General features: G+C 73.8%; 50 protein-coding genes, 1 tRNA gene and 13 pseudogenes (2 of these 64 only partly in view). 44 read left to right on the top strand and 20 right to left on the bottom strand.

From position 1 onward, the window contains the following. The 4 genes and pseudogenes from ACZ411_RS04170 to ACZ411_RS04155 form a co-directional block, all read right to left on the bottom strand. A protein-coding gene (locus ACZ411_RS04170) for a hypothetical protein (protein ID WP_464168789.1) crosses the window boundary here: on the bottom strand, positions 1-395 show its 5' portion. 274 nt of this gene lie to the left of the window's left edge; the window shows 395 of its 669 coding nt (coding positions 1-395); it begins with the start codon at positions 393-395; its stop codon lies off the left edge, out of view. A 148-nt stretch (positions 396-543) separates the two neighbouring features. Continuing rightward, positions 544-687 (bottom strand): annotated as a pseudogene (locus ACZ411_RS04165) (hypothetical protein); the annotation flags it as partial. A gap of 145 nt (positions 688-832) precedes the next feature. Further along, positions 833-1,063 carry a hypothetical protein gene (locus ACZ411_RS04160; protein WP_464168749.1) on the bottom strand — a complete coding sequence of 77 codons (231 nt, stop codon included), beginning with the start codon at positions 1,061-1,063 and terminating at the stop codon, positions 833-835. 339 nt (positions 1,064-1,402) lie between these two features. Then, positions 1,403-1,642 carry an antitoxin gene (locus ACZ411_RS04155; protein ID WP_104290854.1) on the bottom strand — a complete coding sequence of 80 codons (240 nt, stop codon included), beginning with the start codon at positions 1,640-1,642 and terminating at the stop codon, positions 1,403-1,405. Between the two features lie 191 nt (positions 1,643-1,833). On the opposite strand from ACZ411_RS04155, the gene ACZ411_RS04150 reads away from it, so the two are divergent. The 4 genes and pseudogenes from ACZ411_RS04150 (at position 1,834) to ACZ411_RS04135 (ending at position 4,936) form a co-directional block, all read left to right on the top strand. After that, positions 1,834-1,905: transfer RNA gene (locus tag ACZ411_RS04150), tRNA-Arg, on the top strand. A gap of 608 nt (positions 1,906-2,513) precedes the next feature. Next, complete coding sequence (locus ACZ411_RS04145) at positions 2,514-3,206, top strand: pyridoxine/pyridoxamine 5'-phosphate oxidase (RefSeq protein ID WP_104343253.1); 693 nt, start codon at positions 2,514-2,516, stop codon at positions 3,204-3,206. A gap of 86 nt (positions 3,207-3,292) precedes the next feature. Next, complete coding sequence (locus ACZ411_RS04140; protein ID WP_464168746.1) at positions 3,293-4,060, top strand: gamma-glutamyl-gamma-aminobutyrate hydrolase family protein; 768 nt, start codon at positions 3,293-3,295, stop codon at positions 4,058-4,060. 80 nt (positions 4,061-4,140) lie between these two features. After that, positions 4,141-4,936, top strand: a pseudogene (locus tag ACZ411_RS04135) (transglutaminase-like domain-containing protein). A gap of 32 nt (positions 4,937-4,968) precedes the next feature. On the opposite strand, the gene ACZ411_RS04130 reads toward ACZ411_RS04135, so the two are convergent. Continuing rightward, complete coding sequence (locus ACZ411_RS04130; RefSeq protein ID WP_464168744.1) at positions 4,969-5,673, bottom strand: hypothetical protein; 705 nt, start codon at positions 5,671-5,673, stop codon at positions 4,969-4,971. 174 nt (positions 5,674-5,847) lie between these two features. Between ACZ411_RS04130 and argS the strand changes: the two are divergent. From argS to prmC, 12 genes and pseudogenes are all read left to right on the top strand, one after another. Beyond that, positions 5,848-7,511 (top strand): annotated as a pseudogene (gene argS / locus ACZ411_RS04125) (arginine--tRNA ligase). A 110-nt stretch (positions 7,512-7,621) separates the two neighbouring features. Next, a complete protein-coding gene (locus ACZ411_RS04120; protein WP_464168742.1) occupies positions 7,622-8,353 on the top strand; it encodes an LmeA family phospholipid-binding protein in 732 nt (243 codons plus the stop codon). Positions 8,354-8,510: 157 nt separating this feature from the next. Then, positions 8,511-10,010 carry a diaminopimelate decarboxylase family protein gene (locus ACZ411_RS04115; protein WP_464168740.1) on the top strand — a complete coding sequence of 500 codons (1,500 nt, stop codon included), beginning with the start codon at positions 8,511-8,513 and terminating at the stop codon, positions 10,008-10,010. A 10-nt stretch (positions 10,011-10,020) separates the two neighbouring features. Further along, on the top strand, positions 10,021-11,352 hold the full coding sequence (locus ACZ411_RS04110) for a homoserine dehydrogenase (RefSeq protein WP_464168738.1): 1,332 nt from the start codon (positions 10,021-10,023) through the stop codon (positions 11,350-11,352). After that, a pseudogene (thrC, locus tag ACZ411_RS04105) lies at positions 11,352-12,429 on the top strand (threonine synthase). The gene ACZ411_RS04110 and the pseudogene thrC overlap by 1 nt, the downstream one beginning before the upstream one ends. A 42-nt stretch (positions 12,430-12,471) precedes the next feature. Further along, positions 12,472-13,393, top strand: a pseudogene (gene thrB, locus ACZ411_RS04100) (homoserine kinase). Between the two features lie 284 nt (positions 13,394-13,677). Further along, positions 13,678-14,310: a Rho termination factor N-terminal domain-containing protein gene (locus ACZ411_RS04095; protein WP_464168736.1), complete on the top strand. Its 633-nt coding sequence runs from the start codon at positions 13,678-13,680 to the stop codon at positions 14,308-14,310. A gap of 459 nt (positions 14,311-14,769) precedes the next feature. Beyond that, positions 14,770-15,054, top strand: a pseudogene (locus ACZ411_RS04090) (transcription termination factor Rho); the annotation flags it as partial. Between the two features lie 58 nt (positions 15,055-15,112). Further along, the gene (rho, locus tag ACZ411_RS04085) at positions 15,113-15,757 is read left to right on the top strand and encodes a transcription termination factor Rho (protein WP_464168734.1); all 645 of its coding nucleotides are present in this window, start codon (positions 15,113-15,115) and stop codon (positions 15,755-15,757) included. Next, positions 15,754-16,089, top strand: coding sequence for a hypothetical protein (locus ACZ411_RS04080; protein WP_464168732.1), 336 nt, complete (start codon positions 15,754-15,756; stop codon positions 16,087-16,089). Before rho ends, ACZ411_RS04080 begins: the two co-directional genes overlap by 4 nt. Before the next feature lie 3 nt (positions 16,090-16,092). Then, positions 16,093-17,175: pseudogene (gene prfA / locus ACZ411_RS04075) on the top strand (peptide chain release factor 1). 78 nt (positions 17,176-17,253) lie between these two features. Beyond that, a pseudogene (prmC, locus tag ACZ411_RS04070) lies at positions 17,254-18,130 on the top strand (peptide chain release factor N(5)-glutamine methyltransferase). A 281-nt stretch (positions 18,131-18,411) separates the two neighbouring features. Here the strand turns inward: prmC and ACZ411_RS04065 are convergent. After that, a pseudogene (locus ACZ411_RS04065) lies at positions 18,412-18,786 on the bottom strand (HAD family hydrolase); the annotation flags it as partial. Between the two features lie 124 nt (positions 18,787-18,910). On the opposite strand from ACZ411_RS04065, the gene ACZ411_RS04060 reads away from it, so the two are divergent. The 12 genes and pseudogenes from ACZ411_RS04060 (at position 18,911) to yaaA (ending at position 29,688) form a co-directional block, all read left to right on the top strand. Continuing rightward, positions 18,911-19,879 carry an L-threonylcarbamoyladenylate synthase gene (locus ACZ411_RS04060; RefSeq protein ID WP_258071887.1) on the top strand — a complete coding sequence of 323 codons (969 nt, stop codon included), beginning with the start codon at positions 18,911-18,913 and terminating at the stop codon, positions 19,877-19,879. Between the two features lie 261 nt (positions 19,880-20,140). Then, a complete protein-coding gene (locus ACZ411_RS04055; protein ID WP_464168729.1) occupies positions 20,141-20,950 on the top strand; it encodes an MraY family glycosyltransferase in 810 nt (269 codons plus the stop codon). Beyond that, positions 20,842-21,669 carry a hypothetical protein gene (locus tag ACZ411_RS04050; protein WP_464168727.1) on the top strand — a complete coding sequence of 276 codons (828 nt, stop codon included), beginning with the start codon at positions 20,842-20,844 and terminating at the stop codon, positions 21,667-21,669. Before ACZ411_RS04055 ends, ACZ411_RS04050 begins: the two co-directional genes overlap by 109 nt. 207 nt (positions 21,670-21,876) lie before the next feature. Then, the gene (gene atpB / locus ACZ411_RS04045) at positions 21,877-22,671 is read left to right on the top strand and encodes a F0F1 ATP synthase subunit A (RefSeq protein WP_094115476.1); all 795 of its coding nucleotides are present in this window, start codon (positions 21,877-21,879) and stop codon (positions 22,669-22,671) included. A gap of 46 nt (positions 22,672-22,717) precedes the next feature. Beyond that, positions 22,718-22,951 (top strand): ATP synthase F0 subunit C, encoded by a 234-nt coding sequence (locus ACZ411_RS04040; RefSeq protein ID WP_012037850.1) that lies wholly within the window; start codon positions 22,718-22,720, stop codon positions 22,949-22,951. An 11-nt stretch (positions 22,952-22,962) separates the two neighbouring features. Further along, positions 22,963-23,530: pseudogene (locus ACZ411_RS04035) on the top strand (F0F1 ATP synthase subunit B). Then, positions 23,530-24,322 (top strand): annotated as a pseudogene (locus tag ACZ411_RS04030) (F0F1 ATP synthase subunit delta). Before ACZ411_RS04035 ends, ACZ411_RS04030 begins: the two co-directional pseudogenes overlap by 1 nt. Positions 24,323-24,377: 55 nt before the next feature. Continuing rightward, positions 24,378-26,015 (top strand): F0F1 ATP synthase subunit alpha, encoded by a 1,638-nt coding sequence (atpA, locus tag ACZ411_RS04025; protein ID WP_464168720.1) that lies wholly within the window; start codon positions 24,378-24,380, stop codon positions 26,013-26,015. Positions 26,016-26,064: 49 nt separating this feature from the next. Next, on the top strand, positions 26,065-26,964 hold the full coding sequence (locus ACZ411_RS04020; RefSeq protein WP_104290867.1) for a F0F1 ATP synthase subunit gamma: 900 nt from the start codon (positions 26,065-26,067) through the stop codon (positions 26,962-26,964). Positions 26,965-27,000: 36 nt separating this feature from the next. Beyond that, positions 27,001-28,461: a F0F1 ATP synthase subunit beta gene (atpD, locus tag ACZ411_RS04015; protein WP_094115480.1), complete on the top strand. Its 1,461-nt coding sequence runs from the start codon at positions 27,001-27,003 to the stop codon at positions 28,459-28,461. Position 28,462: 1 nt separating this feature from the next. Beyond that, entirely contained in the window at positions 28,463-28,732 is a 270-nt protein-coding gene (locus ACZ411_RS04010) for a F0F1 ATP synthase subunit epsilon (protein WP_094115481.1), read from the top strand. Between the two features lie 200 nt (positions 28,733-28,932). Beyond that, complete coding sequence (gene yaaA, locus ACZ411_RS04005) at positions 28,933-29,688, top strand: peroxide stress protein YaaA (RefSeq protein WP_464168717.1); 756 nt, start codon at positions 28,933-28,935, stop codon at positions 29,686-29,688. A 77-nt stretch (positions 29,689-29,765) separates the two neighbouring features. Here the strand turns inward: yaaA and ACZ411_RS04000 are convergent, their stop codons facing one another. From ACZ411_RS04000 to ACZ411_RS03990, 3 genes are all read right to left on the bottom strand, one after another. Next, a complete protein-coding gene (locus ACZ411_RS04000) occupies positions 29,766-30,356 on the bottom strand; it encodes a DNA-3-methyladenine glycosylase I (RefSeq protein WP_464168715.1) in 591 nt (196 codons plus the stop codon). Beyond that, on the bottom strand, positions 30,353-30,976 hold the full coding sequence (locus tag ACZ411_RS03995) for a methylated-DNA--[protein]-cysteine S-methyltransferase (RefSeq protein ID WP_464168713.1): 624 nt from the start codon (positions 30,974-30,976) through the stop codon (positions 30,353-30,355). The genes ACZ411_RS04000 and ACZ411_RS03995 overlap by 4 nt, the downstream gene beginning before the upstream one ends. A 105-nt stretch (positions 30,977-31,081) precedes the next feature. After that, positions 31,082-31,561, bottom strand: a complete 480-nt coding sequence (locus ACZ411_RS03990) for an Lrp/AsnC family transcriptional regulator (protein WP_094115484.1) — start codon at positions 31,559-31,561, stop codon at positions 31,082-31,084. Between the two features lie 732 nt (positions 31,562-32,293). Between ACZ411_RS03990 and ACZ411_RS03985 the strand changes: the two genes are divergently transcribed. After that, complete coding sequence (locus tag ACZ411_RS03985) at positions 32,294-32,938, top strand: FHA domain-containing protein (protein WP_464168711.1); 645 nt, start codon at positions 32,294-32,296, stop codon at positions 32,936-32,938. Then, a complete protein-coding gene (locus ACZ411_RS03980) occupies positions 32,935-33,768 on the top strand; it encodes a PP2C family protein-serine/threonine phosphatase (protein WP_464168709.1) in 834 nt (277 codons plus the stop codon). The genes ACZ411_RS03985 and ACZ411_RS03980 overlap by 4 nt, the downstream gene beginning before the upstream one ends. Before the next feature lie 36 nt (positions 33,769-33,804). Here ACZ411_RS03980 and dapD read toward each other — a convergent pair whose 3' ends face one another. Then, the gene (dapD, locus tag ACZ411_RS03975; protein ID WP_104291021.1) at positions 33,805-34,809 is read right to left on the bottom strand and encodes a 2,3,4,5-tetrahydropyridine-2,6-dicarboxylate N-succinyltransferase; all 1,005 of its coding nucleotides are present in this window, start codon (positions 34,807-34,809) and stop codon (positions 33,805-33,807) included. Positions 34,810-34,888: 79 nt separating this feature from the next. Between dapD and dapE the strand changes: the two genes are divergently transcribed. The 3 genes from dapE (at position 34,889) to ACZ411_RS03960 (ending at position 37,520) form a co-directional block, all read left to right on the top strand. Continuing rightward, on the top strand, positions 34,889-35,986 hold the full coding sequence (gene dapE, locus ACZ411_RS03970) for a succinyl-diaminopimelate desuccinylase (RefSeq protein WP_094115487.1): 1,098 nt from the start codon (positions 34,889-34,891) through the stop codon (positions 35,984-35,986). Further along, complete coding sequence (locus tag ACZ411_RS03965) at positions 35,968-37,200, top strand: hypothetical protein (protein WP_104291023.1); 1,233 nt, start codon at positions 35,968-35,970, stop codon at positions 37,198-37,200. The genes dapE and ACZ411_RS03965 overlap by 19 nt, the downstream gene beginning before the upstream one ends. Before the next feature lie 146 nt (positions 37,201-37,346). After that, positions 37,347-37,520, top strand: a complete 174-nt coding sequence (locus ACZ411_RS03960) for a DUF3117 domain-containing protein (RefSeq protein ID WP_012037866.1) — start codon at positions 37,347-37,349, stop codon at positions 37,518-37,520. Positions 37,521-37,663: 143 nt separating this feature from the next. Here ACZ411_RS03960 and ACZ411_RS03955 read toward each other — a convergent pair whose 3' ends face one another. After that, positions 37,664-38,296: an O-methyltransferase gene (locus ACZ411_RS03955; protein WP_094115488.1), complete on the bottom strand. Its 633-nt coding sequence runs from the start codon at positions 38,294-38,296 to the stop codon at positions 37,664-37,666. Between the two features lie 151 nt (positions 38,297-38,447). On the opposite strand from ACZ411_RS03955, the gene ACZ411_RS03950 reads away from it, so the two are divergent. Continuing rightward, positions 38,448-38,822 (top strand): Sec-independent protein translocase family protein, encoded by a 375-nt coding sequence (locus ACZ411_RS03950; RefSeq protein WP_094116942.1) that lies wholly within the window; start codon positions 38,448-38,450, stop codon positions 38,820-38,822. A gap of 114 nt (positions 38,823-38,936) precedes the next feature. Here ACZ411_RS03950 and ACZ411_RS03945 read toward each other — a convergent pair whose 3' ends face one another. Then, positions 38,937-39,854: a LysR family transcriptional regulator gene (locus tag ACZ411_RS03945; protein WP_104291024.1), complete on the bottom strand. Its 918-nt coding sequence runs from the start codon at positions 39,852-39,854 to the stop codon at positions 38,937-38,939. 115 nt (positions 39,855-39,969) lie between these two features. On the opposite strand from ACZ411_RS03945, the gene ACZ411_RS03940 reads away from it, so the two are divergent. Continuing rightward, positions 39,970-40,092 carry a hypothetical protein gene (locus ACZ411_RS03940; RefSeq protein WP_258070126.1) on the top strand — a complete coding sequence of 41 codons (123 nt, stop codon included), beginning with the start codon at positions 39,970-39,972 and terminating at the stop codon, positions 40,090-40,092. 96 nt (positions 40,093-40,188) lie between these two features. Here the strand turns inward: ACZ411_RS03940 and ACZ411_RS03935 are convergent, their stop codons facing one another. Genes ACZ411_RS03935 through ACZ411_RS03925 form a run of 3 tightly spaced genes read right to left on the bottom strand, consistent with a single transcriptional unit; the run spans position 40,189 to position 43,235 of the window. Continuing rightward, positions 40,189-41,364 carry an Mrp/NBP35 family ATP-binding protein gene (locus ACZ411_RS03935; protein ID WP_104291025.1) on the bottom strand — a complete coding sequence of 392 codons (1,176 nt, stop codon included), beginning with the start codon at positions 41,362-41,364 and terminating at the stop codon, positions 40,189-40,191. Beyond that, positions 41,354-41,905 carry a DUF1003 domain-containing protein gene (locus ACZ411_RS03930; protein ID WP_464168673.1) on the bottom strand — a complete coding sequence of 184 codons (552 nt, stop codon included), beginning with the start codon at positions 41,903-41,905 and terminating at the stop codon, positions 41,354-41,356. The genes ACZ411_RS03935 and ACZ411_RS03930 overlap by 11 nt, the downstream gene beginning before the upstream one ends. Beyond that, complete coding sequence (locus tag ACZ411_RS03925; RefSeq protein ID WP_464168671.1) at positions 41,889-43,235, bottom strand: magnesium transporter MgtE N-terminal domain-containing protein; 1,347 nt, start codon at positions 43,233-43,235, stop codon at positions 41,889-41,891. The genes ACZ411_RS03930 and ACZ411_RS03925 overlap by 17 nt, the downstream gene beginning before the upstream one ends. A 58-nt stretch (positions 43,236-43,293) precedes the next feature. Between ACZ411_RS03925 and ACZ411_RS03920 the strand changes: the two genes are divergently transcribed. Then, a complete protein-coding gene (locus ACZ411_RS03920) occupies positions 43,294-43,965 on the top strand; it encodes a YflT domain-containing protein (protein ID WP_464168669.1) in 672 nt (223 codons plus the stop codon). 43 nt (positions 43,966-44,008) lie between these two features. Here ACZ411_RS03920 and ACZ411_RS03915 read toward each other — a convergent pair. After that, a pseudogene (locus ACZ411_RS03915) lies at positions 44,009-45,533 on the bottom strand (aminopeptidase P family protein). Here ACZ411_RS03915 and ACZ411_RS03910 point away from each other — a divergent pair. Beyond that, a complete protein-coding gene (locus tag ACZ411_RS03910; RefSeq protein WP_464168787.1) occupies positions 45,418-45,708 on the top strand; it encodes a hypothetical protein in 291 nt (96 codons plus the stop codon). The pseudogene ACZ411_RS03915 and the gene ACZ411_RS03910 sit on opposite strands and share 116 nt — an antisense overlap. Here the strand turns inward: ACZ411_RS03910 and ACZ411_RS03905 are convergent. Then, complete coding sequence (locus ACZ411_RS03905; protein WP_104291027.1) at positions 45,692-46,717, bottom strand: endonuclease/exonuclease/phosphatase family protein; 1,026 nt, start codon at positions 46,715-46,717, stop codon at positions 45,692-45,694. The genes ACZ411_RS03910 and ACZ411_RS03905 overlap by 17 nt on opposite strands. Before the next feature lie 92 nt (positions 46,718-46,809). Between ACZ411_RS03905 and ACZ411_RS03900 the strand changes: the two genes are divergently transcribed. The 4 genes from ACZ411_RS03900 (at position 46,810) to ACZ411_RS03885 (ending at position 48,749) form a co-directional block, all read left to right on the top strand. Beyond that, on the top strand, positions 46,810-47,799 hold the full coding sequence (locus tag ACZ411_RS03900) for a PHP domain-containing protein (protein WP_464168667.1): 990 nt from the start codon (positions 46,810-46,812) through the stop codon (positions 47,797-47,799). 80 nt (positions 47,800-47,879) lie between these two features. Beyond that, positions 47,880-48,092 (top strand): hypothetical protein, encoded by a 213-nt coding sequence (locus ACZ411_RS03895; protein WP_464168665.1) that lies wholly within the window; start codon positions 47,880-47,882, stop codon positions 48,090-48,092. 2 nt (positions 48,093-48,094) lie between these two features. After that, on the top strand, positions 48,095-48,454 hold the full coding sequence (locus ACZ411_RS03890; RefSeq protein WP_464168663.1) for a hypothetical protein: 360 nt from the start codon (positions 48,095-48,097) through the stop codon (positions 48,452-48,454). Next, positions 48,447-48,749 carry a hypothetical protein gene (locus ACZ411_RS03885; RefSeq protein ID WP_104345095.1) on the top strand — a complete coding sequence of 101 codons (303 nt, stop codon included), beginning with the start codon at positions 48,447-48,449 and terminating at the stop codon, positions 48,747-48,749. The genes ACZ411_RS03890 and ACZ411_RS03885 overlap by 8 nt, the downstream gene beginning before the upstream one ends. Before the next feature lie 68 nt (positions 48,750-48,817). Here ACZ411_RS03885 and ACZ411_RS03880 read toward each other — a convergent pair whose 3' ends face one another. After that, positions 48,818-50,353: a DEAD/DEAH box helicase gene (locus ACZ411_RS03880; RefSeq protein ID WP_464168660.1), complete on the bottom strand. Its 1,536-nt coding sequence runs from the start codon at positions 50,351-50,353 to the stop codon at positions 48,818-48,820. Between the two features lie 149 nt (positions 50,354-50,502). Between ACZ411_RS03880 and ACZ411_RS03875 the strand changes: the two genes are divergently transcribed. Further along, entirely contained in the window at positions 50,503-51,222 is a 720-nt protein-coding gene (locus ACZ411_RS03875; protein ID WP_258070441.1) for a ferritin-like domain-containing protein, read from the top strand. 119 nt (positions 51,223-51,341) lie between these two features. Here the strand turns inward: ACZ411_RS03875 and ACZ411_RS03870 are convergent, their stop codons facing one another. Further along, a complete protein-coding gene (locus ACZ411_RS03870) occupies positions 51,342-51,629 on the bottom strand; it encodes a hypothetical protein (protein ID WP_104291033.1) in 288 nt (95 codons plus the stop codon). A 10-nt stretch (positions 51,630-51,639) separates the two neighbouring features. After that, positions 51,640-51,864 (bottom strand): DUF3107 domain-containing protein, encoded by a 225-nt coding sequence (locus tag ACZ411_RS03865; protein WP_094115501.1) that lies wholly within the window; start codon positions 51,862-51,864, stop codon positions 51,640-51,642. A gap of 214 nt (positions 51,865-52,078) precedes the next feature. On the opposite strand from ACZ411_RS03865, the pseudogene ACZ411_RS03860 reads away from it, so the two are divergent. Further along, positions 52,079-52,714 (top strand): annotated as a pseudogene (locus ACZ411_RS03860) (UvrD-helicase domain-containing protein); the annotation flags it as partial. 98 nt (positions 52,715-52,812) lie between these two features. Continuing rightward, positions 52,813-55,243: the 5' portion of a PD-(D/E)XK nuclease family protein gene (locus ACZ411_RS03855; protein ID WP_464168656.1), read on the top strand. 104 nt of this gene lie beyond the right edge of the window; only the first 2,431 of its 2,535 coding nucleotides appear in the window; the start codon lies at positions 52,813-52,815; its stop codon lies beyond the right edge, outside the window.

Below are 55,243 nucleotides of genomic sequence, written 5' to 3'. Positions count from 1 at the left end.
GCCTCCGCGAAGCCGACCTCCTGCTCGCTGGTCTCCAGGGCGTCGTCGAGCTGCACGAGCATGCTGCCCGCGCGCTGCTCGGCCGACTGCATCTCCTTCAGCGCCTCCTGGCGCTTCGCGGCCACGGCCTTCTGCTTCTTCCGACGCCCGAGCAGCGTCATGACGACGGTGGCCAGCAGGATCGCGCCGAGCACGTAGAGCAGGACGAGGCCGAAGTCGATGCCGGACGCGTTCCCGGTGGACGGGCTGGAGCCCGTGCCGGACTCGGCGACGGTGCCCGTCTGCGCGATCGACTCCATGCCCTGCGCGGCGGCGACGGCGGCGCCCGCCCAGTCGTCCTCCTGCAGCTGCGGGACGATCACGGTCTCCTCGAACGACCCCTGGTCGCCCGACACCTGGCCGGTCGGGAAGGCGTACTGCCGTCCGTCGACGGCTACCGCGAGTAGGGCGTCCGAGCTGCCGAAGCCGTTGGCCTGCTCGGTCTGGCGCCCAGGCCTGCGGCGTCGTCTCGCCGGTGAACGTGTCGACGTAGGCGACGTGCAGGGTCACGCCGGTCTGCTCGCGCAGCTGGTCGATCGCCTGCTGGATCTCCTGCTCCTGCGCGGACGTGACCGCGTCGACCTGGTCGAGGATCGTCGCCCCGCCGAAGTCGACCGGCTCCGTCGCCTGCGCGGCGACGGGCACCATGGCCCCGAACAGGCCGAGCGCGAGCGCGGCCCCCAGCAATCTCGCGGACCGCGGCATGCGACTCCTCCGTCGTCTCAAGGTCGTGCTCCCCTCAGGCTAGCGGCCGGGTGCCGTGCGGTGGTCGTGGGCCCCGCGCCCGCCCGGGTCACGCCAGGTCCGCACGGTGCGGTCGCGCGGGTCCCAGGCGGCGGAGCCCGGCGGCCGGGGCCTCCTCCGGCTCGATGCGCCCGAGCGCCGTCACCGCCTCCGCCAGCTGCTCGGCCGTGAGGCGCAGCGCCAGGGAGACGTGCGGGGTCCACGCCCCGGGACGGGTGTGGGGGACGACCTCGGGGAGCGGCGGGGCCGTCCTGATCGGGGTCCTCGTCCGGTCCGGCATGTGCGGCGTCGACCGCGGCGTGGATCCGGGCGTGGAGGTCCAGCAGGGCGCGGTCGACGACGACCTGGCGCGCGAGCACCAGGCCGCGCGGCGGCGCGCCGAAGACCACCAGGCCGCCGAGCCGGACGCTCGGCAGCGGGCCGGACGCGGCGATCGCGCGGAGGGCGTCGTCCGCGGATCCGCCGAGCCCCTCGGCTGCGAGCAGCGTCACGTGCGGGCGGTTCGTCGCCCCGGCGTGGTCGGCGAGGCTCGGGAGGCCGGCATGCGCGAGCGCACGCCACGCCTCCCGGACCCGGGCGTCGGACGCCGCGTCCAGGGTGAGCTCGACGCTCCCGGCGCTCAGCGGCGGGGCGGGTTCGCGGGCGGCGTCGGGCCCTGGCCGCGGCCGCCGTCGGGACCGAGATTGCGGAGCTGCTTGTCCGCGGCCTCGCGGGCCTTCTGGATCTTGTCGGCGTGCTTGCTGCCGGTGGCCTTGTCGGCGAACCCGGACACCTTGTCGATGGCGGTGCGGCCGACGTCCTGGCCCTTGGACGTGCGCAGGAAGCCGGTGGCGGCGGCGGCGATGCGGGACAGCTTCACGGGTGATCTCCTCGTGGGGATGGGAGGCCGCCGTGCCCGGGCGGCGCGGCGGTCGTCCTGGGACCATCTTGGCGTGCCGCGCCTGTGCTGGAGCGGGGAGTCTCCTCGGCGGAGGGAATGCGGCGCGGGACGGGCGGCACGGCGGGGCTCGTCGCCGGCGCTACCCTGGATCCGCGCCATGGCGCACCCTGGCCCCCATAGCTCAGGGGATAGAGCACTGCCCTCCGGAGGCAGGGGCGGAGGTTCGAATCCTCCTGGGGGCACACCTTCCCAAGTCCCGTGTTGGTGCGGCGAGAGGCCGGTCCCGTCCGCGGGACCGGCCTCTCGTGCGTCCGGGCCGTGCCATCGGGTGGCGGCGCGCCGTTCGGCGACTGCGCCCCGGTGGGGACCCTGCGCGCCGGCGGATCCCGTGCCGCCGACGGCGTCGCGTCCGTCGCGACGTCGGATGCGGCTCGTCCGTGGAGGGCGATCCGCGACGGCTCACGACCCGCCGCGGTCCGGCCGAGCGACCGCTGTCGACTCGACGCGCGCCGCGATGAGGCGGGTGCGGAGGACGGCGGAGAACACACGCGGCGGGCCCGGGACGGGTCCCGGGTTCCCGCCGCGTGGCGCTGGGCCCAACTGGGGGAGCGGGCCTGATGACGAAGGTAGCCGCAGCGACCGCCGTCGACCACGTCCGCCGGTACTGGAAAAAAACAGTGGACGGTCGACCAATCCGATCGCCGGAGCGCGTCGAAGGCGCCCCCGCATGGGGCATCATGTGCCCCCGCCCGGTGCCCCCGCCCGGCGCCCCCGCCCGGCGCACGGCGCCCCCGTGCCCTCCCGCCGCCCGTCCCCGGGCGCGCGGAGCCCGGCGGCCTAGGCTCGGGGCATGGCAGACGACGACGACTCCACCCCGGTCCGCGACCTCCTCAGGGGCGCGAAGCCGAAGCCCCACGACTTCCCCGAGCTCGACCCGGCCCGCCTGCCGGACGACCCGATCGACCTGGTCATCGCGTGGATCCGCGACGCCGTCGCCCACGACGCGGCCGAGCCGAACGCGGTCGTGCTCGCCACCGCCGACGCGGAGGGTCGCCCGAGCGCGCGCACGCTCCTGCTGAAGGACGTGACGCCCACCGTCGACGACGAGCCCGGCGCGCTGTGGTTCTCCTCCCTCGCCGAGAGCCCCAAGGGCCGCGACCTCGAGGCCAACCCGCGGGCCGCGCTCGTCGCGTACTGGCGGGAGCGCGGGCGGCAGGTCCGCGCGACGGGTCCCGTGTTCCACGGTGACCGCGAGGTCAGCGAGCGCGACTTCCTCGCCCGCCATCCCGCGTCGCGCGCCGAGGTGATCGCCGGCGACCAGAGCGAGCCGATGCCCGACTCCGAGGAGCGCGACGCCCGCGTGGCCCGGGCGCGGGAGGCCGTGGACGCGGATCCCGAGCTGGTCGCCGAGTCGTGGCAGGCCTACGTCCTCCAGCCGACGACGGTCGAGTTCTGGCAGGCGACCGAGGACCACGGACAGCTGCGGATCATGTACCGCGCGGCTCCCGACGGGTCCTGGACGCACACGCTCGTCTGGCCCTGACCCGGCCGCGTCCCCGTGCGTCGTCGCGTGTTGCGGCAGATGACGCGCGACGTGCGGGGGCGCCGAGGAGCCCGCACACTGGATCCATGCCCACCCCCCTCCGCCGCCTCGCCGTCGTGCAGGTGACCCGATCCCGGCCCGAGGCCGCCGCCTACAACGCGCTCGTGCAGGGCCTCAACGCGCGGGTCGCCGAGGTGGCCGACGCCGCGGGATGGCTGGTCGAGAACATCGCCGCGGAGGACGAGGGCGTCGAGTCGCTGCTCGCCCGCACCCGCGAGGCGGACGCCGTGGTGATCATGGGCGGCGAGGACGTCGCCCCGCGGTTCTACGGCGGAGCCGCCGAGTACGAGGGGCGCTCCCCCACCGCGAGGTGGCGGACGCGGGTCAGGATCGCCCTGGTGCGCCGCGCCGTCGCCGAGGGCACCCCGCTGCTGGGCATCTGCCGCGGCGCCCAGATCGTCAACGTCGCGCTGGGCGGCACCCTGCAGCAGCACATCGAGGGCGTGGGCGGGCACCGCAACGACGCCACGGACATCACGGCCGTCATGCGCGACCACGACGTGCGCGTCTCCGCCGGCAGCCGCCTCGCCGACGCCCTCGGATCCACCGACCTCGTCGTCCGCAGCGCCCACCACCAGGCCGTCGACCGTCCCGGCACCGGGCTCCGCGTCGTGGCCGTCGCTCCCGACGGCGTGCCGGAGGCGGTCGAGCACGAGTCCGCTCCCGTCACGGGCGTGCAGTGGCACCCCGAGGACGCGGGCGCCGACCGCGACCAGCTGCCGGCCCTCCTCGGTGCGCTCGCCGACGCGTGCGCGCTGCGCGAGCCGGTCGACGCGGCCGGCGTCGCCGCCTGACCCGCTGCCCCACCCCGGCCGTCGCGAGCGCGGCATCGCCCGCGGGTGTCGTCGGGCGGATCCGATGCCACGATGGACGCATGCGCCGCGACGTCTCCTCCATGCTCGAGCTGCAGGTCTCCGGCGAGAGCGAGATGGCCTTCGCGGTCGCCGTCGCCCGCGGCGCCGACATCGCGTCCGAGTCCCTGGCCTTCGCCCTCGACGGGGTCCCGGTCGAGGCGACCGAGGTGGTCGACCGGCACGACACCCGCCTGCACGTGCTCACGAGCGGGGCAGGCGTCCTGACCATGGAGTACCGCGCGACCGTGACCGGGCGACGGGACCCCGCGCCCCTCGACGACGTCGACCTCTGGGTCTACCGCCGACCGAGCCGCTACTGCGAGTCCGACACCCTGTTCCCCACGGCGCGCGGCGAGTTCCGCGGCCTCGAGGGGATGCCTCTCCTCGCCGCGGTGCGCGCCTACGTCGCGGGGTCGCTGCGCTACGCGCCGGGATCCAGCCTCCCCACGGACGGCGCGGTGCCGCACCCTCCTCGCGCGGACGCGGGGTCTGCCGCGACTACGCGCACCTGGTCATCGCGATGCTCCGTGCCCTCGACGTGCCCGCGCGCCTCGCGGCCGTGTACGCCCCGGCCTCAGCCCGATGGACTTCCACGCCGTCGCCGAGGCGTGGGTCGACGGCGCGTGGCACGTGGTCGACGCGACCGGCCTCGCGCCCCGGCAGAGCCTCGTGCGCATCTCCACGGGACGCGACGCCTCCGACACCGCGTTCCTCACCAATACGCGGAGCCTCGTGACCATCTCCCGCATGGAGGTGCTCGCGACGGTCGACGAGCTGCCCGTCGACGACCTCGCGGCGCCCGTCCGCCTGGGCTGATCCGGCGCGGCGGGGTCGGGCGCCGACAGGGGTCAGCCGCCGATGGTGGCGAGCACCGCGTTGCCGAGCTCCGCGTGGTCGCCCGGCTCGAAGAACGCGGCGGAGCGCATGACGACCATGTGCTCCGACGAGTAGATGGTCGAGACGCCCGCCGCGTCCTGCAGCTCGAAGTAGGCCTCGACGCCCCCGGGGTAGCCCGCGATGGGGTCGGCCTGGAGGATCGCGGCGTCGCGCCGCGACTGCAGCTCCGCCGCGACGGGCTGTGCCACGTCGATCTCGACCGTCGTGCCGTCCTCCGACGCGAAGGCGCACGCGATGCCCTGCATGGAGAGGACGTCGGCGCGGAGGCCGTCGGCGGAGGTGTCGGCCGGCAGGGGCTGGGAGGCGAATCCGGATCCGAACGAGGCGAGGTCCGGCAGCAGCTGGTCGCACGTGGTGGTGACGGGCGTGCCCTTCGGCGGGGCGGGGGTGGGGGATGCGCTCGCCCCGTGCCGGATCCGCCGCCCGGCGCCTGGCCGCCGCCGGCGCTCGCCGAGGGGTCGGGCGTCGTGGGCTGCAGCGGCTGCGGGTTCGAGCAGCCGGCGAGCAGGAGCGTCACGGCGAGGCCGGCGACGACGAGGGGAGCGGGTCGCGCGACGCGGCTCCGAGCGGGCGCGGGGAGGCGGACGGGCATGGTGGTGCTCCTTCGGATCCTGACGCGCCGCGGGTGCGACGGTCGGCGCGCGGCGACGGGCCACGCGCGGGGAGGCGGGATCGACACCCTACCGAGGCCGGGGGTGACGCCGCTGTGACCGTCCCCGGGGCGCGCGGGGGATGGGCCGACGGGCACGACGACGGCCCGCGGGACGGGCGGGCGGAGGCGCGCCCCAGCCGGCCGGGCGGCATCCCGCCCGCCGGTAGGATCGTTCCCCATGACGACCCCCGACCTGACCGGCGCCCTGTTCGACATCGTGGCTCGGACGGCGGGACGACGATCCGGTGGGGACGCCCTCACGCTGAGCCCCGACATGGTGGTGCTGGAGCGCCCGCGCAACCGCGACCACGGCGACTGGGCCACGAACATCGCCATGCGCATCGCCAAGCCGCTGGGCGAGAGCCCCGCGCCATCGCCGCGGAGATCGCCGAGGAGCTCGGCGCCCTGCCGCAGGTCGCCGCGGTCGACGTCGCCGGGCCCGGCTTCATCAACATCACCCTCGAGGCGGCGGCCGCCGGCGCCCTCGCGCGCACCATCGTCGAGTCCGGGGAGGCGTACGGGCGCGGCACGACGCTCGACGGCATCCGCATCAACCTCGAGTTCGTCTCCGCGAACCCGACCGGCCCCATCCACCTCGGCGGCGTGCGCTGGGCCGCGGTCGGGGACAGCCTCGCCCGGATCCTCCAGGCCGAGGGCGGGGACGTCACGCGGGAGTACTACTTCAACGACCACGGGTCCCAGATCGACCGCTTCGCGCGGAGCCTCCTGGCCAGCCACCTCGGGGAGGACACCCCGGAGGACGGCTACGGCGGCGCCTACATCGGCGAGATCGCCGCGCGCGTGGTCGAGGGCTACGACGGCGACATCGGCGCGCTGCCGCGCGAGGCGCAGCAGGAGGTGTTCCGGAGCGCCGGCACCGAGCTCATGTTCGGCGAGATCAAGCAGAAGCTCCACGACTTCGGCGTCGACTTCGACGTGTTCTTCCACGAGGACTCGCTGCACGAGTCGGGCGCGGTTGACCGGGCCGTCGCCCGCCTCACGGAGCTCGGCCACGTCTTCGAGGAGGACGGCGCCGTCTGGCTCCGCACCACCACGTTCGGCGACGACCGCGACCGCGTCGTGATCCGCTCCACGGGCGAGCCCGCCTACATCTCCGGCGACCTGGGCTACTACCTCGACAAGCGCGAGCGCGGCTTCGAGCAGAACATCATCATGCTGGGCGCCGACCACCACGGCTACGTCGGCCGGATGATGGCCATGGTGGAGGCCTTCGGCGACACCCCGGGCGTCAACCTGCAGATCCTCATCGGCCAGATGGTGAACCTGCTGCGCGACGGCGAGCCCGTGAAGATGAGCAAGCGCGCCGGCACCATCGTCACGCTCGACGACCTGGTCGACGCGGTGGGCGTGGACGCGGGCCGCTACTCGCTCGTGCGCTCATCCGCCGACCAGAACCTCGACATCGACCTCGCGGTGCTCGGCAAGCGCACGAACGACAACCCCGTCTTCTACGTGCAGTACGCCCACGCGCGCACCTGCGCGGTCGACCGGAACGCGGCCGCGTCGGGCGTCGACCGGAGCGCCTTCGCGCCCGAGCTGCTCACGCACCCCACGGAGTCGGCGCTGCTCGGGCTCCTCCAGGAGTTCCCGCGCATCGTCGCCCAGGCGGCGGAGCTCCGCGAGCCGCACCGCGTCGCGCGGTACGTCGAGGAGCTCGCCGGCTCCTACCACCGCTGGTACGACAACTGCCGCGTCGTCCCGCGGGGCGACGAGGAGGTCACCGACCTGCACCGCACGCGCCTGTGGCTGAACGACGCGGTCCGACAGGTCGTCGCGAACGGACTCGACCTCGTGGGCGTCTCCGCCCCCGAGCGCATGTAGGGGGAGCAGGGCATGGCGGGACGGTTCCAGGGCACGGAGGTGTTCGGGGCGCCCGAGCGCAGCGACCCAGGGAGGCCCGGCGTCGGCGACGCGGGCCGCGCGGCGGCACGGTGGTGATCTGGCTCATCGTCCTCGCGGTCATCGGCGTCGGGCTCGCGTTCGGCCTGCGCATCGTCGACCAGACCGTCCGCGGCGTCGCCGAGGACCAGGCGGAGCAGCGGATCGCCGAGCAGCTGCCCGGCCAGGTCACGGGCCGGGTCAACGTCTCCATCGAGGGCGACTGGGTGATCCCGCAGCTCATCCGCGGCACCCTCGACCGCGTGGTGCTGGAAGGGCCGAACCTGCAGGCCGACGGGACGCCGTTCCAGGCCCGCATCGTCGCCACCGACGTGCCCACCGACCAGGAGCGCACCGTCGGCGAGGTCGTCGCGACCGTGTCGATGGACCAGGCGCCGGCCAGCGCGCTGCTGCAGCGGACGGCGGGCACGCCGCCCGACCTGCTCTTCGGGGACGGGACGCTCGGCTACAGCGGGTCGACGCGGTCCTCGGCCTCACGCTCGGCTACACGGTCGCCGCCACCCCCGTGCTGCGCGACCCCTCGACCGTGGTCATCACGCCCGCCGAGGTCACCGTGCAGGCGGGCTCGTTCGAGGTCGACCTCGCGCAGACGATCCAGGGCATCCGCGACATCACCTACCCGGTGTGCGTCGCCCAGTACCTCCCCGGCGGGCGTCGACGTGCAGGACGTGACCGTCGCCGACGGGCGCGCCTCCGTCACGGTGCGGTCCACGTCGCTGAAGCTCACGCGGGACTCGGTCGGGGTGTCCGGCACCTGCGGCTGACCCCTCGCACCGGCCCGTCGGAGCGGGCGTCACATGGGCCGGGCGCCCCGGCGCGCCTCGGTAGGATGGCTCGCACCGCCCCCTTTCGGCTTCAGGGACCACACCGGGTCCGCTCGCCATCCCGCACGTCCGCCCCGCGCCCGAAGAGGTGACCCACGTGACCGCGAACCCCCTGGCTCCGTCCTGGCTGCGGCCGCCCGACGACGCCAACGCGCTCGATCCGGCCGTCTGGTCCCGCGGCACCGTCCGCGGGTCCGACGGCGCCATCCGCATCGCCGGCGTCGGCGCCGCCGAGCTCGCCGAGCGCTTCGGCACGCCCGTCTACGTGGTCGACGAGGACGACGTCCGGGGACGCGCCGCGGAGGCGCTCGCCGCCTTCACGCGGGAGGCCGGGGCCGTGGGCACGACCGCGCGCGTGTACTACGCGGGCAAGGCCTTCCTCAGCATCGAGGTGGCGCGCTGGATGGTGGAGGAGGGCCTCCACATCGACGTGTGCTCCGGCGGCGAGCTCGCCGTCGCGCTGGCCGCCGGCGCCGACCCCGCCCGCCTCGGCTTCCACGGCAACAACAAGCCCGTCGTCGACATCGACCGCGCGGTCGGGGTCGGCATCGGCCAGATCGTCGTCGACAGCGTCATCGAGGTCGAGCGCATCGCGGCCGCGGCCGCCGCGCACGGCCGCGTGCAGGCCGTGCGGCTCCGCGTGAACAGCGGCGTGCACGCCCACACGCACGAGTACCTCGCCACCGCGCGCGAGGACCAGAAGTTCGGGATCACGCTCGCGGACGCACCCGACGTCGTCGCGCGCATCCGGTCGCACGCGTCCCTCTCCTTCACGGGCCTGCACGCGCACATCGGCAGCCAGATCTTCGAGACCGACGCCTTCGTCGAGTCCGCGCGCCGGCTCCTCGACCTCCACGAGCTGCTCCTCGCCGACGGGCCGGTGGCGGAGCTCAACCTCGGCGGCGGCTTCGGCATCGCCTACACGTCCGTCGACCGCCCCGTGCCCGTGCCCGAGATCGCCCGCCGCCTCACCCGCATCGTGGGCGACGAGTGCGCGCGCCGCGGCATCGCGGTGCCGGTCATCGCGGTCGAGCCCGGCCGCAGCATCGTGGGGCCGTCCACCGCGACGCTCTACACGGTGGGCACGGTCAAGGACGTCCTCGTGACCGTCGGCGGCGTCGACGGCGCGGTCGCCGAGGCGGAGTCCGTCACGGGCGACATCGAGGACCCGCGCGTCGCGGAGGAGGCCGAGACGGCCGTCCGCCGCTACGTCAGCGTCGACGGCGGCATGAGCGACAACGCCCGGCCGGCCCTCTACGGCGCCGACTACGGCGTGCGCCTCGCCAGCCGCTCGTCGGATGCCGAGCCCGCGCTCGTCCGGGTCGCCGGCGGGCACTGCGAGAGCGGCGACCTCGTCGTCCTCGCCGACTACCTCCCGGGCGACGTGCGCCCCGACGACCTCGTCGCCGTCCCCGCCACCGGCGCCTACTGCTGGTCGCTCGCGAGCAACTACAACTGGATCGGCCGTCCGCCCGTCGTCGCCGTGCGCGACGGCCGGGCGCGCGTGATCGTGCGCGGCGAGACGGTGGACGACCTCCTCGCGCGCGACGCGGGCACGCCCGTCGCGGGCGCGCCCGCCGCCGCATCCCCGACGTGAACGGAGCACGATGATCGAGTACCGGAACCTGCGCGTCGCCCTGCTGGGGTGCGGCTCGGTCGGCACCCAGGTGGCGCGCCTCATGCGGGAGCACGGCGACGAGCTGGCGCAGCGCGTCGGCGCGCGTCTGGAGCTCGTCGGCATCGCGGTGCGCGACGCCGACGCGCCCCGCGACGCGTCCGTCCCGCGCGAGCTCCTCACCACCGACGCGGAGACGCTCATCCTCGGCGCCGACATCGTCATCGAGCTGATGGGCGGCATCGAGCCGGCCCGCACGCACATCCTCCAGGCGATCCGCTCCGGCGCCGACGTCGTGACCGCCAACAAGGCCCTCGTCGCGACCCACGGGCCGGAGCTCTTCGCGGCGGCCGAGCAGGTGGGCGCCCAGCTCTACTACGAGGCGGCCGTCGCGGGCGCCATCCCCATCATCCGGCCGCTGCGCGACAGCCTCGCGGGTGACCGGGTCGAGCGGATCCTCGGGATCGTCAACGGCACGACGAACTACATCCTCGACGAGATGGACGCCCACGGGCTCGGCTTCGACGAGGCCCTGGCCACGGCGACGGAGCTCGGCTACGCGGAGGCCGACCCCACGGCCGACATCGAGGGCTACGACGCCGCCCAGAAGGCCGCCATCCTCGCGAGCCTCGCCTTCCACACGCGCGTGCCGGTCGAGGCCGTGCACCGCGAGGGCATCACCGGGCTCTCGTCCGCGCAGTTCGACTCCGCGCGGAAGGCCGGATACGTCATCAAGCTGCTGGCCATCTGCGAGCGCCTCACCGATCCCGCCACCGGGCGCGACGGCGTCTCCGCCCGCGTCTACCCGGCCCTCGTGCCGCGCGACCACCCGCTGGCCGCGGTGCACGGCGCGAACAACGCCGTCTTCGTGGAGGCGGAGGCCGCGGGCGACCTCATGTTCTACGGCGCCGGCGCCGGGGCAGTGCAGACCGCGTCCGCCGTGCTCGGCGACGTCGTCTCCGCCGCGCGACGCCACGTCGTCGGCGGGCCGGGCGTCGCCGAGTCGGCGCACGCCGACCTCGAGACGCTGCCCGTGGGCGCGATCACGACGCAGTACCAGATCACGCTGCAGGTGGCGGACGAGCCGGGCGTGCTCGCCCGCATCGCGCACCTGTTCAGCGAGCACGGCGTCTCCGTCGAGACGCTGGAGCAGACCACGCACCAGGCTCCCGTGGCGGGAGGGGCGGGCGACCGGCCCACCGCTAGCCTGGTGATCGGCACGCACCGCGCCACCGACGCGGCCCTCCGGGCCACCGTCGACGCGGTGTCGAACCTCGACGCGGTGACGGCAGTCGCGAGCGTCCTCCGAGTAGAAGGAGCCTGATGGCCCACCAATGGCGCGGACTGCTCCGCGAATACGCCGACCGCCTCGACGTCACGGACGCCACCCCGATCATCACGCTCGGCGAGGGCGGCACCCCGCCCATCCCCGCGCCCGCCCTGTCCGCCCGCACGGGTGCGAAGGTCTGGGTCAAGTACGAGGGCATGAACCCCACGGGCTCCTTCAAGGACCGCGGCATGACCATGGCGATCTCCAAGGCCGTGGAGCACGGGGCCAAGGCCGTCATCTGCGCGTCGACCGGCAACACGTCCGCGTCCGCCGCGGCGTACGCGACGCACGCGGGCATCACCGCCGCCGTGCTCGTGCCCGAGGGCAAGATCGCGATGGGCAAGCTCAGCCAGGCCGTCGCGCACGACGCCCAGCTGCTCCAGGTGCGCGGCAACTTCGACGACTGCCTGGACATCGCGCGGGAACTGAGCGCGAACTACCCGGTGCACCTCGTCAACTCGGTCAACAACGACCGCATCGAGGGCCAGAAGACGGGCGCGTTCGAGGTCGTCGAGGTCCTGGGCGACGCCCCCGACTTCCACTTCATCCCCGTCGGCAACGCCGGCAACTACACCGCGTACACGCGCGGCTACCGCGAGGACCTCGAGGCCGGCAACGCGACGCGCCTCCCGCGCATGTTCGGCTTCCAGGCCGCGGGCAGCGCGCCCATCGTCGACGGCGCCATCGTCAAGGACCCCGACACCATCGCCAGCGCCATCCGCATCGGCAACCCCGCGTCGTGGAAGCTCGCCCTCGAGGCGCAGCTGCTCACGGACGGCTACTTCGGCGCGATCTCCGACGCGAAGATCCTCGAGGCGCACCGCATCCTGTCCGCCGAGGTCGGCATCTTCGTGGAGCCGGCGTCGGCCATCAGCGTCGCGGGGCTCCTCGAGCGCGCCGAGGCCGGGCAGATCCCGAAGGGCGCCACCGTCGTCCTCACTGTCACGGGCCACGGGCTCAAGGACCCCGCAGTGGGCGCTCCGCACGGCCGACGGCTCCGACGTGGCCCCCACGAGCGTCGGCGTCGACATCGCCGAGATCGCGGGCGTGCTCGACCTGGTCGCGTCGTGACCGACGGCCGGACCGGCTCGCCCCCTCGCCGTCGGCCGGCGCGTGCAGGTGCGCGTGCCCGCCACGAGCGCCAACCTCGGCCCCGGCTTCGACACCCTGGGCCTCGCGCTCGCGCTCTACGACGACCTCACGGTCACGGTCCGCGACGAGCCCGGTGCGATGGTCGACGTCCGCGGCGTCGGCGCGGGCGAGGTGCCGACCGACGCGTCCAACCTCGTCGTCACCGCCATCGCGCACACCTTCGCCGCGTTCGACCAGCCGATGCCCGGCCTCGACCTCGTCGCCGAGAACCGCATCCCGCACGGCCGCGGCCTCGGCTCCTCCGGCGCCGCCATCGTCTCCGGCATCATGGCGGCCCAGGGCCTCCTCCAGGGGACGGTCGAGATCGACGCCGACGCGCTGCTGCGCCTCGCCACCGAGATGGAGGGGCACCCGGACAACGTGGCGCCCGCGCTCTTCGGCGGCCTCACCATCGCCTGGGTCGACGGCGCCGGGCCGCAGCACAAGAAGCTGGCCGTGCACCGCGGCGTCTCGCCGCTCGTGCTCGTGCCGGTGGCCACCATGTCCACCGCGCTCGCGCGCAGCCTCCAGCCGGAGTCGGTCCCGCACGAGGACGCGATCTTCAACGTCTCCCGCTCGGCGCTCCTCATCGCGGCCCTCATCCAGAGCCCCGAGCTCCTGCTCGCCGCCACCGAGGACCGCCTGCACCAAGACTACCGCGCCGCGGCGATGCCCGAGACGAACGAGCTGATCCACCTGCTCCGCGAGCGGGGCTACGCGGCCGTCGTCTCCGGGGCGGGCCCGTCGCTCCTCGTCCTCGGCAGCGACCCGGGCCAGCGGCTCACGGCCGCCGAGCTCGTGGCGGAGCGCCAGCTCCTCGCCGTGGCAGGCGCTCATGCTCGCCGTGGACGTCAAGGGCTGCACGGTCCAGGTCGTCGACGCCGGCGCCGTGTCCGCCGCGTAGCCGCATCCGCACGACCCGGCGCGCCGTTCCCCGCGGGCGGTGCGCCGGGTGCTAGGCTCATCGCGACCCCGGGTCGACGGATCCACGCATGCGCGTCGGAGATCCGGTCCCGGTGGTCGTTCTCACCACTCACCCGCTGTCGTCTCTGCAAGATCCCGTGCCTTCGTGCCCGACAGCAGCTCCGGACGGAATCAGACCGTCCGCCGCTCGGCGAGACGCACGCGATCGGCTCTCCTCCGCACGGAGCTCGTCCCGGCGGATCGACAGCCCCACGCACATGACCGATGTCGACAACCGCGCCACCGTCGCGGACCCTGAGCGCGCTCCGCGTCTCCCAGCTCCAGGCCATCGCCTCCGAGCTCGGGATCCCGGGCGGCTCCAAGCTCCGGAAGGGCGAGCTCGTGACCGCGATCTCCGAGATCCAGGCTGCCCGGGGACTCACCGTCCCCGCCCTCACGGAGGCCGTCGCCTCCGACGCGCCCGCCGAGACCGGCGACGCGACCCCCACCGCCGACGCGACCGCTGCCGCTGACGCGGCGCCCGTCGTCGAGGAGGCACCCGCCCCGGAGCCCGTCGTCGCCGACGCCGCTCCTGTCGCGGACGCCGCTCCTGCCGCCGAGGCGCCTGCCGCCGAGGCCCCCGCGCCCGCTCCGGCCGCGGATCCCGCCGCGCCACCACCGCCCGCATCGTGCCGGAGCGCATCGAGGAGCCCGTCGAGGCGCCCGCCGTCGCCGAGCCCGCGAGCACCGGCCTCGAGGCGCGCATCGCGCAGGCCACCACCGGCCGCACCGACGCGCCTCGTGCCGACGAGAGCCGCACCGAGGCGCCCACCGGTCGCCGTGGATCGCGCCGCGCCTCGAGTGCCGGCGTGGTCGACCCCGCCGCCGAGGCCCCCCGCCAGGCCGCGCAGCACGTGAACAGCGGCCGAGACGGCCGACCAGCTCGTCCCCGCCGAGGCCGAGGCGCCTGCCGCCGACGCGTCGACCGAGGAGCAGGCTGCCGCGCAGCGCTCCGGCCGTGGCCGCCGCCGCGGAGCGAGCACGACTCCCAGGAGACGGCCGCGCAGGACGCGACCGCCGCCCCGGCCGCGCAGGACGCGTCCGCGCCGACCGCCGAGGCCTCCGCGCCCGAGCGCCAGGCGACGACCACGACTCCGACGGCCAGGACGGCCGTCGCGACGACCAGCCCCGCGAGGGCGGCCGCAACCGCAGCCGCAACCGCCGCAACCGCGACCGAGGCCGCGACCAGGACGACCAGCAGCAGGGCGGCCGCGATCAGGCGCCCGCGAGCCCGACGCCGACGACGAGGCGCAGGAGGAGGCCCGCACGGGCCGCCAGCGCCAGAACGGCCGCGGCCAGGGCGACCGCACGCAGGACGTGCGCGCCGACCAGGCCCGCGCCGACCTCGGCCGCGACGACGACCGGGGCGGGCGCAGCCGCTACCGCGACCGCAAGCGCGGCCGCGGCCAGGGCGGCGACGACTTCGAGCCCGAGGTCACCGAGGACGACGTGCTCCTGCCCGTCGCCGGCATCCTCGACGTGCTCGACAACTACGCGTTCGTCCGCACGTCCGGCTACCTGCCGGGCACCAACGACGTGTACGTCTCGCTCGGCCAGGTGAAGAAGCACTCGCTGCGCAAGGGCGACGCCATCGTCGGCGCCATCCGCCAGCCGCGCGAGAACGACAGCCAGAGCCGCCAGAAGTACAACGCCATCGCTCGTGAAGATCGACTCGGTCAACGGCCTGCCGCCCGAGGAGGCCGCGAACCGCGTCGAGTTCGGCAAGCTCACGCCGCTGTACCCGCAGGACCGCCTCAGCCTGGAGACCGAGCCCGCCAAGCTCACGACGCGGATCATCGACCTCGTGTCGCCGATCGGCAAGGGCCAGCGCGGCCTCATCGTCTCGCCGCCCAAGGCCGGCAAGACGCTGGTCCTCCAGGCCATCGCGAACGCCATCGCCACGAACAACCCCGAGGTCCACCTCATGGTCGTCCTGGTCGACGAGCGTCCCGAGGAGGTCACCGACATGCAGCGCACGGTGAAGGGCGAGGTCATCGCCTCGACCTTCGACCGTCCCGCCGAGGACCACACCACGGTCGCCGAGCTCGCCATCGAGCGCGCGAAGCGCCTCGTGGAGCTCGGTCATGACGTGGTCGTCCTGCTCGACTCCATCACCCGCCTCGGTCGCGCCTACAACCTCGCGGCGCCCGCGTCGGGCCGCATCCTCTCGGGCGGCGTCGACTCGTCGGCGCTCTACCCGCCGAAGCGCTTCTTCGGGGCCGCGCGCAACATCGAGCACGGGGGATCGCTTCACGATCCTCGCCACGGCGCTCGTGGAGACCGCGGTCCAAGATGGACGAGGTGATCTTCGAGGAGTTCAAGGGCACCGGCAACATGGAGCTCCGCCTCTCCCGCGCCCTCGCCGACAAGCGGATCTTCCCGGCCGTCGACGTCAACGCCTCCGGCACGCGCCGCGAGGAGATGCTCATGGGCGCCGACGAGGTCAAGGTCACCTGGAAGCTGCGCCGCGCACTCGCCGGGCTCGAGCAGCAGCAGGCCCTCGAGATCGTCCTCAGCCGCCTGAAGGAGACGACGTCCAACGTCGAGTTCCTGATGAAGGTGCAGGCCTCCATGCCCAACACCGCCAACGGCGTGTCCCACCAGAGCCACGGGCACGGCGCGCACGAGAAGGGCTGACGCGTGTTCGAGTCCGTCGTCCAGCTGCTGGAGGAGCACGAGGAGCTCCAGCAGCAGCTTCGGCGACCCCGAGCTGCACGCCGACGCCGCCCGCTCGCGCAAGGTCGACCCGCCGCTACGCGGAGCTCAGCCGCATCGTCGCCGCCCACGCGGAATGGACCCAGCTGGGCGACGACCTGGCCGCCGCGCGCGAGCTGGCCGAGGAGGACGCGGCGTTCGCCGACGAGATCCCCGGCCTCGAGGAGTCGCTCGACCAGGCGCAGGAGAAGCTCCGGCGGCTCCTGATCCCGCGCGACCCGGACGACGCGCGCGACGTCATCATGGAGATCAAGATGGGGGAGGGCGGCGCGGAGTCCGCGCTGTTCGCCGCCGACCTCCTGCGCATGTACCTCCACTACGCCGAGTCGCGCCGCTGGAAGACCGAGGTCCTCAGCCAGACGCAGAGCGACCTCGGCGGCTAGCAAGGACGTGCAGGTCGCCATCAAGGGCACCTCGGACGACCCCGCGCTCGGCGTGTGGGCGCACCTCAAGTACGAGGGTGGGGTGCACCGCGTCCAGCGGGTGCCGGCGACCGAGTCGCAGGGCCGCATCCACACCTCGGCCGCGGGCGTGCTCGTGATCCCCGAGGTGGAGGAGGTGGAGGAGGTCGCCATCGACCCCGACGACCTCAAGATCGACGTGTACCGCTCGTCCGGCCCCGGCGGCCAGTCGGTCAACACGACCGACTCCGCCGTCCGCATCACCCACCTGCCCACGGGCATCGTGGTCGCGATGCAGAACGAGAAGAGCCAGCTGCAGAACCGCGAGGCGGGCATGCGCGTGCTGCGCGCCCGCGTGCTCGCGAAGCAGCAGGAGGAGATCGACGCGGAGGCCTCGGCCGTGCGCCGGAGCCAGATCCGCACGATGGACCGGTCCGAGCGCATCCGCACGTACAACTTCCCGGAGAACCGCATCGCGGACCACCGCACGGGCTACAAGGCGTACAACCTCGACGCCGTGATGGACGGCGCCCTCGACCCGGTCGTGGAGTCGTGCATCCTGGCCGACGAGGAGGCGCGCCTCGACGCGCTCGGGACGGACGCGTGACGGCCCGACCCGGCGTGGCGGGCACCGCGTCGCGCGGATCCGCCGCCCTCGGCACCCGGGCGCGCGGCCCGCTCGCCCGTGCCTGACGGGGAGGGCGTCCCCTCGACCGTGGACGCCCTCCGCATGCGCGTCGGGCAGGCGCTGGCCGCCGCCGGCGTCGAGGACCCCGCGGTCGACGCGGAGCTCCTGATCGGCCACGTGCTCGGGCTCTCCCGCGGGCAGGTGCAGTCGCGCGCGATCACGCGCGCGGCCGTCGCGACCGCGGACGCCGCGCGCGTCCTCGAGCTGGCCGCGCGCCGCGCCCGCCGCGAGCCGCTGCAGCACATCACGGGCGTCGCCCACTTCCGCTCCCTCGAGCTCCAGGTCGGCCCCGGCGTGTTCGTGCCGCGTCCCGAGACGGAGCACGTCGCGCAGCTCGCGATCGACGCGCTGGGCGCGGCCCCCGGAGACGCGCCCGTCGCCGTCGACCTCGGCACGGGATCCGGCGCGCTCGTGCTCGCGCTGGCCACCGAGGTGCCGCACGCCCGCGTCCACGCCGTCGAGGTCTCGCCCGCCGCGCACGCCTGGATCGGCCCGCAACGTCGCCCGCACCGCACCCCGCGTCGACCTCGTCCTCGGCGACCTGGCCGACGCCTTCCCCGAGCTCGACGGGACGGTCTCGGTCGTCGTGTCCAACCCCCCGTACATCCCCGTGGACGCGGTGCCGCGCGACCCGGAGGTGCGGCTGCACGATCCCGCGCTCGCCCTCTACGGCGGGACCGACGGCCTCGACGTCGTCCGTCTCGTCTCCGCCACCGCGCGGCGGCTCCTGCACCCGGGCGGCGCCCTCGTGATCGAGCACGGCGAGCTGCAGGGCGACGCGATCCGCGCCCTGCTCGACGCCGACGGCTGGCGCGCGACGGCCACGCGCCAGGACCTCACGCGGCGCGACCGCGCGACGACCGCCGTCCGCTGACGTCGGGCGACCGCGACCGCGACCGCGACCGCGACCGCGTGCTCGACTGCGCGCGGGTTCAGCCCGGGGCCGCGCGCCGGATGAACTCCTCGACGGCCGGCATGAGGTCCCCGGGCCCGCGGACGTGGTGCCCGGTGATCCCGAGCGCGCGCGCCGAGGCGACGTTGTCGATCCGGTCGTCCGCGAAGAAGTGTCCGCTCGGCCGGGTGGTCGTCTGCGGCGAGCACCCCGCGGAAGACGGCGGGATCGGGCTTCCGTGCGCCGTATCCGCTCGACGTCCGCAGGTGCTCGAGCCCGAACAGCGGCACCAGCTCGGGAGCCAGCGTGGGCAGATGACGCGCCGCGAGGGCGTTGTTGTTGGTGAGGAGGGTGACGCGCCCGGCCTCCCGGGCCCGCGCCACGGCCTCGAGCGCCGACGGACGCACCACCATCGACGCGCGTCGGCGGCGGACCCACTCGTCCTCGTCCATCTCGACGCCCACGGCGCGGCAGAAGGCGTCGAGGTACGCGTCGGCGTCGAAGCGACCCGCCTCCGCGGCCCATTCGCCGTCGTCGTTGTACCAGCGCCGGCGGAGCTCGGCGAGGTCGTGACCCGTCGCCTGGGTGATGCGGTCGGCCGGCCCCCGCCAGTCGTGGTCGTACAGCACGTCGTCCATGTCGAACACGAACAGGAGCCCGCGGGCATCGGGGGAGGAGGGCGCGGAGGTCACGCGCCCAGTATGCGGGCGGCGGCGCGGCGCGGACGCCCCGCTCAGGGCCCGGGCGACCGGCTCGGCTACGATGAGCGACGACATGGCGCGCATCTACGACTGCTCAGTCGACACCGACCTCCTCACCGGCATGAGACTCGCCCGACAGGCGGTGGGCCGCGGCGAGGTCGTCGTCATCCCCACGGACACCGTGTACGGGATCGCCGCCGACGCGTTCAACCCCCAGGCGGTGCAGCGGCTCCTCGACGCGAAGGGCCGCGGACGCGACGCCCCGCCGCCCGTCCTCATCCCCGGGCAGTCCACGCTCGACGCCCTGGCCGACTTCGTCCCCGACGTCGTCCGCCGCCTGGTCGACGAGTTCTGGCCGGGCGGCCTCACGGTGATCCTCGTGGCGCAGCCGTCCCTCGTCTGGGACCTCGGCGAGACGCGCGGTACCGTGGCGCTCCGCATGCCCGCCAACTCGTACGCGCTGGAGCTCCTCGCGGAGACCGGCCCGCTCGCGGTGTCGTCCGCGAACCGAACGGGCGAGCCCGCCGCCGCCAGCGCCGAGGACGCGGTCGCCCAGCTCGGCGAGAGCGTGGAGATCTTCCTCGACGGCGGCGCCGCCGGGGGAGCGGCCTCCACCATCGTCGACGCGTCGCGCGTCACCGCGGCCGGCGGCCGCGTCCGCATCGTCCGGGAGGGCGCCGTCACGCGCGCGCAGATCCAGCACCTCATCGGCGACGAGCTCGAGCCCGTCGTGCAGGCGCCGTCCGAGTCTGCCGACGACGCGTCGGGCCCCGAGGCCGCCGACGAGACGTCCGACTCCGAGCCCGCCCTCGTGCCGGACGAGCCCGCGACGCCGCGCGGCACGGCGAGCGGCGCCGAGCGCGGCGACCGCGTCCCCGAGCCGGCCGCCCCCGCGGACCCGCAGGCGGGCCCGACCTACCCGGCGTTCGTCGAGCCCGACGCGCAGCGGGCGTCCGACGCGCAGCCGGCATCCGAGGAGCCTCAGGCCTCCGCCGAGCCCCCCGCGGATCCGCCCGCGCACCCCCGGTGACCTACTACGCGGCCATGGCGGTCGTCTCGGCGGTCATCACGCTCGTCCTGTCGATGGTCGTCATGAAGCTCGGCTACCGCTACAAGCTGTATCCCGCCATCCGCGCGCGCGACGTGCACACCCGGCCGACGCCGCGCCTGGGGGGCGTGGCCATGTTCGCCGGCATCCTGGTGGCGTTCGCCGTCGCGTCGCAGGTCTCCTGGTTCCGGGCTGGTCTTCGACCGGCCCGGCCCCGTCATCGCGATCCTCGGGGCCGCGCTCATGATCGTCGTCATCGGCGTCCTCGACGACGTCTACGACCTCGACTGGATGATCAAGCTGGCCGGGCAGATCCTCGCCGCGGGCCTCCTCGCCTGGCAGGGCGTCGCGATCTCCTCGCTGCCCATCGGCGGCCTCACCGTCGGCTCCTCGCAGATGTCGATCATGCTGACGATCTTCGCGATCGTGCTCGTCATGAACGCCGTCAACTTCATCGACGGGCTCGACGGCCTCGTCGCCGGCGTCGCGATCATCGCCAACGGCGCCTTCTTCCTCTACAGCTTCCTGCTCTCGGACACCGCGACCGGCCAGACGGAGCGCTTCAACCTCGCGTCGCTCATCAGCGCCATCCTCATCGGCGCCTGCCTCGGGTTCCTCCCCTTCAACTGGCACCCCGCCAAGCTGTTCATGGGCGACGCCGGAGCGCTGCTGGTCGGGCTCCTCATGGCCACGAGCGCCATCGCCGTCACGGGAGAGATCGACCCCAACCCGGAGACGTTCGGCCGCTCCCAGCTCCTCCCGGCGTTCCTCCCGATCCTCCTGCCGTTCGCGATCCTCATCGTGCCGCTGCTCGACTTCGCCCTCGCGGTGTTCCGGCGCCTCAAGGCGGGCAAGTCGCCGTTCAGCGCCGACCGCAAGCACCTCCACCACCGTCTGCTCGACATGGGCCACTCGCGCCTGCACGCGACGCTCATCTTCTACGCGTGGACGGGCGTCGTCTCGGCCGGGTGCCTCCTGCAGTGTTCGTCGTGCAGCCGTACGCGTGGGGCGTCGGCTTCATCGCCGTCGGCATGGTCGCCTGCGCCGTCGTGACGCTCGCGCCGCTCAGCCGGCGCAAGCGCCTCGAGGCCGCGGCGCAGCTGGTCCCCGCCGACGCGGACTCCGACGACGCCGCCGCGTTCGACCCCCTCGACGAGGCCGCCCCCGACCGCCCCCTCGCGCGCCTCAGCGAGGCGGAGCTCGCGACGGTCGAGCGCGAGCACGCCGGCCTCGCCACCGGGGCCATCGCGACCCGAACCCACCGACGGCCCGCACCCGGGCGACAGCAAGGAGACACCATGACCGACAGCGCCCCCGCCCCCGTGCCCGCGGAGCGCCCCGCCGCCAAGAAGGACGTCTTCTCCCGCATCCTCGTGGCCGGCGCCGTGCTCGCCCTCGCCATCGCGGTGGTGGGCGGCATCGTCGGCTTCGCGGTCGACGGCGGCCGCGGGCTCCTCAGCGCCGTCATCGGCAGCGCCATGGCGCTCGTGTTCCTCGGCCTGACGGCGGGCAGCATCCTGTTCGCGAACCGGTTCCAGTCCTCGCCGATCTACCCGACGCTGTTCTTCTCCGTCGTGCTCGGCGCGTGGCTGCTGAAGTTCGTCGTGTTCCTGGCCATCACGCTCGCGCTCAAGGAGCAGCCCTGGATCAACCTGGTGGTGCTCTTCGTGACCGTCATCGTGGGCGTCGTGGGCGCGCTGGTGGTGGACATGATCGTCATCACCAAGGCGCGCGTGGGGTACGTCAGCGACGCCCACCTGCCCGGGCGCTAGGCGCCCCGCCCGACCGCTCCGCGCCGCGGACGCGATTAGTCAGGGCACCCTCATTGTTGATAGTCTCTCTCGTGACGATTCCCGTCGGGCCGTGCCCAGAACCACCTCACGCCGGCGTCTTCTCACCCCATCCGTTCGTCGCCGCGAGAGCTCGCGCTCCACGCCCCGAAACAGGAGATAGCGCTGTTAGCCACCGCTGCACCCAGCATCATCACCCTCGCCGCTGAAGACTCGGGTGAGGGGTTCCACGCTCCCACGCTGTCGGAGTTCTTCCCGCCGATCGCCTTCTTCGAGGGCACGGGCTTCGACCTCAACCGCATCATGCTCATCAGGCTCCTGGTGATGGTGGTCCTCGTGGTCCTGTTCGTCGTCGGCACGCGGAAGCTGTCGCTCGTCCCCGGCCGCGGGCAGAACCTCATGGAGATGGGCGTGGACTTCGTCCGCGTCAACATCGCGGAGGACATCCTCGGCAAGAAGGACGGCCGGCGCTTCCTGCCGATCCTCATGACCATCTTCTTCCTGGTCCTCGGCATGAACCTGACGGGCGTCATCCCGTTCCTGAACATCGCGGGCACCGCGGTCATCGGCCTCCCGATGCTGCTCGCGGTCGTCGCGTACGTCACCTTCATCTACGCCGGCATCAAGGACCGGGGCGTGATGTTCTTCAAGAACACGCTGTTCCCCGCCGGTGCGCCGAAGGCGGTCTACCTCCTCCTCACGCCCATCGAGTTCCTCTCGACGTTCATCATCCGACCGGTCGCGCTCACGCTCCGACTCCTGATGAACATGCTCGTGGGGCACCTCCTGCTGGTGCTCTGCTTCTCCGCGACGTGGTTCTTCCTGTTCGAGGCACAGGGCGCGCTCAAGATCCTGGGCGCCGGCACCCTCGTCCTCGGATTCGCGTTCACGCTCTTCGAGCTGCTCGTCGCCGTCCTGCAGGCCTACATCTTCGCCCTCCTCACCGCCGTCTACATCCAGATGGCCGTGGCGGAGGAGCACTAAGCGATCTCGTCCACCCACGAGATCACCCAACCGGAAGGAAACCCCAGTGGACCCCATCATTCTCGCCGAGATCAACGGCAACATCGCGACCGTCGGCTACGGCCTCGCAGCGATCGGCCCCGGCATCGGCGTCGGCATCGTCGCGGGCAAGACCGTCGAGGCCATGGCCCGCCAGCCCGAGATGGCCGGCAGCCTCCGCACCACGATGTTCCTCGGCATCGCGTTCTCCGAGGCGCTCGCGCTCATCGGCCTCGCGACCTACTTCATCTTCACCAACTAGGGGACACGCACATGCTCACGCCCCACAACGTGATGGCGGCAGGTGAAGAAGCGCCGAGCATCCTCCTTCCCGCGGTCTACGACATCGTGTGGTCGGCGGTCGTGTTCGTCGTCCTCCTGCTCGTCATCTGGAAGTACGCGCTGCCGCGCGTCTACGCCATGCTCGACGGCCGCACCGAGGCCATCGCCGGCGGCATCGAGAAGGCCGAGCGCGCGCAGGCCGAGGCGGACGCCGCCAAGGCCGAGCTGACCGCCCAGCTCGCCGAGGCACGCGCCGAGGCCGGTCGCATCCGCGACCAGGCCCGGGTCGACGCGACGGCGATCGCCGCGGAGATCAAGGAGCAGGCCCAGGCCGACGCCGCCCGGATCACCGCCAGCGCGCAGCAGCAGATCGAGGCCGAGCGCCAGCAGGCGGTCGTCTCGCTCCGGTCCGAGGTCGGGTCGCTCGCGATCGACCTCGCGTCAGGGCGTCATCGGCCAGAGCCTCACGGACGACCAGCGCTCCACCGCGCTCGTCGACCGGTTCCTCGCCGACCTGGAGGCCAGCGAGACCGCCGGCAGGACGGGATCCGCCAGCTGATGGGCAGTGCATCGCGCCGCATCGCTGGACTCGGCCCGCCGCGTCCTCGCGGAGCTCGGGGGCGTCGACCTGTCGACGGCCGGTCAGCTCCTCGGGGCTGGCCGCGCCATCGGCGGATCCACGCACCTGCTCTCCGCGCTGGCGGACACCGGCATCGCGCCGGAGGTCAAGCACAGCATCGTCGACCGGGTCTTCGGTGCCACCGTGCAGGAGCCGGCGCTCCGCGTCCTCCGCGCGGTCGTCGACGGCCGCTGGTCCTCGCACGAGGAGCTGCTCGCGGGCATCGAGGAGCTCGGCATCCGTGCCGCGGCCATCTCGGCGCCGGAGGGCACGCCCATCGAGGCGGAGCTGTTCACGTTCGGCCGCGCGGTCTCCACGGACGACGCCCTGGAGCTCGCCCTGGGCGACAAGCTGGGCGACCCCGTGGCCAAGTCCACGCTCGTCCACCGTCTCCTCGACGGCCGGGCGTCGGAGCAGGCCATCGTCATCGTCGAGCAGCTCGTGCAGCAGCCCCGCGGCCGCCGCATGGGGGAGCTCGTGCGCTCCGCCGCCACCCTCGTGGCCGACCAGGCGGGCTTCACCATCGCCACGGTCCGCGTCGCCTCGCCCCTGTCGCCCGAGCAGTCGGAGCGGCTCGCGCAGGCACTGAGCCGCCGGTACTCCCGGCGGGTCGAGCTGAACCAGGTCGTGGACCGCGACCTCGTCGGCGGCCTCCGCGTCCAGATCGGCGACGACGTCATCGACGGCAGCGTCGCCACCAGGATCAACGATTTGAGACTCCAGTTCGCCTGACCGGCGGGCGTCACCTCGGGGGCCGTCGGCCCTCGTGAATGCAAAGGGAAAGAAGATGGCAGAACTTTCGATCAGCCCCGACGAGATCCGGGACGCGCTCAAGGACTTCGTGCAGTCCTACGAGCCCGGCAAGGCCTCGACCACCGAGGTCGGCTACGTGCTCGACGCGGGCGACGGAATCGCCCACGTGCAGGGCCTGCCCGGCGTCATGGCCAACGAGCTCATCACGTTCGCCGACGGGACCCTGGGCCTCGCCCAGAACCTGGAGGAGAGCGAGATCGGCGTCATCGTGCTCGGCGAGTTCGCCGGCATCGAGGAGGGCATGGAGGTGCGCCGCACCGGCGAGGTGCTCTCCGTCCCCGTCGGCGACGGCTACCTGGGCCGCGTCGTGGACCCGCTGGGCAACCCCATCGACGGCCAGGGCGAGATCGCCTCCGAGGGCCGTCGCGCGCTGGAGCTCCAGGCGCCCGGCGTCATGCAGCGCAAGAGCGTGCACGAGCCCATGCAGACCGGCATCAAGGCCATCGACGCCATGATCCCGATCGGCCGCGGCCAGCGCCAGCTCATCATCGGCGACCGCCAGACCGGCAAGACGGCCATCGCGATCGACACGATCATCAACCAGAAGGCCAACTGGGAGTCCGGCGACACGAACAAGCAGGTCCGCTGCATCTACGTCGCCATCGGCCAGAAGGGCTCCACCATCGCCTCGGTGCGCGGCGCCCTCGAGGAGGCCGGCGCCATGGAGTACACGACCATCGTCGCGTCCCCCGCGTCCGACCCCGCCGGCTTCAAGTACCTGGCGCCCTACACCGGCTCGGCCATCGGCCAGCACTGGATGTACGGCGGCAAGCACGTCCTCATCATCTTCGACGACCTGTCCAAGCAGGCCGAGGCCTACCGCGCCGTCTCGCTCCTCCTGCGCCGTCCGCCGGGACGCGAGGCGTACCCCGGCGACGTCTTCTACCTGCACTCCCGCCTGCTCGAGCGCTGCGCCAAGCTCTCGGACGAGCTGGGTGCCGGTTCCATGACGGGCCTGCCCATCATCGAGACGAAGGCCAACGACGTCTCGGCGTACATCCCGACCAACGTGATCTCGATCACCGACGGCCAGATCTTCCTCCAGTCGGACCTGTTCAACGCGAACCAGCGTCCCGCGGTGGACGTCGGCATCTCGGTGTCCCGCGTCGGCGGCGACGCCCAGGTGAAGAGCATCAAGAAGGTCTCCGGCACGCTGAAGCTCGAGCTCGCGCAGTACCGCTCCCTCGAGGCGTTCGCGATCTTCGCGTCCGACCTCGACGCGGCCAGCCGTCGCCAGCTCGCCCGCGGCGCACGCCTCACCGAGCTGCTCAAGCAGCCCCAGTACTCGCCGTTCCCCATCGAGGAGCAGGTCGTCTCGATCTGGGCGGGCACGAAGGGCAAGCTCGACGAGGTCCCCGTCGAGGACATCCTCCGCTTCGAGCGGGAGCTGCTCGACCACCTCCACCGCAACACGGAGGTCCTGTCGCAGCTGAAGGAGAAGAACGTCCTCACCGACGACATCACCGACGCCCTCGACAAGGCCGTGGACCAGTTCAAGCTCGAGTTCCAGACGGGCGAGGGCAACCCGCTCGCCTCCGTGGGATCCGAGAGGTTCGAGCCCGCCAAGGCCGAGGACGTCAACCAGGAGCAGATCGTCAAGGGCAAGCGCTGACGCGCTCGCCTCACCGATCCGCCACCGACCGAGACCGATAGGGAGACTCATGGGAGCGCAACTCCGGGTCTACACGCAGAAGATCAAGTCCGCGCAGACGACGAAGAAGATCACCCGCGCGATGGAGCTGATCTCCGCGTCGCGCATCCAGAAGGCGCAGCAGCGGATGGCGGCGTCCGCGCCGTACTCGCGCGCCGTCACGCGCGCGGTCTCGGCGGTGGCGACGTTCTCCAACGTCGACCACATCCTCACGACCGAGCCCGAGAAGGTGGAGCGGGCGGCGATCGTCGTCTTCGCCTCCGACCGCGGCCTCGCCGGCGCGTTCAGCTCCAGCGTCCTGAAGGAGTCGGAGCAGCTCGCCGAGCTCCTCCGCTCGCAGGGCAAGGAGATCGTGTACTACCTCGTCGGGCGCAAGGCCGTCGGGTACTTCAAGTTCCGCAAGCGCTCCTCGGAGCGCATCTGGACCGGCAGCACCGAGAAGCCGGAGTTCGAGACGGCCAAGTCCATCGGCGACGCGCTCGTGGAGAAGTTCGTGGCACCGGCGTCCGAGGGCGGCGTGGACGAGATCCACATCGTCTTCAACCGCTTCGTGTCGATCGCCACGCAGAAGCCCGAGGTCGTCCGGCTGCTGCCGCTCGAGGTCGTCGAGGGGGTGGAGGCGCCCGACCAGGGTGCCGTCCTGCCGCTCTACGAGTTCGAGCCCGAGGTGGGCGACGTGCTCGACGCGCTGCTGCCCGTCTACATCGAGAGCCGCATCTTCAACGCCATGCTGCAGTCGGCCGCCTCCGAGCATGCCGCGCGCCAGAAGGCCATGAAGTCGGCGAGCGACAACGCCGACAAGCTCGTGACCACCTACACGCGGCTGCGCAACAACGCGCGCCAGACGGAGATCACCCAGCAGATCTCCGAGATCGTCGGCGGCGCGGACGCGCTCGCCTCCAGCAAGTAACACCTCACGCTCCACGAATGAAGAAGAGAGACACCAATGACTGACACCGCCACTGCGCCGGTCGACACCGACAGGGTGGCCGGCGTCGGACGCATCGCACGCGTCACCGGCCCGGTCGTGGACATCGAGTTCCCGCACGACTCGATCCCCCCGGTCTACAACGCCCTGAAGACCACCATCACCATCGGCGAGGACTCCACGGAGATCACGCTCGAGGTCGCCCAGCACCTCGGCGACGACCTGGTGCGCGCCATCGCCCTCAAGCCCACGGACGGCCTCGTCCGCGGCCAGGAGGTGCGCGACACCGGCGAGGCCATCTCGGTCCCCGTCGGCGACATCACCAAAGGCAAGGTCTTCAACGTCACCGGCGACGTGCTCAACAACGTCGGCGGTGAGAAGATCGAGATCACCGAGCGCTGGCCCATCCACCGCAAGCCCCCGATGTTCGACCAGCTGGAGTCGAAGACCCAGTTGTTCGAGACCGGCATCAAGGTCATCGACCTCCTCACCCCGTACGTGCAGGGCGGCAAGATCGGCCTGTTCGGCGGAGCGGGCGTCGGCAAGACCGTCCTCATCCAGGAGATGATCCAGCGCGTCGCGCAGGACCACGGCGGCGTGTCCGTGTTCGCGGGCGTCGGCGAGCGCACCCGTGAGGGCAACGACCTCATCATGGAGATGGAGGAGGCCGGCGTCTTCGACAAGACCGCGTTGGTCTTCGGCCAGATGGACGAGCCGCCGGGAACGCGCCTGCGAGTGGCCCTGTCCGCGCTCACGATGGCGGAGTACTTCCGCGACGTGCAGAACCAGGACGTGCTGCTCTTCATCGACAACATCTTCCGCTTCACGCAGGCCGGCTCCGAGGTCTCCACGTTGCTCGGCCGCATGCCGTCCGCGGTGGGCTACCAGCCGAACCTCGCGGACGAGATGGGCGTGCTCCAGGAGCGCATCACGTCGACCCGCGGCCACAGCATCACCTCGCTGCAGGCCATCTACGTCCCCGCGGACGACTACACCGACCCGGCGCCGGCCACCACGTTCGCGCACCTCGACGCGACCACGGAGCTCAGCCGCGAGATCGCGTCGCGCGGTCTCTACCCGGCCGTCGACCCGCTGACGTCCACCAGCCGCATCCTCGACCCGCGGTACCTGGGCCAGGCGCACTACGACACGGCCACCCGCGTCAAGGCGATCCTGCAGAAGAACAAGGAGCTCCAGGAGATCATCGCGATCCTCGGCGTCGACGAGCTCTCCGAGGAGGACAAGGTCACGGTCAGCCGTGCCCGCCGCATCCAGCAGTTCCTCTCGCAGAACACGTACATGGCGAAGAAGTTCACGGGCGTCGAGGGCTCCACGGTGCCGCTGAAGAACACCATCGAGTCCTTCTCGAAGATCGCCGACGGCGAGTACGACCACGTCGCCGAGCAGGCGTTCTTCAACGTGGGCGACCTCGACGACGTCGACCGCCGCTGGTCCGAGATCCAGAAGGAGAACGGCTGACATGGCCCGCGCTGATCTCACGGTCACCGTGGTCTCGGCCGACCAGCAGGTCTGGTCCGGCCAGGCCTCCATGGTCGTCGCGCGCACGAGCGAGGGCGAGATCGGCATCCTCGCCGGTCACGAGCCGCTCCTGGCGATCCTCGCGACCGGCAACGTCCGCATCACGCAGGACGGCGGTGCCGTGATCACGGCCGACGCCGACGAGGGCTTCCTCTCGGTCGAGAACGACAACGTGACCGTGGTCGCGCGCCAGGCCGCCCTGGTCGCGTAGCGCCACCTCCGTCCGACGGCGGGCGGTCCCCTCGGGGGCCGTCCGCCGTCGTGCGTCCGGCGTGCGCGCTGTGCGTCTCCGGCGGTGCCCCGATGGCGGGCGTCCCGCGCGCGGTCCCGCCTCCGCGCTCGAACCGGCGCCTGCTGACCCCGTCCAGGGGCCCTCCGCGGCCCCGTCGTCCATCCGTCCCCGGAGGTCCCGTGCTCGTCCTGCTGCCCCCGTCCGAGACGAAGCGCGACGGCGGCGAGGCCGGCACGCGGCTCGACCTCGACCGGCTCGCCTTCCCCGAGCTGACCGCGGAGCGGCGCACCGTCGTGCGCGCGGTCGCGGAGCTCGCCCAGGACGCGGACGCCGCGACGCGGGTCCTGAAGCTCGGGCCGCGTCAGGCGGCGGAGGTGGAGCGCGACCGGGTCGTGGAGTCGTCGCCCACCATGCCGGCCCTGCTGCGCTACACGGGGGTGCTCTACGACCCCATCCGCGCCGACGCGTTGGATCCGGCGCAGCTGGAGTTCGCGGGGCGGCACGTGGCCGTGCACTCGGCCCTCCTCGGCCCCGTGCGGGCGACGGACCCGATACCGGCGTACCGGCTCTCGCACGACAGCCGCCTGTTGGGCGTCCGCATGAAGGCCCACTGGGCCGCGTCGGTGCGCCGGGTCCTCGAGGACGTCCCGGGTCTCGTGCTCGACCTCCGCTCCGACGGCTACGCGGCCCTCGGTCCGCGACCGGGGCACGAGGACTCGGCCGTGGTGCGCGTCGTCGCGCGCGGGGCGGACGGCACGGTGCGCGCCCTCAACCACTTCAACAAGAAGGCGAAGGGCGAGCTCGTGCGGGCGCTCATCCTCGGCGGGCGGGACCTCGCGTCCGTCGCGGACCTCCTGGACTGGGCGGCGGCCAGCGGCATCGAGCTGTCCCGCGGAGCCGACGGCGAGCTCGTGCTGGTGGCCGCTTCGCACTGACCGGAGCCGCGCGGACCGGAGGTGCGCCGACCTGGGCCTCCGGCCGATGGGCGCCGCCGGCCTCGCGGACCTCGCGGTCAGCCGGCGCGGTGGCAGCCGACGACGTGGTCGTCGACCAGTCCGGAGGACTGCATGAGCGCGTAGACCGTCGTAGGGCCGACGAAGCGGAGGCCGACCTGCTTGAGCTCCCGGCTGAGGGCCGTCGACCCGGGGGTGACGGCCGGGATGTCCGCCGCGGCCGCCGGTCGCGGCCGGGTGGCGGGATCCTCCGCGTGCGCCCACACCATGCGGTCGAGCGCTCCGTCGCCGCGCGCGTCCACGAGGGCGCGCACGGCGCGTGCGTTCCCGCGCGCCGCCTCGATCTTGGCGCGGTTGCGGATGATCCCCGCGTCGCTCATGAGGCGCTCCACGTCGTCCTCCTCCATGGCCGCGACCGCGTCGACGTCGAACCCGTGGAAGACCTCGCGGAACCGGGGCCGCTTGCGGAGGATCGTGATCCACGACAGCCCCGCCTGGAAGCCCTCCAGGCACAGCTTCTCGAAGAGCGGCCGGTCGCCGTGGAGCGGGCGACCCCACTCCTCGTCGTGGTACCTGCGGTACTCCGGGTCGGCGGCCGACCAGGCGCATCGGGCGAGGCCGTCGTCCCCGGTGACGAGGGAGGCCGTCACGAGGCGAGCACCGATCCCTCGAGCGCCAGCAGCCGGACCTTCGTCTCCACCCCGTCGCCGGCGCTGAAGCCCGTGACGCGGCCGTCGGCCCCGAGCACGCGGTGGCAGGGGATGAGGAGGCACAGCCGGTTGGCGCCCACGGCGCCGCCCACCGCGCGAGCTCCACCGGGTCGACCCGCCGCCTCGGCCAGGGCGCCGTAGGTGGTGACGCCGCCGTGGGGGATGCGCGCGAGGGCCCGCCAGACGGCGACCTGGAAGGGGGTGCCACGGAGCGCCAGGGGCACGTCGAGCACCTGGCGCCGCCCGGCGAAGTACTCCTGCAGCTGGCGGGCCGTCTCCTCCAGCACGGCGCTCGGCTGGTCGTCGAGGTGGTCGAGCGGCAGGCGGTCGGCCGTCGCGATGGAGAGCGACGCGACGCGGTCCCCCTCGCCGACGATCTCGAGCCGGCCCACGGGCGAGGGCATCCGCAGGAGCGCGGTGCCGGGCGGCAGCTCGTGGACGGCGGTCGTCGGGGGCAGCTCGGTGCCCCGGTGGGCGTCGGCGGTCCCGGACGCGAGCGACCGGGACGTCGTGCGCTCCGCTCGCGGGGCGGGGAGCGTGGCAGGGGAGGAGGGGATCATGCGGCGACGGTACGACGCGGGGCGTGGATCACGGGAGGCGCAGGCAGGTCGGGGGAGTGCGCGCGTGCGACGGGCCGCGGGAGGAGCCCCAGCGCGGTGCTGGGGTCACCGGGACCGCCCGTGGCCGTCCTGCGTGTGGACCTTGAGGTACACGAACGTCTCCGTGCTCACCACGCCCTCCAGGCCCCGGATGCGCGCGTTGAGCAGCTCCACGAGCTCCTCGTCGTCCTCGCACACCACCTCGGCCAGGAGGTCGAAGGTTCCGGCCGTCATGACGACGTAGTCGACCGCGGGGATCGCGGCGAGGGCATCGGCCACGATGCGCACGTCACCGCTCACGGTGACGCCGATCATGGCCTGACGGGTGAGGCCGAGCTGCTGCGGGTCGGTGAGGGCGACGATGCGGATCACGCCGGCGTCGGTCAGCTTCTGCACGCGCTGGCGGACGGCGGCCTCGCTCAGCCCGACCGCCTTGCCGATCTCCGCGTACGATCGGCGGCCGTCCTCGCGGAGCTGATCGACGATGGAGCGGGAGATGGCGTCCACGGGGAGCCCCCGGGCGGAGGGGCGCTGCGGCGTGCTCATCGTCCGAGCATGGCAGTCCGGAGGGGGCCGGGCAACCGGATCCGCGGCGACGCGCGCCGGGAGCTGCGCAGATGGCCCTCCGAGCCGCCTCTCGAGCCGAGCGATCCGGCGGCCGCGCACCCCTCGGCTGGGGCACGCGCGCGCGGTAGCATCGTGATCAGCGCGTCCGGCCGCCCGAGGCCCGGCGCCCACCGCCCGACCGGGCGCCGATCCTCGATGGAGCCGATGACGTGAGCGAGGGCTCCCACCGATCCGCTCCCTCCCGCGCGGGCTCCCCGGGCCTCGCGGTCGTCACCCCGCACGCCGTCGTCGTGCTGCCGGCCGGGGCCGCCCCGCGGGTCGTGGAGGACGTCTGGCGGATCCTCGCCGGCCCGTCCGCGGCGGCCGAGTCGATCGTCGCGGCGCTCCCGCTCCGGGGGCCGGACGAGGTGCCCTCCTTCGCCGTGCTCGTGCACGAGCGCGGCGGCGACGCCAGGGTGCGCCTGCAGGTGGTCCTCCGCGGTGACGCCGTCGTCGACGTGGAGGCCGACGACGCCGACGGCCTCCCGGCGGAGCCGCGCCGCGTAGATGCTCGCCAGGCGCAGCCGTTCTACCTGGCCACCCTCGACCGCGTCCGCGCCTACCGCGCCGGCGCCTCCGCGGACCGGGCTGCGGCGGATGCGCAGGACGGGCTCCCGCTCGTCGCGGGTGCCGTCGCCGCGGACGCCGTGGCCTGGCGCCTCGAGGCGCCGGATGCACCGGGCGCACGCGACCGCCGGCGCATCGGACGCCACGGACAGGGCGCTGGGTGCCACGGTCCTCGACGCCCCGGATCCCGCCGCCCCGGACACCGATGCCCCGCCCGCGGACCCGGCCTCCGCCCCGGCCGGTGCCCCGGTGCCCGCCGCCATCCCCGCCGAGGGCCGCCCCGACGCGGCCGCCCGTGGCCGCTCCGCCGGCATCCCGACCGTCGCGATCCGCACCCTCCCGGACGACGGCGAGGACGACACGACGCACACCGTGCACGCGTTCCGCGTCGTGCGCGAGGGCCGCCCGCAGGAGGCCGGCGACGGCGAGCCGGGCGGCGAGAGGATCCCGCTGGACGCGCCCGTCATCGTGGGCCGACGCCCGCGTCCGCCGCGCGTCGTGCGCGGCGCGGAGCCGCGCCTCGTGGCCGTGCCCTCGCCGCTCGGCGAGATCTCGGGCACGCACCTCGCGCTGCGGCAGGACTCGGGCGTGGTCGTCGTGACCGACCTCGACTCCACCAACGGGACCGCCGTGCTGGCACCGGGAGCCGAGCGGCTGGCGCTGCGCCCCGGGGAGTCCCTCGTGGTCGTCCCCGGCACGCGCATCGACCTGGGCGACGGCGTCGTCCTCGAGATCCTGTCCGCCCGATGACCGCCATCGGAGCGGACGTCGCGGAGACCTCCCTCGCCCTGCCGGACGGCCGCATCCTCGTGCTCGGCTGGGCGTCGGCGACCGACCGCGGGCTCCGCCGCGACCACAACGAGGACAGCCTGCTCGCCGCCGTGCCCTACTTCGCCGTCGCCGACGGCATGGGCGGGCACGCGGCCGGCGACGTGGCGAGCGACGCGGTCATCCGCCGCCTCGCCGAGGAGCAGGGGCGCGCCGAGTCCGGCTTCGCGGATCCCGAGGGGCTGGAGCCCGCGCTCGAACGCGCCGTGGAGGACATCCGCGAGGAGACCGGCGACCTGGAGCTGCACGCCGGGACGACCGTCACGGGCGCCTGCCTCACGCTGGTCTCGGATCGCCCGTACTGGGCCGTCTTCAACGTCGGGGACTCCCGCGTGTACCAGCTGCGCGGCGACGTGCTCGAGCAGGTCACCGTCGACCACTCCGTCGTGCAGGAGATGGTGGACGCCGGCCGCCTCACCCGCGCCCAGGCCGACCGGCACCCGGACGGCAACATCATCACCCGCGCGGTCGGCGTCGGCGACGCGGCCGAGGCGGACTACTGGCTGCTGCCGGTCACCGCGAGGCTCCGCCTGCTCGTGTGCTCGGACGGGCTCACCAAGGAGCTGTCGGACGCGGAGATCCGGGGGCACCTGCTGCGCGCGGACGACGCGGCCACGGCGGTGCGGGCCCTCGTCGTGCACGCGCTCGAGAACGGCGGACGCGACAACGTGACCGCGGTCGTGGTCGACGTCCTGCGGATCGACCCGCCCGCGGACGCCCCCGCCCCGCGCCGGCGGGTCCGGGGCCGCTGACGCCCGGGTCCGGGTGCTGCGCGGGGCGGACGGCCGCTACGCGTGCAGCGCCTCGTTGAGGATCGACCCGCCGCCGCGCCGCGGGACCGCCTCGACCGCCCCCGTGAGGGAGTTGCGGCGGAACAGGAGCCCCGGCCGGCCGGAGAGCTCCACGGCCTTCACCTGGGGCGCGCGGCCGTCGGCGCCGGGCGCGGCGCCGACGAGCAGGACCTTGGTGCCGGCCGTCACGTAGAGGCCGGCCTCGACGACGCTGTCGTCGCCTATGGAGATGCCCACGCCCGAGTTCGCCCCGAGGAGCGCCCGCTCGCCGATCGTCACCCGGTCCGTGCCGCCGCCCGAGAGCGTGCCCATGATGGACGCGCCGCCGCCGACGTCCGAGCCGTCGCCGACGACGACGCCCTGCGAGATCCGCCCCTCGACCATCGAGGACCCGAGCGTGCCGGCGTTGAAGTTGACGAAGCCCTCGTGCATGACGGTGGTGCCCGGTGCGAGGTGCGCGCCCAGGCGCACGCGGGAGGCGTCGGCGATGCGGACGCGGTCCGGCGTGACGTAGTCGAGCAGCCGCGGGAACTTGTCCACGCCGTGCGCGGCGATTCCCGCCCGCTGGAGGGACGGCCGGAGCCGGTCGAAGTCGTCGGGGTGCACCGGGCCGGCGTTCGTCCAGACGACGATGGGCAGGTGGCCGAAGATCCCCTCCAGCGACAGCCCGTTGGGCCTGACGAGGAGGTGGCTGAGCAGGTGGAGGCGGAGGTACGCGTCGGGCGTGGACGCCGGGGGCGTCTGGAGGTCGATCTCGACCGTGACGATGTCGACCGTGACGCCGCGACGCGGATCGGCGACCGCGAGCTCCTCGACCCAGGCCGGCGCGATCCAGCGGTCGCGTCCCGCGGGGAGCGCGCCGAGCTCCGGCGCGGGGAACCAGGTGTCGAGGACGGTGCCGTCGGAGGCGACGGTGGCGAGGCCGTAGCCCCACGCGGATCCGGAGGCGGGGACGGACCCGGCGGCGGGCGCGGCGGACGGGGACGGAGCGGGGGAGGCCATGCGGCCAGCGTACCGATCGGGCCGCGCCGTCCCGGTGCTCCCCGGTGGAGCCCACCGCCCCCGACCTAGGATGTTCGGCATGCCGACCGAGACCCCTGCCGTGCCCGAGCTCGACCTGACCGCGGGGAGCGTGGAGGTCACGCGCCGCATCTGCGACATGGAGTCCGTCTCCGGGGACGAGGGTCCGCTCGCGGACGCCATCGAGCGCGCCCTCGCCGGATGCGCCCACCTCGACGTCGAGCGGGACGGCGACGCCGTCATCGCGCGCACGCACCTCGGCCGGGACCGCCGCGTCGTCATCGCGGGGCACATCGACACCGTGCCGCTCAACCGCAACCTCCCCACGCGCACCGAGCACGAGGACGGCGTCGAGTACCTCTGGGGGCGCGGCACCGTCGACATGAAGGCCGGCGTCGCCGTGCAGCTGGTGCTCGCGGCCGAGCTCGACGACCCCGCCTACGACATCACGTGGATCTGGTACGACCACGAGGAGGTCTCCGACAGCCTCAACGGCCTCGGCCGGCTCGCCCGCACGCGTCCGGAGCTGCTGGAGGGCGACTTCGCCATCCTCGGCGAGCCGACGCGCTCCGAGATCGAGGGCGGCTGCAACGGGAACCTCCGCGTGGAGGTCCGCGCGTTCGGCAAGCGCTCGCACTCGGCCCGCTCCTGGGTGGGCGAGAACGCCATCCACCGGATCGCACCGGTGCTCGCCACGCTGGCCGCGTACGAGGCGCGCGAGGTGGAGGTCGACGGGCTGGTGTACCGGGAGGGGCTGAACGCGGTCGGGGTCTCCGGCGGCATCGCCGGCAACGTCATCCCCGACGAGGCGATGGTGCACGTCAACTACCGCTTCGCCCCGAGCCGCTCGGGCGCCGAGGCCGTCGCGCACGTGACGGGCCTCTTCCCCGGCTTCGAGATCACCGTCGTCGACCTGGCCGAGGGGGCGCGCCCGGGCCTCGACGCGGCCATCGCGCAGCCGTTCCTCGCGGCGGTCGGCGGCGAGGCGCGCCCCAAGTACGGCTGGACCGACGTCGCCCGCTTCAGCGCCCTCGGCGTGCCGGCCGTCAACTACGGCCCCGGGGACCCGCTCCTCGCCCACGCGGACGACGAGCGCGTCGACGTCGCGCAGATCACGTCGTGCGAGCGCGGCCTCCGGGCGTGGCTGACGGCGCGCTGACCCGGCCCGCGCGGCGCGCCCGGGTCGACGACCTCCCCGAGGCGCGCCGGGCCCCGTTCCTGCCGTGGTGGGCGGCGGTCCTCGGGATCTACGTCGCCAGCCGGGCGCTCACCACGCTGCTCATGGTGCTGTCGGCCCGCGGCCAGATCCGGAGCCCATGGGCCGACGCGTCCCCGACGTACCTGCGGTTCGCGACGTTCTGGGACGCGGGCTGGTACCGCGACATCCTGACGTCCGGCTATCCGTCGGTCCTCCCCGTGGACGCCGCCGGGCACGTCCAGGCGAACGCGTGGGCCTTCATGCCCGTGTACCCGGCGGTCGTGGGCGCCGTGCAGCACGTGACCGGGGCGTCGTTCGCCGCCGCGGCCGTCGCCGTGTCGGTCGTGGCGGGCGCCGGCGCCGTCCTGGTGCTGCACCGGCTGCTGTCGCGCTTCCTCTCCCCGTCGTCCGTCATGACGGCGGTCGTCATCGTCTGCGTGGCGCCGGTCTCGCCGCTGTTCCAGGTGGCGTACGCGGAGAGCCTGCAGACGCTCCTCCTCCTCACGGCCCTGCTCCTCCTCGTCGACCGGCGCTACGCGCTCCTCGCGCCCGTCGTCGTGGTCATGGCGTTCACCCGGCCGCTCGGGCTGGCGTTCGCGCTCGCGCTGCTGCTGCACGGCGTCCTGCGGCTCCGATCGGCGCGGCGCGACCCGTTCCCGCGCGCCGAGCGCGCGCGCCTCGTCCTCGCCGGGATGTCGGCCTTCGTCGCGGGTGCCGCGTGGCCCGTCATCGCCGCGATCCGCACCGGCTCCGTCTCCGCGTACACGGACACGGAGCTCTCCTGGCGGGCGTCCTACGTCGGGTACCGCCACCTGGTCCCGTTCGAGGCGTGGTTCGACGCGGGCGGCTTCTGGATCGGCGGTCCCCTGGGCACCATCGCCGTGCTCCTCGTGGTCGCCGCCTTCGCCCTCATGCTGACGCGCCCCTCCGTGCGGGCGCTCGGTCCCGACCTGCGCATCTGGATCGCGTCGTACGGCCTGTACCTCCTCGCCGTCTTCTTCCCGCAGTCGAGCGTCTTCCGGCTGCTGCTGCCGATGATCCCGCTGGCCGGCGCGCTCGCCGTGCCCCGCTCCCGGACCTGGCGGGTCTCCGTCGTGGCGGCGATGGTCGTCGGGCAGTGGCTCTGGATCGACCTCATGTGGCGTGCCACCGCGGGGGACTGGACGCCGCCGTGACGGGGTCCTCCGCACCCCGAGACGTGGACCGCGGCGCCCCCTCCACCGCCGGACGGGGGCGTCGCGGCCGTAGCACGGCGCCGCGCGTTCATCGAGGGCCGTGTCGATGCGGGATAATGGACGCACATCCACGAAAGGGGAGCCGAATGGCAGCCATGAAGCCCAGGACCGGCGACGGACCGATGGAGGCCGTGAAGGAGGGCCGGCTCATCATCGTGCGCGTGCCCTTGGAGGGAGGCGGACGACTCGTCGTCTCCGTCAACGACGCCGAAGCGAAGGAGCTTCACGACGCCCTCGCCGCGGTCACCAGCGCGAGCTAGTCGGAACGCACATCACGCGACAGCGCCCGCCCCGTCGACGACGGGGCGGGCGCTGTCGCGTCGCGTCGCGGTGCTCTCGAGTTCGCGGGCCGTCGCGTCGCGGCCCTGTCGTCCTCCCGCACCCCGGTGTCGACCGTCGGCGCTCAGCGCCCGGTCCGGGCGATCTGCAGCAGGCCGTCACCCGAGGGCGACAGCGACGCGACGACGGCACCGGAGCCGGCCGTCTCCTGCACGAGCGTGCGGAACGCCGCGGTCTGCGCGTCGCGCGCGGCCGGGTTCTGCACGCGCCCGCGCCAGAGCGCGTGCGGCACGAGGACGAGGCCGCCCGGGCGGGCGAGTCGGAGGCCGTGCTCGACGTACTCGATGACCTGGGCGGGATCCGCGTCCACGAGCACCAGGTCGTAGCTGGCGTCGCTCATGCGGGGCAGCACGTCGAGCGCGCGACCCGTGATGAGGCGGACGCGGTTCGCCGGGACCTCGGCGTCGGCCAGGATCTCGCGAGCCGCCTGCTGGTGGTCGAACTCCACGTCGATGCTCGTGAGCACGGCGCGCGGAGCCCCGCGGAAGATGCAGAGGCCGGAGACCCCGGCGCCCGTGCCGATCTCGATGACGCTCGTGGCACGGGTGGCGGCGGCGAGGAGCGAGAGCTGGGCGCCGACGGCGGGGGAGACGGCCTCGATGCCGAGCTCGCGGGAGTGCTGGCGGGCCAGGGCGATGTGCTCGTCCTCCACGACGACGTCCTCGGCGAACTTCCACCCGGTCTCCTGGTCGGACACGCGGCACCTCCCTCTTCCGGGTCACCAGGGTATCGGCCCCGCGGTCGGACGCCCGACGGGGGCGTGTCCGGTGACGCCCCGATGCGCCGCGCCGGCTGACGGGAGCCTGCGGACGGGTGGAGATCGGGCGTCGACCGGCTAGCCTGTGACCATGTTCGGCCTGACGTTCGAGAAGTTGATGCTCATCGGCATCATCGCGGTGTTCCTGCTCGGCCCCGAGCGGCTGCCGCTGTACACCCAGAAGCTCGCGGATCTGGTGAAGGCGGCCCGCCGCATGGCCACCGGAGCCCGCGAGCGCATGCGCGACGAGCTCGGGCCGGAGTTCGACGAGGTCGACTGGAAGAAGCTCGACCCCCGCCAGTACGACCCGCGCCGCATCATCAAGGAGGCGCTGTTCGAGGACGAGCCCGTCGTCACGAAGCCGCGTGTGCCGGTCGAGACCACGATCGCCCGTCGTCAGCGACTCGAACGCGAGGCGGCCGCCGCCTCCGCCCAGCCCGCGCCCTTCGACGTCGAGGCCACCTGACGCACGTCGTCCCACGCTCACGCGGGACGGCCGTCCGCACGGCGCCGGATGCCGGTGGCCCGGGCCACGCGATCGGGTGCGCGGACCCCACCCTGTTCCCTCGCACCGTGTCGCTCAGCCGTTCGCGCTGAAGCGCGCGTCCACGGTGCGCGCCTCCTCGCGGAGCGCGTCCACGACGGCCCGCACCGAGGGACGCTCGGCGCGGTCGGGCCGCAGCAGCACGTGCACGTGCCGCCGGGACACGACCCCCGTGAGCCGCTTCACCACCACGCCGTCGTGCTGACCCGCGGTGTAACGGGGCAGCAGCGCGATCCCGTGGCCCGAGGCGACGAGGGACTCGGTGATGCGCGTGTCGTTGACGCGTTGGACGACCCGGGCGGGGGCGCCGAGGGCCTGCTCGATGTCGAGGAGGATCCGGTCGAAGGGGAGCCCCTGCGGCACGCCGATCCACGGCTCGCCGCCGAGGTCGGCGGGACTCACGGACGCGCGACCCGCGAGGCGGTGACCCGACGGCATGGCGACGTCGAGCGGCTCCACCATGAGCGGGACGATCACGAGGCCGAGCCCGCGCCACGTCCCCGCCCCCGCGAGCGAGTGGGCGATGACGACGTCGAAGTCGGCCGTGAGGTCGGCGAAGGCGCGGGAGGCCGGGTCGCGGTCGCTGGCCCGCACGGTGAGGTCGGCGATCGTCGCGACCCGGTCGAGGAGGCCCGGAAGCAGCATCTGCCCGGCGGTGGGGAACATCGCCAGCGTGACCTCGCCCGCGGGCTGGTGCCGGAAGTCCTCCCACAGCGCCTCGGCGCGCGCGACCGCGACGGCGATGTCGGTGGCCGTGCGCGCGAGCGCGCGGCCCGCGTCGGTGAGCACGATGCCGCGGCCGGACCGCTCGGTGAGCGGCACCCCGGCCTCCCGCTCGAGCACCTTGAGCTGCTGGGAGACCGCGGACGGCGTGCGCCCCGCGGCGCGTGCGACGGCCCCGACGCTGCCCCGGTCGGCGAGCTCCCGGAGGAGCTCGAGGCGTCGGATGTCCATGTAGCCAGGCTACACAGCCAGGCAAGGACTATGAGCTTGTCCTGAACGATGCGCGGTGGTCTCCTGGAGGTGCGGCGGAATGCGCCGCCATCCGCCTTCCCGCAGGAGCACCACCATGACCGTCTTCCTCATCGCCGTCGCCGCCCTCTCCGTCTCCGCCGTCGCCGGCACCGTCGTCGTCACCGCACGCGACGGCTACCGCGCCGTGCCGACCCGCACGCACCGCAGCCACGTCTAGGCGGCACGCGCAGCACGCACGAGGAGGACGGCAGCCCGCGGGGTGCCGTCCTCCTCGTGCGTCCCGGGATCGTCGGAGCGCCTGGTCGGGTGGCGACTAGGAGACGGAGAGCCCGAGCCGCCGGCCCGCGAGACCGCGGCCGCGCCGGGCCAGGTGGTCCGCGACGCGCTGGATCTGCACGGCGGCGGGATCCCCCGGCGTCGCGAGGACGAGGGGTGCCCCTGCGTCGCCGCCCTCCCGGAGGGCGACGCTGAGGGGGACGCTCGCGAGGAGGGGGACGGGATCGTCCTGCCCCGCCGACAGGCGCCGGGCGACCTCCTCGCCGCCGCCCGCGCCGAAGAGCTCGAGGACGGACCCGTCGGGCTGCGCGAGCCCGGCCATGTTCTCCACGACCCCCGCGACGCGCTGCCCCGTCTGCCGGGCGACCAGCCCGCTGCGCTCGGCGACGTCTGCCGCAGCCGGCTGCGGCGTCGTGACCACGAGCACCTCGGCGTGCGGCAGCAGCTGCCCCACCGTGATGGCGACGTCGCCGGTGCCGGGCGGCAGGTCGAGCAGCAGCACGTCGAGGTCGCCGAAGAACACGTCCGTGAGGAACTGCTGGATGGTGCGGTGCAGCATCGGGCCGCGCCAGGAGACGGCGGTGCCCCCGGCGGCGTCCGGGTCGAGGAACATGCCGATGGAGATGACCTTCACGCCGTGGGCGACGGGCGGCAGGATCATGTCGCCGACGCGGGTGGGCTGCGCGGTGCGGCCGTCCTGGTCGACGAGCCCCAGGATGCCCGGGATGGAGAACCCGTGCACGTCGGCATCGACGAGCCCGACGGCGAGCCCCTTCGCCGCGAGCGCGACCGCGAGGTTGGCCGTGAGCGTCGACTTCCCGACGCCGCCCTTGCCGCTCGTGACGGCGTAGACGCGCGTGAGGCTGTCGGGGCCGAAGGGCATGCCCCGCTGGGCGGCCGGCCCGCGGAGCCGCTCGGTGAGCGCACGGCGCCGCTCGGGGCTCATCACCCCCACGGTGAGCTCGAGGCGCACGACGCCCGGCACGGCCGCGACCGTCTCGCGCACGTCGCGCTCGATGGAGGTCGCCGCCGGGCAGCCGACGATCGTCAGGGCGATGTCGACGTGCGCCACGCCGCCGTCCTCGACGCGAACGTCGGAGACCATGTCGAGCTCCGTGATGGGCCGGCGGATCTCCGGGTCAACCACGCGCGCGAGCGCCTGCCGCACCGCGTCCGCGGTGAGCGGCGCCGTGCCGGCGACCTCAGCGGCCATGCGTCCTGCGGCGGCTCTCGCCCTCGGCGTCGTCCGCCTCGGGGTCGTCACGGCGGTCGAGCTCCTCGAGGAGCTGCCGGAGCTCGGCGCGGATGAAGTCCTTCGACGCCACGTCCTTCATCTGCAGGCGGAGGGAGACCACCTCGCGGGCGAGGTACTCGACGTCGGCGACGTTGCGCTCGGCGCGCTGCCGGTCCTGCTCGATCTGCACGCGGTCGCGGTCGTCCTGGCGGTTCTGCGCGAGGAGGATGAGCGGCGCGGCGTACGAGGCCTGGAGCGAGAGGATCAGCGTGAGGGCCGTGAAGCCGAGCGCGGCGGAGTCGAAGCGGGCGGACGCGGGTCCGTACGTGTTGTAGCCGATCCACGCGACGCAGAACAGGGTGAGGCCCACCAGGAACCACGGCGTGCCCATCCCGCGCGCGATGGACTCGGTGAAGCGGCCGAACCGGTCGCGGCTCGCGCGGTTGCGCATCGGGAGGACGGTGGTGCGGAGGCCCTTGGGGGCGTCCAGGCGGACGTCGCGGTTACTCTGCCGTGCCACGGGGGATCCTCCGTCCTCGTACGGGTCCTGCGGTGGGGATGGCGGCCGTGGCCGTGCCGTGGAAGCGGGCGGTGGCGCGCTTGCGGGTCTCGCGCTCGGCATCGGCGCTGCGCCAGTCGTCCGGCAGCAGGTGGTCGAGCACGTCGTCGATGGTGACCACGCCGACGAGGCGGTGGTTCTCGTCCACCACGGGCACCGAGACGAGGTTGTAGCTCGCCATGATGCGGGAGACCTCGGCCGCGCTGGTGTCGGCGCGGACGGGCTCCAGGCCCTGGTCGAGCAGGGTGCCGAGGCGCTCGTGCGGCGGGTAGCGGAGCATCCGCTGGAAGTGCACCATGCCGAGGAAGCGGCCCGTCGGCGGCTCGTACGGCGGGAGGGTCACGCAGACGGCCGCCCCCAGCGTGGGCGCCAGCTCGTGCCGGCGGATGAGCGCGAGGCCCTCCGCGACGGTCGCGTCGCCCGACACGATGACGGGGTCGGTGGTCATGAGGCCGCCCGCGGTGTCCGGCGCGTAGCTGAGGAGCATGCGGACGTCGTCCGCCTCATCGGGCTGCATCAGCTCCAGCAGCGCCTCGCCGCGCTCCTCCGACAGCTGCGCGATGAGGTCGGCGGCGTCGTCCGGCTGCATCTGGTCGAGCACGTCGGCGGCCCGGTCGTCGTCGAGGGTGGCCATGATCTGCACCTGCTCGGACTCGGGCATCTCCTCCAGCACGTCGGCGAGCCGGGCGTCGGGCAGCTCCTCGGCGACCTCCAGGCGCCGGGCCTGGGGAAGGTCGAGCAGGGTGTTGGCGAGGTCGGCGGGCAGCAGGTCGGAGTACGCGGCGAGGAACTGCGAGGCGGACTGCGCGACGCCGTCGTCCTGCAGCTCCGCCATGTCGCTCCACGTGGCGAAGATGGTGGCGCCCTTGGCGAAGGGGGAGGGGCTCGTGCGGGGACGGCGGCAGAAGAGCTGCGACACCTCCCACTCGGCCTGGCCCGACTCCTCGATGGCGACGTCCTCGATGACGGCGTTCCCGGATCCGTCGCGCAGGCGCACCCGGCGCCCGAGGATCTCGGCGATCACCCGCACCTCGCCGCCGCGCTGCTCGAAGCGGCGCAGGTTGATGAGCCCCGTCGTGATGATCTGGCCCGAGCCGATGCTCGTCACCCGCCCGATGGACAGGAACACGCGGCGCTTGCCCGGGATCTCGACGATGAGGCCCACGACGCGCGGAGGATCGTCCTTGCGGTACACGACCAGCACGTCGCGCACGCGCCCGACGCGGTCGCCTGCGGGGTCGAACACGCTGCACCCGGCGAGCCGGGCGACGAAGACTCGGGAGGCGCTCACAGAGTCAATCTAGTCGCTCGCCCAGCCGCCGCCCGGCACCGGGTGGGACACTGGAGCGGTGACCTCACCCCTCCTCGGACGCAGCTCCCGTGCCCGCATGCCCCGGCTCCCGAAGGGCGAGCCCGTGGCGACGTACGAGACGTACGACGAGGCGCAGAAGGCCGTCGTCACGCTCGCCGAGGCCGACTTCCCCGTCACGCAGGTGAGCATCGTGGGCAACGAGCTGACGAGCGTGGAGCGCGTCACCGGCAAGCTCACCTCCGCCCGCGCCGCGGCGGCGGGGGCGGCCAGCGGCGCGTGGCTGGGCCTGTTCCTGGGGCTCGTGACGTTCCTGTTCTCGCCGGTGCCGAACATCTCCTCGGTCGTCGGCGCGGTCATCATCGGCGTCGGGTTCGGCGCGATCTTCGGCATCGTCAGCTACAGCATCACGCGCCGCCGCCGCGACTTCACCTCCGTCATGCAGGTCACCGCCACGAGCTACTCGGTGGTCGTCGAGCCCGACTCGATGCACCGCGCCCGCAACGTGCTCGGCATCGGGGGAGCGGGCACGTCGGTCTACGGCGAGCCCTTCGTCACCACGCCGCCGCCCGCCGCGGCTCCCGCCGCGCGTCCCGCGGGCCCCTATGGGGAGCGCGTGCCCGAGGAGGGCGGACCCGAGGCCCCCGAGCCGACCGCGCCGCCCACGTCGACCGACCGGCCCGTGGGCGAGCAGGGCGCGACAGGGGCCTGATCCCCGCGCGCCCCGCCCGGCGGCACCCCGCCCGGCTCGGCCGCTAGGAGCGGCCGGTCATCCACGCCTCGACCTCGTCCGCCGTGCGCGGGATGCCGGCGGACAGGTTCTCGGCTCCGTCGCGCGTCACGAGGATGTCGTCCTCGATGCGCACCCCGATGCCGCGGAAGCGCTCCGGCACCGTGAGGTCGTCGGGCTGGAAGTACAGGCCGGGTTCGATGGTGAAGACCATGCCCGCCTCGACGATCCCGTCGATGTACATGTCGCGGCGGGCCTGCGCGCAGTCGTGGACGTCGAGGCCCAGGTGGTGGCTCGTGCCGTGCACCATGTACCGGCGGTGGTGCTGGTTGTCGGCCTCGAGCGCCTCCTCCGCCGTGACGGGCAGCATGCCCCAGTCGGCGACGCGACGGGCGATCACCTTCATCGCCTCGGCGTGCACCTCGCGGAAGCGGATGCCGGGACGCACGATCGCGAGCGCGGCGTCGGCCGCCTCGCGGACGGCCTCGTAGACCTCCCGCTGCACGTCGGTGAACGTGCCGGAGACGGGGAGCGTGCGCGTGATGTCGGCCGTGTAGCAGCTGTCGAGCTCGACGCCCGCGTCGATGAGGATGAGGTCGCCCGGGAGGACGCGGCCGTCGTTGCGGGTCCAGTGCAGGATGCAGGCGTGCGGTCCGGAGGCGGCGATGGTGTCGTAGCCCACCGCTTTGCCGTCGGCCCGTGCGCGGGCGTTGAAGACGCCCTCGACGAGGCGCTCGCCGCGCGCGTGCGCGGTGACGGCGGGCATGTCGGCGACGACGTCGGAGAAGCCGCGGCCGGTGGTGTCGACGGCCTGGCGCATCTGCCGGATCTCGTAGTCGTCCTTCACGAGGCGCAGCTCCGAGGCGTCACGGGCGAGGACCGCGTCCGCGTCGGACGCGTCGTCCGTGGCGCCGCCCGCGGCCCGGGCCTCGTCCACGCGGGCGGCGATCACGGCATCCGCCTCGCGGATCACGCGGACGGGGCCGCTGGCGTCGATGGCCGCGTCGACCCGGGCGAGGGGCGCGGTGGCGATGCCGAGGTCGGCGGCGACCTGCCGGAGCGAGGGGCGCGGTCCGATCCAGAACTCGCCGATCTCGGCGTTGGCGTAGAACTCGTCGCTGTCGCGGCCGGCGCGCTCCCGGAAGTACAGCGTCGCCTCGTGGGAGGAGCCGTCGGCGGCGGACCCCTCGGCCACGGGGTCGAGGACGAGCACGGCCCCCGGCTCGCTGTCGGAGCCCCAGCCGGTGAGGTGCGCGAACGCGGAGTGCGCCCGGAAGGGGAAGTCGGTGTCGTTGCTGCGCTGCTTCAGGCGGCCCGCGGGGATCACGAGGCGCGTTCCCGTGTGGAGCGCGGAGAGGCGGCGGCGGCGCTCGGCGGCGTAGGGCGCCTGCTCGCGGGCGGGCGGGCTCCACCTCCTCCCGGTCGGCCCACCCGGTGGACACGAAGTCGCTGAACGCGGTGCTCGCGGGGGTGGTGCTGCGGTTGGAGGTGGCGCGGGGGACCGGGGCGGCGCCGGATCCGCCGGAGGTCGCGGCGGCGGGGGCGGTGATCGCGGGGGCTGCGGTCTCGGTCGTCGCCAGCGGCGCGGCCGGGTCGGCGGCGATCTCCGCGGCGGCGGGCTCGCGTGTGGTCTCGGACGTGGTGTCGGTGTTCTCGGCCATCCTCCGATCATCCCACCTGCGGTGCGCGGCAGGAGGGGAGGGGCGGTTCAGCGCAGCGGCGTGAGCTGCGCGACGATCGGACGGTGGTCGCTGCCCGCCCCGTCGCGGTCCTCGACCACGCGGAAGCCCGTGACCTCCCATCCCGGCGTCGCCATGACGTGGTCGATGGGCGTGCCGAGGAGCGCGGGGACGTCGGTCGGCCAGGTGCCGACCGCCGCGTTCCCCGAGGCGCGCGCCGCGTCGACGCACTGGCCGAGGTCGGTCACCTGGTCGCGCTCCGTCGGCGTGCCGCCGTACCGGCTCATGTGGTCGAGCGTGGCGTTGAAGTCGCCCGCGATGATCACGTTGCCCTCGTCGCAGCGCTGCCCGAGCCAGGCGAGGTCGGCCCGCCAGTTGTCCATCTGCTCGGGGATGGGGGAGACCGGGTGCACCGCCATGATGACGGGCCCGTTGCCGTCGACCGGCTCCATGATGACCGTGGGCAGGACGCTCGTGGTGCCGCGCGACTCGTCGACCCGGTAGTCGCCATAGGCCGCGCTGATGAGGATGGTGGTGGACCGGGCCGCGGCCACGTCGTCGAAGGCGGTGGTGCGCACCCACATCGGCCGGCCGGCCTCGCGCATGAGCACGGCGATCTCGGCGCCGGTCTCCTCGCGCGTCTCGGGGAGGGTGACGACGTCGGCGCCCGACTCGATGGCGAGGTCGGCGACGGCGCGCGCGCCGGTCGCGCCGCCGAGCGTGTTCCAGGACAGCACCGTCACGTCGGACTCCTGCGGCTCGGCGAAGGCCGTGTCGCCGAGCCCGCGCGTCGCCAGGACGGCGGAGTTCGCGCCGATGAAGACCACCAGCAGCAGGGCGATGCTCCCGAGCAGGCGCCGCCCGGGGCGGATCGCGAGGCAGAGGACCAGGGTCACGACGAGGACCGCGGCCGCTGCCGCGACGAGGGCGCCGCGGATGGCGACGGCGTGGGCCACCAGGTACGTCTGCTCCAGCCCGAGGAGCTGGGGCCAGGTGACGAGGAGGAGTCCTGCGGCGGTGACGAGGATGACTGCTGCTCCGACGATCCGACCCATGACGTACACGACACTATGGCGGCTCTCTGGGAGAGCGCCCGCGCGGGCCCCCTCCGGGCGGGCGCCGGAGGGCCGCCGCGTAGGATGGACGGATGCCGGACGAGCAGCGGGGTCCCATCGACCTGCACACGCACAGCTCCGTCTCCGACGGCACCGAGACGCCCGCCGAGCTGGTCGCGCAGGCCGCGTCGCAGGGGCTCTCCGCCGTCGCGCTCACCGACCACGACTCCACCGCGGGCTGGGCGGACGCCTCCGCCGCGGCCCGCGCGCACGGCATCACCCTCGTCCCCGGCATGGAGATGAGCACGCAGCTGGAGTACGCGAGCGTCCACGTGCTCGCCTACCTGTTCGACCCTGAGGACGCCGACCTCGCGGCGATGACCGCCCGGGTGCGCGGCGAGCGGATGACCCGGGCGGAGGCGATGGTCGGCCGCATCGGCCGCGACTACGCGCTCACCTGGGACGACGTGCTCGCCCAGACCACGCCCGGCAGCACCATCGGCCGCCCCCACATCGCCGACGCGCTCGTGGCCCGCGGCCACGTGGCCACCCGCTCGGCGGCCTTCGAGAGCATCCTCCACTGGCAGGGCGGCTACTACCGACCGCACTACGCGCCCGACCCGATCCTCGGCGTCGAGCTGATCACCGGGGCGGGTGGCCTGGCCGTGCTCGCGCATCCCGGTGCCCGCGGGCCCGAGCGCGTGCTGTCGGACTCGCGCATGACGTCGCTCGTCACCGCCGGCCTGTTCGGCCTCGAGGTGCGGCACCGCGACAACCCGCCCGCGTCGCGCGTGCGCCTCACGGAGCTGGCCGAGCGGTTCGGGCTCGAGGTGACGGGATCCAGCGACTACCACGGCGACGGCAAGCCGAACCGGCTCGCCGAGAACACGACCGAGCCCGCCGTGCTCGCGCGCATCGTCGAGCGCGCCACGGGGTGGGGCGCCCGTCGTGCCACCCTCCGCCACCGCGGCCTGAACTTCCGGATTCGTCGAGCCGTCGCCTCCTGGGTGGCGAGGCGGCGCGCGGGAGCGTCCCGCCGGATGCGGTGGAACGTGCGTCCCGTCGATCGGCTGCGCAGGTAGCTTCTTCGCACCCCGGGACGCCTGGCTCGGGGCCACATCCGCATGTGATCGTGCAGACGGTTCGAAGAGGAGAACGGAACATGACGACAGCCACGCGCCATCGGACGCGGGTGACAGCGCTCGCCGTGGCCGCTGCAGGCCTCGTGACCGCACCGCTGGCGCTGGCCTCGCCGGCGAGCGCGGCCACCGCCACCTACGAGATCCCCGCGCCCTCGACTCCCGCCGCGGGCGTCGAGACGTCGCTTCTCGACCCGATCACGATCGGGCATGCAACGCCGGCTTCGGTGATGTGAGCGTGGCCTCGTGGGAGACCGGCATCGGTCATGTCGATCTCTTCTGTGGAGACGACAAGTCCGGCTACGTTCACATGCGGACGGGGCATCAAGCTCAATGGCAGACCGTCGTCGACGGAGCCGGTGGTGGGGCGTATCGGGACGACTTCATGGTCTTCGCCACCGGATCCATGGTCACAGCGCCCGGTCCCGGTTTCCCGAAGGACGAGGGTGATGGGAAGCTCTGTCATTCCGCACCCATTCTCATCAAGAACGAGGAAGGCAACGTCGTGGATACTTACAATCCGACGGTGATCGTCTCCGCCAACAACAAGAAGATCATCACCTCTTCTCCGACCCATCTGGTGGACAACTGTGGCTGAGGGGCGGCCGCTCAAGGACCTCATCCTCGCAGTCGATTATTCTCAGAAGTGGCCGCTCGACGACATCATGTGGCCCGGCCCTCCGTTGGATTGGGACACCCTGATCTCCCAGGAGCTCAAGGATCGCTTGATCGCATGGGCGGCGTTCTTCAACGCGCACATGGACTGGGAGACCGGGCTGTTCGGATCGGAGGAGCGGCGACGCTGGTACGACGTGGAGGGTCTCCAGCTCATGTACGACCTCCAGGAAGCCCTGGAGGGGAAGTTCCGGGTGAGGTTGCGACTCCCCGTGTAGCTCGGTCCTCGGCAGACGACGGAGGGGGCGCATCCCGCGGATGCGCCCCCTCCGTCGTGCCTGCGGCCCTAGGACGTCGCGGTCGGGCGGTCGCCGCCTGAGCGGCGGCGGCGGTTGCGCGAGCGCGGGCGGGTCTGGCCGTCGGCGTGGGGCGCGTCATGGCCGCCTGCCGTGTTCGGCTGCTCGCTGCCGATGGCGGCGGTGGCCTCGGCAGGGGAGGTCGCCGTCGCGTTCGACGTGCTGCGGCTGCGCGAGCGGTCTCGGTCGCCGCTGCCGGAGCGGTCGCCGCCGCCGGAGCGGCCGCCCTCGCGGCTGCCGCCCCGTCCGCCGTCACGACTTCCGCGTCCGCCGTCGCGACCCGAGTCGGATCCCCGGCTGCCCGGGCGCTCACGCGGCGTGCCGTCCGGGTTGACCGTGGGGGTCGCGCGGAGGCGGCCCTTGGATCCGGCGGGGATGTCGAGGTCGGTGAACAGGTGCGGCGAGGACGAGTAGGTCTCGGTGGGCTCCGGCTGGCCGAACTCGAGGGCGCGGTTGATGAGCGCCCACTTGTGCAGGTCGTCCCAGTCGACGAAGGTGACCGCGATGCCGGTCTTCCCCGCGCGGCCCGTGCGGCCGACGCGGTGCAGGTACGCCTTGTCGTCCTCGGGGATGGTGTGGTTGATGACGTGGGTGACGTCGAGCACGTCGATGCCGCGCGCGGCGACGTCGGTGGCGATGAGGATGTCCTTCTTGCCGGCCTTGAAGGCGGCCATGGCCCGCTCGCGCTGCTCCTGGTTCAGGTCGCCGTGCACGGCGGCGGCGTTGAAGCCGCGGTCGTTGAGCTCCTCGACGAGCCGGGCGGCGGCGCGCTTGGTGCGCGTGAAGATCACGGTCTTGCCGCGTCCCTCGGCCTGGAGGATGCGGCCGATGACCTCGTCCTTGTCCATGTTGTGCGCGCGGTAGACGAGGTGGCGGATGTTGGCCTGCATGAGGCCCTCGTCGGGGTCCGTCGCGCGGATGTGGATGGGCTTCGTCATGAAGCGGCGGGCGAGCGCCACGATCGGGCCGGGCATGGTGGCCGAGAACAGCATCGTGTGCCGCACCGCGGGGGTCTGCGCGAACAGCTTCTCGATGTCGGAGAGGAACCCGAGGTCGAGCATCTTGTCGGCCTCGTCGAGCACCATCTCGCGCACGTCCTTGAGCGAGAGCAGGCGCTGGCCCACGAGGTCGAGGAGGCGGCCCGGGGTGCCGACGACGATCTGCGCGCCCGCCTTCAGCTGCTCGATCTGGCCCTCGTACGCCTTGCCGCCGTAGATGGAGACGACGGTCGTGGCGCGGTTGGCGGTGGCGATCTGGAGGTCCTCGGTGACCTGGACCGCGAGCTCGCGCGTCGGCACGACCACGAGGGCCTGGACGCCCGGCTCCGGCGCGAGGCCGAGCCGCTGGATGAGCGGGAGGCCGAAGCCCAAGGTCTTGCCGGTCCCCGTCTTGGCCTGGCCGATGATGTCCTGGCCGGAGAGCGCCAGGGGGATGGTCTGCTCCTGGATGGGGAAGGGTTCGAGGATCCCGTGGCCGGCGAGCGCCTGGACCATGTCCTCGTCGATGTTCAGTTCGGTGAAAGTCACGTTGTGCCCTGTCTAGCGGTGCGGTCCACGCCCGGACTGCTGCTCTGCGGGCGCGATGGGGCCCTTCCGTTGAGGGACCACGGGCGAGTTTAGCGGGCGGGGGCCCCGACACCGCCTCCCGCTCCCTATACGCTGGCCACGTGCTCAAGATGTTCGGACGCCGGTCGACGACGATCGAGGCGCCCCGGGTCCGGTCCCGCGGCGAGTCGAAGCGCCGGTCCTCGTCGCCGACCGTGAGCGTGGACGACTTCTCGCCCGACACCCTGCGTTTCCTCGGCGGTGTCGCCTACCTGCAGCTGACGGTCTTCGAGACCCTGTCGCGCGCCGTCGCCGAGGCCCCCGACCTCGCGGGCAAGGAGGCCGTGTCCACCGCCGCGGGCATCGCGCTCGGCAAGCACCAGGCGCTCGCCGCGGAGATCAAGCGGCTGGACGGCGACCCCAGCGTCGTCATGGAGCCGCACCGCGCGGCGTTCGACCGGTTCACCGCCACCGTCTCGGGCGCCGACTGGTACGAGACGCTGCTCTCCGCCTACATCACCACGGGGCTGCTCGACGACTTCTTCGTCCGGCTCGCCTCGTCGCTGCCCTCCGACCAGCGCCAGCGGGTCGTCGTCCTGCTGTCCTCCGGCGTCGGGCAGCAGGGCATCGTCGACGCCGTCCGCGCCGGGATCCGCCGCGACCCGCGCCTCGCGTCGCGACTCGCGATGTGGGGGCGCCGGCTCGTCGGCGACACGCTCCTCGTCGCGGGGACCGCGATGCGCGCGTCGCTCGCCGACCCGGACGACGCGCGCGTGCACCTCGAGCCCGTGTTCGCCGGCATCATCACGTCCCACACGCGGCGCATGGACGCCCTCGGCCTGACGGCCTGATCCGGTCCCGCGCCGCCCTCTCGGAGACCCGTGCCCCACGCCGACGCGATCGCGCGGCGCCGACACGACGACGCCCGGTCCCTGCGGGGCCGGGCGTCGTGTCGTGCGGGTTCCTGCGGTCAGCCGCCGATCGCGGCCAGGTCCCTGGCGTCCGCGGCCGTGCGGCGACGGCCGATCAGCAGGTCGGCTCCCGCGGCGACCACGGCCGCGACGACGAGCGTCGCGATCCAGATGACCCCCTGGTCCCAGGGGAGGCCGGCCCAGGTGAGCGCCACCCAGGCGGCCATCGCCGAGGCGGTGCCGATCGCGGGCACGAGCAGGACGCCGTGCGTCGCGCGGTGGGGGAGCGCGTAGCGTGCCACGAGGCCGAGGACGGCACCGACGAGCGCGACGAACAGGAGCTCCACGGGCGGCGGGCTAGCGGACGAAGCCGATGCGCGGGGCGTCGGCGCTGCCGAGCTCCACGTAGGCGAGGTGGGCGGTGACGGCGAGGTGGGTGGCGCCCTTCTCGTCGGTGAACGAGATGAAGGGCGCGGCGTCGCGGACGGCCGCGGTGACGGTCTCCTGGACCTCCTCGGGCGTCTGCTTGGTGCTGAAGGAGAGCTCGCGGGCGGTGTTGACGAGGCCGATACGGATTTCCACGGGGGTGCCTTTCGATGCGTCGGATGCGACGGTGCTCCTCCGAGGTTAGGGCACCCGCCTGCGCGGGCCCGCGGCGTTCACTGAGGGCGGACGGGCGGCCGCCCACGGGGTGCGCGGGCGGGCGTGTGGCCTGTCGGCGGGCGGCTCCCGCGGGTGGTCGCGGGACGGGCGACCGCGGGCGGTCGACGTCGGGGGCCGCCGGTAGCGTGGGCGCGTGACCATCCGGGGATTCCGCCAGCCGTCCGCCTCCGTCGCCGGCGGCACGGGGCCCGTCGTCGAGCTCGACCCGTCGCAGCGCGCCGTGCTGGAGCTGCCCGTCGGCACGAGCGCCGCCGTCATCGGCGCACCCGGATCAGGGCGCACGACCGTGCTGCGCGAGCTGGTGGCCGAGCGCATCCTCGCGCAGGGGCTCGACCCCGCCGAGGTCCTGGTGCTCGCGCCGTCCCGCGCCGCCGCCACCCGCCTCCGCGACGAGCTCGCCCTCCGGGTGGGCGTGCCCACGCTGGGCCCGCTCGCGCGCACGGCCACGTCGGTCGCCTTCGAGGTGCTCGCCCGCCGCGCATCCGACACGGGCACCGAGCCGCCGCGGCTGCTCACGGGGGCCGAGCAGGACCAGATCATCGCCGACCTCCTCGCCGGGCACGAGGAGCTGGGCACCGGGCCCGCATGGCCGGATCCGCTGGGCGTCGAGGTGCGGCGGCTGCGCGCCTTCCGCACCGAGCTGCGCGAGCTGCTGATGCGGGCGACGGAGGAGGGCGTCCGCCCCGACGCCCTCGCCGAGCTCGGCCGGGTGCACGGCGTCCCCGAGTGGATCGCCGCGGCCGAGTTCGCGCGTGAGTACGAGGACGTGGTCGACGCGTTCCGGGGAGACCACCTCGACAGCGCCGAGCTGCTCGCGGAGGCCGTGCTGGTGGTGTCGCGCGGGAGGCGCTCACGGGGATCCGGCTGGTGGTCGTCGACGACCTCCACGAGGCGACGGTGGCCACGCTCTCCCTCCTGCGCGCTCTGGCGGCCCGCGGCGTGGACGCGGTCGCGTTCGGCGACCCCGACGTCGCGGCCGCCACCTTCCGCGGCGCCGAGTCCGCGGCGCTGGGCCGGCTGTCCAGCGTGCTCGGCCTCCCCGACCTCCGCACCCTCGTCCTCGACCGCGTGCACCGGCAGCCGCCCGCGCTCCGCGCGCTCACCTCGGCCGTCACGGCGCGCATCGGCGCGGCGGGCGCCGGACGACAGCGGCAGGCGGCCTCGGCGCCGGGCCGGGTGGACGGGCCGGACCCGATCCAGGTCATCGAGGCGCCGACGCGGGCGATCGAGCTGGCGCGCCTCGCCCGTCGGCTGCGCGAGGAGCACCTGCTCGGCGGCGTCCCGTGGGCGCGCATGGTCGTCCTCGTGCGATCCGGGTCCCTCGTCCCGCAGGTCGCCCGCAGCCTCGCGACGGCGGAGGTGCCGACGCGCACCGCGGTCGCCGGTCGGGCCCTGCGTGACGACCTCGCCGCGCTCGCGCTCATCGGCGCCGTCGACGTGGCCCTGGGCCGCGTGACGCTCACCCCGGTGGTCGCGGCGGCCCTCGCCACGGGCCCCCTCGGCGGACTCGACGGGGTCGCGCTCCGCCGCCTGCGTCTGGCGCTCCGGCAGGAGGAGCTCGCGGGGGACGGGCACCGGTCGAGCGACGAGCTGCTCGTCGAGGCGCTCGCGGCGCCCGGCCGCCTCGAGACGCTGGACCTCGCACCCGCCCGGCGCCTCGCCCGGCTCGCGCGCACGCTCCAGGGCGCCCGCGAGCTCGCCGCCGCCGACGGCACCATCGAGGAGCTGCTCTGGCACCTGTGGGAGGGCTCCGGCCTCGCGAAGCCGTGGTTCGAGCAGGCCCTGCAGACCGGCATCGTCGCGGACCAGGCGAACCGCGACCTCGACGGCGTCGTGGCGCTGTTCACGGCGGCGCGCCGCTTCGTGGAGCGCAACCCGGGCCGACCCGCCTCCGACTTCGTGGAGGAGCTGCTCGGCGCGGAGGTGCCGGAGGACACGCTCTCGCCCCAGCCGCTCGCCGACACCGTGCTGGTGGCCACGCCGTCGGCGGTCGTCGGCGCCGGCTACGAGGTCGTCGCCGTCGCCGCCCTGCAGGAGGGCGTGTGGCCGAACCTGCGGCTGCGCGGATCCCTGCTCCACCCCCAGCGCCTCTCCGCGGTCGCGCGCGGCCTCGACCGGGCCGACGTGGACGAGCGGGCCGAGGTCCTCGGCGACGAACTGCGGATGCTCGCGCTCGCCGTCTCCCGGGCGTCGCGCGCGGTCGTGCTGAGCGCCACGGCCAACGACGAGGAGGCGCCGTCGCCGTTCCTGCGCCTCGTGCCGCCGGCCCCGGGGCTCGCCGAGGCGGGGGCCGCCGCCGACGCCGGCCGCGTCGCGCAGGACGCGCCGGCCGCGCTGCGGATCCGCCCCGACCACCCGCTGTCCCTCCGCGGCCTCGTCGGCGCGCTGCGCCGGGAGCTCGCCGTCGTGCACCGCGACGCCGTGCTCCTCGACGACGGCAGCGTCGTCTCCGGCGATCGCACGGCCCGTCGGCCGGCGGATGCCACGCGGGAGCGGGGCCTCGCGGCCGCGTCGGCCCTCGCCCGGCTCGCCGCCGAGGGGGTGACGGGGGCGGATCCGGCCGAGTGGTACGGCCTGCGCGACCCGTCCACGACGGAGCCGGTCGTCGACCTCTCCGATCCCGCGGCGCGCGTCTCCGTGTCCCCCTCGCGCCTGGAGGCCTTCGAGCGGTCCCCGCTGAACTGGTTCGTCGACCAGGCGTCCGGCGGGTCCACCAGCACCGCCATGGGCATCGGCACCATCGTTCACGCCGTGATGGAGGAGGCGAGCCTCGATCCGGACGCCGACCTCCGCCCCGCGGCCCTCGAGGCCCGGCTCGACGAGCGCTGGGGGGAGCTGCCCTTCGAGTCGCCGTGGGTGGGCGAGCGCGAGCGGCGCCAGGCCGGGGAGCTCATCGCGGGAGTCAGCGGCTACCTCCGCGACTTCGCGGCCGACGGCGGGCGGATGCTCGCGGCCGAGGGGTCGTTCGAGCTCGAGGTGGGCGTCGCCCGACTCCGCGGCATGATCGACCGGATCGAGCTCACGAAGGAGGGACGGGTGGTCATCGTCGACCTCAAGACCGGCCGGCACCACCCGACGCGGGCCGAGATCCCCGCGCACGCGCAGCTCGGCTCCTACCAGCTCGCCTTCGTCGAGCGCTCCCTCGAGCAGGTGCCCGCCGACGCGCCGTCCGGCGGCGCCAAGCTGCTCTACGTGTCGGGGGGCGCCCGCGGCCTGCCCTACCGCGAGCTGCCGCAGGAGCCGCTGACCCGCGAGGAGCTCGACGGGTTCCGGGCGAGGATCGTCCACGCCGCCGAGG

It is taken from the genome of Clavibacter sp. AC415 (assembly GCF_979252985.1).
This window is presented reverse-complemented; position numbering and strand designations above follow the sequence as displayed.

Bases quoted from the DNA above. Each gene is read 5' to 3' on its own strand.
- ACZ411_RS03895 (WP_464168665.1), top strand. From the start codon at position 47,880: ATGACGACAGCCACGCGCCATCGGACGCGGGTGACAGCGCTCGCCGTG.
- ACZ411_RS03950 (WP_094116942.1), top strand. From the start codon at position 38,448: ATGTTCGGCCTGACGTTCGAGAAGTTGATGCTCATCGGCATCATCGCG.
- ACZ411_RS04160 (WP_464168749.1), bottom strand. From the start codon at position 1,063: ATGCCGGACCGGACGAGGACCCCGATCAGGACGGCCCCGCCGCTCCCC.
- ACZ411_RS04095 (WP_464168736.1), top strand. From the start codon at position 13,678: ATGTCGACAACCGCGCCACCGTCGCGGACCCTGAGCGCGCTCCGCGTC.
- ACZ411_RS04140 (WP_464168746.1), top strand. From the start codon at position 3,293: ATGCCCACCCCCCTCCGCCGCCTCGCCGTCGTGCAGGTGACCCGATCC.
- ACZ411_RS04145 (WP_104343253.1), top strand. From the start codon at position 2,514: ATGGCAGACGACGACGACTCCACCCCGGTCCGCGACCTCCTCAGGGGC.
- ACZ411_RS03985 (WP_464168711.1), top strand. From the start codon at position 32,294: ATGCACCGGGCGCACGCGACCGCCGGCGCATCGGACGCCACGGACAGG.
- ACZ411_RS03935 (WP_104291025.1), bottom strand. From the start codon at position 41,364: ATGGCCGCTGAGGTCGCCGGCACGGCGCCGCTCACCGCGGACGCGGTG.
- ACZ411_RS03960 (WP_012037866.1), top strand. From the start codon at position 37,347: ATGGCAGCCATGAAGCCCAGGACCGGCGACGGACCGATGGAGGCCGTG.
- ACZ411_RS03900 (WP_464168667.1), top strand. From the start codon at position 46,810: ATGCCGGACGAGCAGCGGGGTCCCATCGACCTGCACACGCACAGCTCC.
- atpD (WP_094115480.1), top strand. From the start codon at position 27,001: ATGACTGACACCGCCACTGCGCCGGTCGACACCGACAGGGTGGCCGGC.
- dapE (WP_094115487.1), top strand. From the start codon at position 34,889: ATGCCGACCGAGACCCCTGCCGTGCCCGAGCTCGACCTGACCGCGGGG.
- ACZ411_RS04055 (WP_464168729.1), top strand. From the start codon at position 20,141: ATGATCGTCGTCATCGGCGTCCTCGACGACGTCTACGACCTCGACTGG.
- ACZ411_RS03990 (WP_094115484.1), bottom strand. From the start codon at position 31,561: ATGAGCACGCCGCAGCGCCCCTCCGCCCGGGGGCTCCCCGTGGACGCC.
- dapD (WP_104291021.1), bottom strand. From the start codon at position 34,809: ATGGCCTCCCCCGCTCCGTCCCCGTCCGCCGCGCCCGCCGCCGGGTCC.
- ACZ411_RS04110 (WP_464168738.1), top strand. From the start codon at position 10,021: ATGATCGAGTACCGGAACCTGCGCGTCGCCCTGCTGGGGTGCGGCTCG.
- atpA (WP_464168720.1), top strand. From the start codon at position 24,378: ATGGCAGAACTTTCGATCAGCCCCGACGAGATCCGGGACGCGCTCAAG.
- ACZ411_RS03995 (WP_464168713.1), bottom strand. From the start codon at position 30,976: ATGATCCCCTCCTCCCCTGCCACGCTCCCCGCCCCGCGAGCGGAGCGC.
- ACZ411_RS03875 (WP_258070441.1), top strand. From the start codon at position 50,503: ATGTTCGGACGCCGGTCGACGACGATCGAGGCGCCCCGGGTCCGGTCC.
- ACZ411_RS03980 (WP_464168709.1), top strand. From the start codon at position 32,935: ATGACCGCCATCGGAGCGGACGTCGCGGAGACCTCCCTCGCCCTGCCG.
- ACZ411_RS04020 (WP_104290867.1), top strand. From the start codon at position 26,065: ATGGGAGCGCAACTCCGGGTCTACACGCAGAAGATCAAGTCCGCGCAG.
- ACZ411_RS04010 (WP_094115481.1), top strand. From the start codon at position 28,463: ATGGCCCGCGCTGATCTCACGGTCACCGTGGTCTCGGCCGACCAGCAG.
- ACZ411_RS04060 (WP_258071887.1), top strand. From the start codon at position 18,911: ATGAGCGACGACATGGCGCGCATCTACGACTGCTCAGTCGACACCGAC.
- ACZ411_RS03940 (WP_258070126.1), top strand. From the start codon at position 39,970: ATGACCGTCTTCCTCATCGCCGTCGCCGCCCTCTCCGTCTCCGCCGTC.
- ACZ411_RS03905 (WP_104291027.1), bottom strand. From the start codon at position 46,717: ATGGGTCGGATCGTCGGAGCAGCAGTCATCCTCGTCACCGCCGCAGGA.
- ACZ411_RS03945 (WP_104291024.1), bottom strand. From the start codon at position 39,854: ATGGACATCCGACGCCTCGAGCTCCTCCGGGAGCTCGCCGACCGGGGC.